The 57,671-nt window shown below is 35.0% G+C and carries 54 protein-coding genes and 2 tRNA genes (2 of these 56 cut by a window edge); 29 read left to right on the forward strand and 27 right to left on the reverse strand.

Features of this window, described 5'->3' with window-relative positions:
* Positions 1 to 845 carry the 3' portion of a BatD family protein gene (locus tag ACZ47B_RS10475; protein ID WP_464894477.1) on the forward strand. 655 nt of this gene lie to the left of the window's left edge, so 845 of the gene's 1,500 nt are visible here — the last part of the coding sequence; its start codon lies beyond the left edge, outside the window; the stop codon is at positions 843 to 845.
* A 3-nt stretch (positions 846 to 848) separates the two neighbouring features.
* On the opposite strand, the gene ACZ47B_RS10480 is transcribed toward ACZ47B_RS10475, so the two are convergent.
* Entirely contained in the window at positions 849 to 2,060 is a 1,212-nt protein-coding gene (locus ACZ47B_RS10480; RefSeq protein WP_464894478.1) for a cation:proton antiporter, read from the reverse strand.
* Positions 2,061 to 2,592: 532 nt separating this feature from the next.
* On the opposite strand from ACZ47B_RS10480, the gene ACZ47B_RS10485 reads away from it, so the two are divergent.
* From ACZ47B_RS10485 to ACZ47B_RS10545, 13 genes are all read left to right on the forward strand, one after another.
* Entirely contained in the window at positions 2,593 to 6,630 is a 4,038-nt protein-coding gene (locus tag ACZ47B_RS10485; protein ID WP_464894479.1) for a transferrin-binding protein-like solute binding protein, read from the forward strand.
* A 14-nt stretch (positions 6,631 to 6,644) separates the two neighbouring features.
* Positions 6,645 to 7,931, forward strand: coding sequence for a surface lipoprotein assembly modifier (locus ACZ47B_RS10490; RefSeq protein ID WP_464894480.1), 1,287 nt, complete (start codon positions 6,645 to 6,647; stop codon positions 7,929 to 7,931).
* Between the two features lie 41 nt (positions 7,932 to 7,972).
* Complete coding sequence (locus ACZ47B_RS10495; protein WP_464894481.1) at positions 7,973 to 8,623, forward strand: response regulator transcription factor; 651 nt, start codon at positions 7,973 to 7,975, stop codon at positions 8,621 to 8,623.
* Positions 8,613 to 9,671 carry a sensor histidine kinase gene (locus tag ACZ47B_RS10500; protein WP_464894482.1) on the forward strand — a complete coding sequence of 353 codons (1,059 nt, stop codon included), beginning with the start codon at positions 8,613 to 8,615 and terminating at the stop codon, positions 9,669 to 9,671. The genes ACZ47B_RS10495 and ACZ47B_RS10500 overlap by 11 nt, the downstream gene beginning before the upstream one ends.
* A 49-nt stretch (positions 9,672 to 9,720) precedes the next feature.
* Positions 9,721 to 10,863: an efflux RND transporter periplasmic adaptor subunit gene (locus ACZ47B_RS10505; RefSeq protein WP_464894483.1), complete on the forward strand. Its 1,143-nt coding sequence runs from the start codon at positions 9,721 to 9,723 to the stop codon at positions 10,861 to 10,863.
* Positions 10,856 to 12,001: an ABC transporter permease gene (locus ACZ47B_RS10510; RefSeq protein WP_464894484.1), complete on the forward strand. Its 1,146-nt coding sequence runs from the start codon at positions 10,856 to 10,858 to the stop codon at positions 11,999 to 12,001. The genes ACZ47B_RS10505 and ACZ47B_RS10510 overlap by 8 nt, the downstream gene beginning before the upstream one ends.
* A 6-nt stretch (positions 12,002 to 12,007) precedes the next feature.
* Positions 12,008 to 12,739 carry an ABC transporter ATP-binding protein gene (locus ACZ47B_RS10515; protein ID WP_464894485.1) on the forward strand — a complete coding sequence of 244 codons (732 nt, stop codon included), beginning with the start codon at positions 12,008 to 12,010 and terminating at the stop codon, positions 12,737 to 12,739.
* Positions 12,723 to 13,964 carry a TolC family protein gene (locus ACZ47B_RS10520; protein WP_464894486.1) on the forward strand — a complete coding sequence of 414 codons (1,242 nt, stop codon included), beginning with the start codon at positions 12,723 to 12,725 and terminating at the stop codon, positions 13,962 to 13,964. The genes ACZ47B_RS10515 and ACZ47B_RS10520 overlap by 17 nt, the downstream gene beginning before the upstream one ends.
* Before the next feature lie 75 nt (positions 13,965 to 14,039).
* The gene (locus ACZ47B_RS10525) at positions 14,040 to 15,179 is read left to right on the forward strand and encodes an MlaE family ABC transporter permease (protein WP_464894487.1); all 1,140 of its coding nucleotides are present in this window, start codon (positions 14,040 to 14,042) and stop codon (positions 15,177 to 15,179) included.
* Positions 15,176 to 15,919, forward strand: a complete 744-nt coding sequence (locus tag ACZ47B_RS10530; RefSeq protein WP_464894488.1) for an ABC transporter ATP-binding protein — start codon at positions 15,176 to 15,178, stop codon at positions 15,917 to 15,919. The genes ACZ47B_RS10525 and ACZ47B_RS10530 overlap by 4 nt, the downstream gene beginning before the upstream one ends.
* Positions 15,920 to 15,932: 13 nt before the next feature.
* The gene (locus ACZ47B_RS10535) at positions 15,933 to 16,937 is read left to right on the forward strand and encodes an MlaD family protein (protein WP_464894489.1); all 1,005 of its coding nucleotides are present in this window, start codon (positions 15,933 to 15,935) and stop codon (positions 16,935 to 16,937) included.
* Complete coding sequence (locus ACZ47B_RS10540) at positions 16,934 to 17,536, forward strand: ABC-type transport auxiliary lipoprotein family protein (protein WP_464894490.1); 603 nt, start codon at positions 16,934 to 16,936, stop codon at positions 17,534 to 17,536. The genes ACZ47B_RS10535 and ACZ47B_RS10540 overlap by 4 nt, the downstream gene beginning before the upstream one ends.
* Positions 17,506 to 18,012, forward strand: a complete 507-nt coding sequence (locus ACZ47B_RS10545) for a GAF domain-containing protein (protein ID WP_464894491.1) — start codon at positions 17,506 to 17,508, stop codon at positions 18,010 to 18,012. The genes ACZ47B_RS10540 and ACZ47B_RS10545 overlap by 31 nt, the downstream gene beginning before the upstream one ends.
* On the opposite strand, the gene murG is transcribed toward ACZ47B_RS10545, so the two are convergent.
* Genes murG through ACZ47B_RS10560 form a run of 3 tightly spaced genes read right to left on the reverse strand, consistent with a single transcriptional unit; the run spans position 17,993 to position 20,750 of the window.
* Positions 17,993 to 19,018 (reverse strand): undecaprenyldiphospho-muramoylpentapeptide beta-N-acetylglucosaminyltransferase, encoded by a 1,026-nt coding sequence (gene murG, locus ACZ47B_RS10550; RefSeq protein WP_464894492.1) that lies wholly within the window; start codon positions 19,016 to 19,018, stop codon positions 17,993 to 17,995. The genes ACZ47B_RS10545 and murG overlap by 20 nt on opposite strands.
* Positions 19,015 to 20,181: a peptidoglycan glycosyltransferase FtsW gene (locus tag ACZ47B_RS10555; RefSeq protein WP_464894493.1), complete on the reverse strand. Its 1,167-nt coding sequence runs from the start codon at positions 20,179 to 20,181 to the stop codon at positions 19,015 to 19,017. Before ACZ47B_RS10555 ends, murG begins: the two co-directional genes overlap by 4 nt.
* A gap of 8 nt (positions 20,182 to 20,189) precedes the next feature.
* Positions 20,190 to 20,750, reverse strand: coding sequence for a chalcone isomerase family protein (locus ACZ47B_RS10560; RefSeq protein WP_464894494.1), 561 nt, complete (start codon positions 20,748 to 20,750; stop codon positions 20,190 to 20,192).
* A gap of 93 nt (positions 20,751 to 20,843) precedes the next feature.
* Between ACZ47B_RS10560 and flgB the strand changes: the two genes are divergently transcribed.
* Genes flgB through ACZ47B_RS10580 form a run of 4 tightly spaced genes read left to right on the forward strand, consistent with a single transcriptional unit; the run spans position 20,844 to position 23,885 of the window.
* Positions 20,844 to 21,272 carry a flagellar basal body rod protein FlgB gene (gene flgB, locus ACZ47B_RS10565; protein ID WP_464894495.1) on the forward strand — a complete coding sequence of 143 codons (429 nt, stop codon included), beginning with the start codon at positions 20,844 to 20,846 and terminating at the stop codon, positions 21,270 to 21,272.
* Position 21,273: 1 nt separating this feature from the next.
* Positions 21,274 to 21,768 (forward strand): flagellar basal body rod protein FlgC, encoded by a 495-nt coding sequence (gene flgC / locus ACZ47B_RS10570; protein WP_464894496.1) that lies wholly within the window; start codon positions 21,274 to 21,276, stop codon positions 21,766 to 21,768.
* A 10-nt stretch (positions 21,769 to 21,778) separates the two neighbouring features.
* The gene (gene fliE / locus ACZ47B_RS10575) at positions 21,779 to 22,072 is read left to right on the forward strand and encodes a flagellar hook-basal body complex protein FliE (RefSeq protein WP_464894497.1); all 294 of its coding nucleotides are present in this window, start codon (positions 21,779 to 21,781) and stop codon (positions 22,070 to 22,072) included.
* A 46-nt stretch (positions 22,073 to 22,118) separates the two neighbouring features.
* Entirely contained in the window at positions 22,119 to 23,885 is a 1,767-nt protein-coding gene (locus ACZ47B_RS10580; protein ID WP_464894498.1) for a peptidoglycan D,D-transpeptidase FtsI family protein, read from the forward strand.
* Between the two features lie 18 nt (positions 23,886 to 23,903).
* On the opposite strand, the gene ACZ47B_RS10585 is transcribed toward ACZ47B_RS10580, so the two are convergent.
* The 6 genes from ACZ47B_RS10585 to ACZ47B_RS10610 all read right to left on the reverse strand — a co-directional run bounded on the left by ACZ47B_RS10585 (position 23,904) and on the right by ACZ47B_RS10610 (position 28,102).
* Positions 23,904 to 24,497, reverse strand: a complete 594-nt coding sequence (locus ACZ47B_RS10585) for a PAS domain-containing protein (protein ID WP_464894499.1) — start codon at positions 24,495 to 24,497, stop codon at positions 23,904 to 23,906.
* A 64-nt stretch (positions 24,498 to 24,561) separates the two neighbouring features.
* Positions 24,562 to 25,509, reverse strand: coding sequence for a ferrochelatase (gene hemH, locus ACZ47B_RS10590; protein WP_464894500.1), 948 nt, complete (start codon positions 25,507 to 25,509; stop codon positions 24,562 to 24,564).
* 3 nt (positions 25,510 to 25,512) lie between these two features.
* Positions 25,513 to 26,412, reverse strand: a complete 900-nt coding sequence (locus tag ACZ47B_RS10595) for a Gfo/Idh/MocA family protein (protein ID WP_464894501.1) — start codon at positions 26,410 to 26,412, stop codon at positions 25,513 to 25,515.
* Positions 26,409 to 27,497 carry a DegT/DnrJ/EryC1/StrS family aminotransferase gene (locus ACZ47B_RS10600; protein WP_464894502.1) on the reverse strand — a complete coding sequence of 363 codons (1,089 nt, stop codon included), beginning with the start codon at positions 27,495 to 27,497 and terminating at the stop codon, positions 26,409 to 26,411. The genes ACZ47B_RS10595 and ACZ47B_RS10600 overlap by 4 nt, the downstream gene beginning before the upstream one ends.
* 15 nt (positions 27,498 to 27,512) lie before the next feature.
* Positions 27,513 to 27,589: transfer RNA gene (locus ACZ47B_RS10605), tRNA-Arg, on the reverse strand.
* Between the two features lie 342 nt (positions 27,590 to 27,931).
* The gene (locus ACZ47B_RS10610; RefSeq protein WP_464894503.1) at positions 27,932 to 28,102 is read right to left on the reverse strand and encodes a hypothetical protein; all 171 of its coding nucleotides are present in this window, start codon (positions 28,100 to 28,102) and stop codon (positions 27,932 to 27,934) included.
* A 46-nt stretch (positions 28,103 to 28,148) separates the two neighbouring features.
* Here ACZ47B_RS10610 and ACZ47B_RS10615 point away from each other — a divergent pair.
* Positions 28,149 to 28,225 (forward strand) — tRNA-Arg (locus ACZ47B_RS10615).
* Here the strand turns inward: ACZ47B_RS10615 and ACZ47B_RS10620 are convergent.
* Genes ACZ47B_RS10620 through lhgO form a run of 3 tightly spaced genes read right to left on the reverse strand, consistent with a single transcriptional unit; the run spans position 28,184 to position 33,608 of the window.
* On the reverse strand, positions 28,184 to 30,994 hold the full coding sequence (locus ACZ47B_RS10620; protein ID WP_464895731.1) for a sensor domain-containing protein: 2,811 nt from the start codon (positions 30,992 to 30,994) through the stop codon (positions 28,184 to 28,186). The genes ACZ47B_RS10615 and ACZ47B_RS10620 overlap by 42 nt on opposite strands.
* Positions 30,994 to 32,394, reverse strand: a complete 1,401-nt coding sequence (locus ACZ47B_RS10625) for a YdgA family protein (protein ID WP_464894504.1) — start codon at positions 32,392 to 32,394, stop codon at positions 30,994 to 30,996. The genes ACZ47B_RS10620 and ACZ47B_RS10625 overlap by 1 nt, the downstream gene beginning before the upstream one ends.
* 26 nt (positions 32,395 to 32,420) lie before the next feature.
* Positions 32,421 to 33,608, reverse strand: coding sequence for an L-2-hydroxyglutarate oxidase (lhgO, locus tag ACZ47B_RS10630; protein WP_464894505.1), 1,188 nt, complete (start codon positions 33,606 to 33,608; stop codon positions 32,421 to 32,423).
* 80 nt (positions 33,609 to 33,688) lie between these two features.
* On the opposite strand from lhgO, the gene ACZ47B_RS10635 reads away from it, so the two are divergent.
* The 4 genes from ACZ47B_RS10635 (at position 33,689) to ACZ47B_RS10650 (ending at position 40,170) form a co-directional block, all read left to right on the forward strand.
* Complete coding sequence (locus tag ACZ47B_RS10635; RefSeq protein ID WP_464894506.1) at positions 33,689 to 36,373, forward strand: sensor histidine kinase; 2,685 nt, start codon at positions 33,689 to 33,691, stop codon at positions 36,371 to 36,373.
* Complete coding sequence (locus ACZ47B_RS10640) at positions 36,363 to 37,058, forward strand: response regulator transcription factor (protein WP_464894507.1); 696 nt, start codon at positions 36,363 to 36,365, stop codon at positions 37,056 to 37,058. Before ACZ47B_RS10635 ends, ACZ47B_RS10640 begins: the two co-directional genes overlap by 11 nt.
* Positions 37,059 to 37,126: 68 nt before the next feature.
* Positions 37,127 to 38,146 carry a TAXI family TRAP transporter solute-binding subunit gene (locus tag ACZ47B_RS10645; protein ID WP_464894508.1) on the forward strand — a complete coding sequence of 340 codons (1,020 nt, stop codon included), beginning with the start codon at positions 37,127 to 37,129 and terminating at the stop codon, positions 38,144 to 38,146.
* A 65-nt stretch (positions 38,147 to 38,211) separates the two neighbouring features.
* Positions 38,212 to 40,170 carry a TRAP transporter permease gene (locus tag ACZ47B_RS10650; protein ID WP_464894509.1) on the forward strand — a complete coding sequence of 653 codons (1,959 nt, stop codon included), beginning with the start codon at positions 38,212 to 38,214 and terminating at the stop codon, positions 40,168 to 40,170.
* Between the two features lie 44 nt (positions 40,171 to 40,214).
* Here the strand turns inward: ACZ47B_RS10650 and ACZ47B_RS10655 are convergent, their stop codons facing one another.
* The 14 genes from ACZ47B_RS10655 to nadA form a co-directional block, all read right to left on the reverse strand.
* Positions 40,215 to 40,790, reverse strand: a complete 576-nt coding sequence (locus tag ACZ47B_RS10655) for a DJ-1/PfpI family protein (protein ID WP_464894510.1) — start codon at positions 40,788 to 40,790, stop codon at positions 40,215 to 40,217.
* Between the two features lie 75 nt (positions 40,791 to 40,865).
* Positions 40,866 to 41,873 (reverse strand): bifunctional diaminohydroxyphosphoribosylaminopyrimidine deaminase/5-amino-6-(5-phosphoribosylamino)uracil reductase RibD, encoded by a 1,008-nt coding sequence (ribD, locus tag ACZ47B_RS10660; RefSeq protein ID WP_464894511.1) that lies wholly within the window; start codon positions 41,871 to 41,873, stop codon positions 40,866 to 40,868.
* Positions 41,867 to 42,292, reverse strand: a complete 426-nt coding sequence (locus ACZ47B_RS10665; protein ID WP_464894512.1) for an LSm family protein — start codon at positions 42,290 to 42,292, stop codon at positions 41,867 to 41,869. Before ACZ47B_RS10665 ends, ribD begins: the two co-directional genes overlap by 7 nt.
* On the reverse strand, positions 42,282 to 42,644 hold the full coding sequence (gene rbfA, locus ACZ47B_RS10670) for a 30S ribosome-binding factor RbfA (protein WP_464894513.1): 363 nt from the start codon (positions 42,642 to 42,644) through the stop codon (positions 42,282 to 42,284). Before rbfA ends, ACZ47B_RS10665 begins: the two co-directional genes overlap by 11 nt.
* The gene (gene infB, locus ACZ47B_RS10675) at positions 42,637 to 45,264 is read right to left on the reverse strand and encodes a translation initiation factor IF-2 (RefSeq protein WP_464894514.1); all 2,628 of its coding nucleotides are present in this window, start codon (positions 45,262 to 45,264) and stop codon (positions 42,637 to 42,639) included. The genes rbfA and infB overlap by 8 nt, the downstream gene beginning before the upstream one ends.
* Entirely contained in the window at positions 45,257 to 45,520 is a 264-nt protein-coding gene (locus ACZ47B_RS10680; protein WP_464894515.1) for a DUF448 domain-containing protein, read from the reverse strand. Before ACZ47B_RS10680 ends, infB begins: the two co-directional genes overlap by 8 nt.
* Positions 45,521 to 45,524: 4 nt before the next feature.
* On the reverse strand, positions 45,525 to 46,406 hold the full coding sequence (gene thrB / locus ACZ47B_RS10685) for a homoserine kinase (protein ID WP_464894516.1): 882 nt from the start codon (positions 46,404 to 46,406) through the stop codon (positions 45,525 to 45,527).
* A 1-nt stretch (position 46,407) separates the two neighbouring features.
* Entirely contained in the window at positions 46,408 to 46,680 is a 273-nt protein-coding gene (locus ACZ47B_RS10690; RefSeq protein ID WP_464894517.1) for a hypothetical protein, read from the reverse strand.
* Between the two features lie 191 nt (positions 46,681 to 46,871).
* Positions 46,872 to 47,756 (reverse strand): UDP-3-O-acyl-N-acetylglucosamine deacetylase, encoded by an 885-nt coding sequence (gene lpxC / locus ACZ47B_RS10695; RefSeq protein WP_464894518.1) that lies wholly within the window; start codon positions 47,754 to 47,756, stop codon positions 46,872 to 46,874.
* A gap of 218 nt (positions 47,757 to 47,974) precedes the next feature.
* On the reverse strand, positions 47,975 to 49,342 hold the full coding sequence (pgp6, locus tag ACZ47B_RS10700; protein WP_464894519.1) for a peptidoglycan metallopeptidase Pgp6: 1,368 nt from the start codon (positions 49,340 to 49,342) through the stop codon (positions 47,975 to 47,977).
* An 11-nt stretch (positions 49,343 to 49,353) separates the two neighbouring features.
* A complete protein-coding gene (locus ACZ47B_RS10705) occupies positions 49,354 to 50,352 on the reverse strand; it encodes a DHH family phosphoesterase (protein ID WP_464894520.1) in 999 nt (332 codons plus the stop codon).
* On the reverse strand, positions 50,353 to 51,408 hold the full coding sequence (gene flhB, locus ACZ47B_RS10710; protein WP_464894521.1) for a flagellar biosynthesis protein FlhB: 1,056 nt from the start codon (positions 51,406 to 51,408) through the stop codon (positions 50,353 to 50,355).
* A 10-nt stretch (positions 51,409 to 51,418) separates the two neighbouring features.
* Positions 51,419 to 52,237: a carboxylating nicotinate-nucleotide diphosphorylase gene (gene nadC, locus ACZ47B_RS10715; protein ID WP_464894522.1), complete on the reverse strand. Its 819-nt coding sequence runs from the start codon at positions 52,235 to 52,237 to the stop codon at positions 51,419 to 51,421.
* Between the two features lie 141 nt (positions 52,238 to 52,378).
* Positions 52,379 to 53,371, reverse strand: a complete 993-nt coding sequence (gene nadA, locus ACZ47B_RS10720; RefSeq protein ID WP_464894523.1) for a quinolinate synthase NadA — start codon at positions 53,369 to 53,371, stop codon at positions 52,379 to 52,381.
* Positions 53,372 to 53,485: 114 nt separating this feature from the next.
* On the opposite strand from nadA, the gene plsY reads away from it, so the two are divergent.
* The 6 genes from plsY to ACZ47B_RS10750 form a co-directional block, all read left to right on the forward strand.
* A complete protein-coding gene (plsY, locus tag ACZ47B_RS10725) occupies positions 53,486 to 54,112 on the forward strand; it encodes a glycerol-3-phosphate 1-O-acyltransferase PlsY (protein ID WP_464894524.1) in 627 nt (208 codons plus the stop codon).
* Positions 54,109 to 54,441 carry a dihydroneopterin aldolase gene (locus tag ACZ47B_RS10730; RefSeq protein WP_464894525.1) on the forward strand — a complete coding sequence of 111 codons (333 nt, stop codon included), beginning with the start codon at positions 54,109 to 54,111 and terminating at the stop codon, positions 54,439 to 54,441. Before plsY ends, ACZ47B_RS10730 begins: the two co-directional genes overlap by 4 nt.
* An 89-nt stretch (positions 54,442 to 54,530) precedes the next feature.
* On the forward strand, positions 54,531 to 55,202 hold the full coding sequence (gene hsrA / locus ACZ47B_RS10735; RefSeq protein WP_464894526.1) for a homeostatic response regulator transcription factor HsrA: 672 nt from the start codon (positions 54,531 to 54,533) through the stop codon (positions 55,200 to 55,202).
* Complete coding sequence (locus tag ACZ47B_RS10740) at positions 55,181 to 56,494, forward strand: sensor histidine kinase (RefSeq protein WP_464894527.1); 1,314 nt, start codon at positions 55,181 to 55,183, stop codon at positions 56,492 to 56,494. The genes hsrA and ACZ47B_RS10740 overlap by 22 nt, the downstream gene beginning before the upstream one ends.
* A gap of 80 nt (positions 56,495 to 56,574) precedes the next feature.
* Complete coding sequence (locus tag ACZ47B_RS10745) at positions 56,575 to 56,826, forward strand: YfhL family 4Fe-4S dicluster ferredoxin (RefSeq protein ID WP_464894528.1); 252 nt, start codon at positions 56,575 to 56,577, stop codon at positions 56,824 to 56,826.
* A 3-nt stretch (positions 56,827 to 56,829) separates the two neighbouring features.
* A protein-coding gene (locus ACZ47B_RS10750; RefSeq protein ID WP_464894529.1) for a Ppx/GppA phosphatase family protein crosses the window boundary here: on the forward strand, positions 56,830 to 57,671 show its 5' portion. Its footprint extends 625 nt past the window's final position; 842 of the gene's 1,467 nt are visible here — the first part of the coding sequence; the start codon lies at positions 56,830 to 56,832; the stop codon falls past the right edge of the window.

Here is a 57,671-nt window from a genome sequence, read left to right on the forward strand (position 1 = left end):
GAGATGCTTTTTCATTTATGCTCCAAAGGATAAGATGGAAAAATATCTTTTCAAATGAGTTGAATATCAAAGTAAAACCGCTTCCAAGCGGAGTAAGTGTATATGGTAGATACACTATAAATGCAACCATTGACAAAACCATAACCAAAGCGAACAAACCGGTAAATTTAACCATAACCGTAAGAGGTGAGGGAAATGTGGATGATATAGATAATTTTGACTTGAAAGTGCCTAATGCTACGGTTTATAAAGATAAGCCAAGTAGAAATACATATCTTGAAAATGGCGAATACAAAGGTGTTTTCAAACAAAAATTTGCCCTTGTTAGCGATAGCGACTTCACCATACCTCCTGTAAAATTCACCTACTTTGACAAAGATGAAAAAAAGATAAAAACCATCCAAACCAAATCCATAAAAGTCAAAGTAACAGGCGGAACAACTTACAATATGCCAAGCGCTCATAAGTTGATAACTAAAGAAGAAAACCAGCCTGAAAAAATCAAAACGAAGATACTCTACAAAGAGGGCAATCCTTATGAAAAGTGGATATATCTGATCATCGGACTGTTTATAGGCTTTGTATTATCCAATCTTAAGTATCTAAAAAATTTCAAAAAAGAAAAAAGTGAACATCCGTTATCATATGAGATAAAAAAAGCAAAAAGCGATAAAGAGCTTTTGAAGATACTATTGCCATACATTCAAAGAAATCAGCAGATAAAAGAGATAGTTGACAAGCTCGAAGCCAACTTGTATATGGGACAAGATAACAAAATAGATAGAAAAAAGCTAGCCAAAGAGATAGAAGGATTATTAAACCCCGAAGATGAGGAGATTTTGTAGGGGTCAATTTTTTGTCATATATTTGCCGTATTTTACGAGGATGGATTTTGTTAAAAACGGACCTATAAGTTCATGTATAAGGGTAGTTGCTATGATGATATTTAAAATGATGGGAGCTACTATCTCAAAGTCCGTTATCTCCTGTAAAGAAAGAGCCAAGCCTATAGCGATACCGGCTTGCGGGAAAAGTGCAAGGCCAAGGTATCTTCCTATCTCGTCATCTGCATTTGAAATCTTTGAGCCGACCCAAACCCCGACTATCTTGCCTATGATCCTAAATACTACATATATGATGATAGCCAAAGGCATTTGAGTGATAAAAGAGACATTTAAATGCATAGCGGAAATTGTAAAAAAGAGTAAAAAAATGATATCTTTCAGATGGTTGTCAAACTCCTTTTTTACTAAAAAAAAGTTTTTTGAAAGATTGGAAGCCGTTACTCCCATAACAAGAGATGCCAGCAAAGGTTCAAGTAGAAAGTACTGACTTATGCTGTAGGTTATAAATATCATTCCTAGAGTGGATGTCGTCTTAACCCCCTGATTTTTTTTAAATACCCTGTCGATGATCTCCGATATGAAAGCACCGGCCATACCTACTAAGATAGAAAATACTATAGTTTTTATGATACTTATAAACATATGTGTATCGATGGTGCTGGAATCTATGAAAGTTTTTGATATGATGACAATGAAACTGAAAAATATCAGTGCAAAAGCGTTGTCCATGGCAACGATGCCCAGCAAAAAAGAGCTGAATTTCCCTTTCGCTTTTATCTCATGGCTTACTGCAAGTATGGTAGCGGGTGCAGTAGCGGTGGCAAGTCCTCCAAAAAGTATGGCTGTGATGATGCGGTATTCGTTGTTGAAACTGAAGTTTAAAAGATCGAACATCACATAAAATGTCACACTTATGAATATAAAAGTAAAAACGGCTTCAAAAAATGAGATAGTGAGTATCTGTTTTAATGTATCTTTCAAAATGTCATATTTTAAGTTGGCCCCGACCAGTACAGATATAAGCGACAAAGAAAGATCGATGATGAAGTTGCTTCCATGTATGAACTCTTGCGGTATGATATCAAGCCCGTTTGGACCTATGATGATGCCAAGTATCAAATACCCCACAACATTTAAGATACCGAGATTTTGCACAAACACTCTCATAAAAGAGCCCAGTACAAATATCAAACCTACTATCAGTAATATCTGCATTTATATCCTTTTGCGTAGTATATTTTACCATAAAAGCCAACAAATTATAATATTTAGACTCACTACACATTTATGTTACAAAACTACACATATACACATAAATTAAAATATTATAAATGAAAAAAGTATAATTTAAAAATTATTTAATAATTTATTAAGTATATTGTTTTTTGAATTTAAAAATAGTTTATATAAAATAAATTTATATATTTTTAAGTTTTAAATTTTTTAAGTAATTTTAGTGAAGAATAATAAATAAAACAGGAGTATTATAATGTATAAAATATCTAAGTTTATCTTATTGTTGTTAGTTTTATTGCAAGGTTTAATAACCATTGCATCTGGTGATATAATTAAAAGTGTTGGGTACTTCAATAAAACATATAAGGCTAATAAAGCAAAAAATAATGCTATACAGAAAGATAGTTATCTTCCATTGGTTGCACCTACTGTTGGTGCAATAAGAGATTCAATATCTATATATGCGAAGAGACTTGAACAGTTATCGCAATATCCGCAGAAACAGAGAAAATTGGCAGATAGAGCATATAAACTTTTGAAAGAAGTGTATCAAGATCCAAAAAAAACAGCTAAGGTGGAGAGGTTACTTGATAAATTTTCAAAAGATAAAGCATTACTTGATAAAGCAGCAAAATTTAAAAAATATGCTAAAAAAATTAATCATATTGCAACAGGAATTACTGCAGGCACGCAACTTTATGAATGGAAAAAAAGTGATAAAGACTTAGTTAGTAATATGAAGTTAGTAAAAGATTTGCTAGTGGATGCTACTTCCTATGTCCCCGTGGCTGGCGAAGTTGTAACTGCCTTGGATATAGCAACAGACGAAGCAGTTGATCGGATTAATAATATGTATGACAATAAAAGAAAAAAACATGAGAGTTTAATAGATCAACTTTTTGGTATAAAAAAGAAATATGATACTAAACTAAGAAGATCAATAATATATGCAACAAATAAGAATAATGGAGTATTGAGACGTGATCAAATATTAAAAATATATAAGGACAATAAGATAGCATTTTACAAAGAAATTGAGCCATATAAAAAACATTGGGAAGATACAAGTAGTAAATTTGACAAAATTGCTAACGGAAGATTAAAACTACCATTTATAACTGTAGCACATAATGATAATCCTGAATTAGATGCTTATCATAGAGTGCAAGCAGATGCTACAAGATGGATGCATCCAAACGAATATGAAAAAGATTTGAAACGCCTAGAAAAAATATCGAAGAAAACTGAAATTGAAAGATTAACAATAAAATTGGCGAAAGTAAATGAAGTTTTTAGAAAAAACTTACTTAAAGCACAGCAAGAACAACAAGTAATACTTCGAGCTAATGCAAGCATAATAAAAAAGGAACAACAAAAACCAGTTATAAATAAACAAAAATTAGTGTTAAAAGATAAAACAAAGCAAAAACATGTTAAAAATAAAGAGCAAAAAGCCCAACAGTCAAAAGTACAGCCTGTTCAAGAGAAACAAACTGTGGCCGCACAAGCTAATACGCAGCTTCAAGATCAAAAAACTCAAGCAGAGAAACTTAGAAAACAGAACACTCAATTAGCACAAGAGTACAAAACTCTTTATATTGAAAGTCACCAACATCCGGATGATAAAAGTCTTCAGCAGAAACTTGCTCGTAAAGATAAAGAGCTTAGAGCGAATGCACAGGCATTTTTGGATTTAAGGGCGGCAATTAGAAAAATAGATAAAACATATTTCGGTACCGTTGATGGCCCACTTACTGTTCAAAGAAAAATACCACAGAGTGAACTGCAACCTAAAGTCGCTACTGTTTTCAAGACAGAACAGCAGACAAAGCAGAAAATTAAGCAAAATATTCAAAAAAAGATAGTTCAAAAAGCAATAGATCATAAGATTCCGAAATTTACAGGAACAAAACAGGAACAAGCACTAAAACAAGCGGAATTCTTACGAAATAGAAATCAAGGTAAAAAGTTTTCACAATGGAACAAAAGAGATAAGGTTGCCATGGGTATCATCGCACGCAATCTTGGTATTGCAAAAAGTGCATCTTCCATTACTCAAAGAGGTGCTATTTTAAATGCATTGTTCAATTATAAAGGTGAAAAAGGTATCAAGCAGCAGTTAAGTGGTACATATTACGCACCGGAAATAGCTCGTCTAAATGAGCCAAAGAAAAAAAGTATTCAAAAAGTAAAAACTATAAAAAAAGATAACAATCATGTAAAATCCGCAAAATCTAAAGCGATTGACAATCATTTGAAACAAAGTGTCAGGGTCATAGCACAGCAAAAACATCAATTATCCAGAAAAGAGATGGAATTACAAAATGCTAAAGATAAACTTTCAAAGATGAAACGTTCAACTTATAGCACTCGTTCATATACACAGGTAAGTTTTGACAACAGGAAAATCAATTATCTGCGAAGAGCAAACAGCATCATAAATAAAAACCGTGGTAAATCTTTTAGCAAATGGAGTAAAAGCGATCAAGTTTCCATGGGTATCATCGCACGAAATCTCGGTATAGCAAGATCTTCATCTATCATCCACAAAGGTGCGATATTAAACGCACTGTATAGAAGCAAGGGTTTTTATGGCATGAAGAACCAGTTTGCAAAAATATCGACTACCAGGTATAAAAGATTTGTACAGACAAACTATGCTTACAATGATTTGTCTGCAAGCATTTTGACTTTGCAAAATGAAATAGGCACTTTAAAATCAAATATTTCAAGACAAGAAGAGACTATAAGAAGATTGAGGATGCAAAAAAATAGTCTTTTTAGCATTGCAAAAAAAGATGATACAAGTGATTATCTAAATGACTATAAACAGGAGATAGCACAAAATACCGTTTTAACACCTGTTAAACAATCAGTAGATGAGTCATGGTGGGATGGAGCATATACTAGAAATTACTATGGTATAAATGATTCCGGAGCGATAGAAATCTATGGGTACGGAGATGCCGAAGCCTCAACAAAAGCATATAAGCCGGGTCCAGGAACGAATCTATATCTAAATGCAAGCGGAGATGGTACAGGCACAAATAGAATCATAACACTAAACAGACCGGCAAATGAGTATTTTGGAGATTATTCGTATGCGGCTTGGGGGACATGGTCGGATCCAAATGCTGATCAAAGCCCTGATAAAAATAAAATCTATACTTCACACTGGGTTGTTGTAGATCAAGTTGACAGAGATCATATGCCGATAGTAGGAACGGCTACTTATAAAGGTGAATTAAAAGGCATATTGAGAAATATAGGTATAGCAAATACGATACATAATGCAAACGGACAAATATCTTTAAATGCAAATTTTGGTACAGAAAGCATAGCAGGAACTTTGATGGTAAACAACGCCGATACCGGAGCAAACTGGGCAAATGCATCGTTTAATACAAGGATGGACACTTCCACTGACGGAGATGGTTTGTTTTTTGATGCCGCACTTACGGGCTCAGATATATCAAACAAGGAAGAATGGCATTCACAGATATCTGGAGAATTTGGTGGAGATTGGGCTGCTGAGGCCGGAGGCATGTGGGCTATAACAAAAGGAACAGGAAGCAGAGGTGACGGTAGAGCTGTTGGAGTATTTAGAGCGAAAAAACAGTCTCAAGTGCTATCGGGTCAGTCTTGGGCAGGAGCTACAACATTTCATGCAGAAGATAAAAGTACCGGTTATCTGACATATTGGGGCGGAAATGGTTTTGACAATACCATTGCAAGTGCCTCTCAGGGATATGGACCGATTTTTAATGAAGATGAAACAGGTAGAGAAGGTTTGGTAGATGGTGGGGTTATAAAAAGTGTACATATCAACCATGGGGAAAATACTTCAACAGACAATACAAAAGATTTTCACATAAAACATGATGAAATCGATACATTATCATCTTTTTATAACACAAATATAAACTCTTTGAAATTGAAAAGAAATCTTCCTGACGGTAATGCCCTCTCTATACAAACCGATGGACACTATGACTACAGCGCATGGGGCTCATGGAAGCAAACAGGAGGATTGTATACCAATATAAACGGTGATAGTGGTAAAGAGCAAATGTCAATGCACAATAATTGGATCTCAGGTCAAAGAACTGTTGATTTGCCAAAAACCGGAAGTGCCAAATACAGTGGATTTTTAGATGGACATTTGTATAAAGGAAGTGTGGGTGGCGGATACGGTGGAAAAGTGAACGGCAGCATAAACTTAAGTGTAGATTTTGCCAATACATCCATAGTGAGCGGGACTCTAAAGATAAACAAAGCAGGAGGCGGGTCGCTGGCTACTGCTACTATGAGTAATGCAGTTTTAGATAGAAGCGGCAGTTCGTTTGCAGCTAGACTAAGTGGAACAAACATAGCTCCAAGACCGGATCATGGTTCTCAAAATATGATATCCGGTCAGTTTTTCGGTCCTCATGCGGAAGAAGTCGGCGGTGCCTGGAATGTAGAGATAAAAAACAGCAACGGAGCAGATGATCATGCAGACGGTATCTTTGCGGCTAAAAAACAAGCTGCAGAAAAACCGGCAATATAAGAGGAGATATAAAAATGAAAAAAATATTGATAATCTTATCTACGACACTTCTCATGCTTTATGCTGACAAAATAAAAGATATAAACCAAAAAGCCATATCCTTTTTAAATGGAGGTAAAGTTGCAAATGCATACAATGTACTGATACAATCATACAAAAACGGTACATATAACAACCAAACACTTTTTTTGTTGGGTACTGCGGCAAGATTAAGAAAAGACTATAAAAACGCGGTAAAATTTTTTGAATTGTTATTGCAAAAAGATAAAGGAGCCAATAGAGTACGACTTGATTTGGCCGTAGTATACTATAAATTAGGAGAGTTTAAAAAAGCTAAAGAGTTGTTGTTGATAGTAAAAAGCTCTCATCCCCCTAAAAAAGTAGGGGACAATATAGATCTTTTTTTAGCGACTATCGAAAGAGGTATCCCAAAACTTTGGAGTGTGACCCTTGGCATAGGAAGAATGTATGACAGCAATGCAAATGCCGGACCTGATGTGGATACCATCTTGATGTACAACTTGCCTTTTGCTCTTTCTCCTGATGCAAAGGCAAACTCAGATTATGCCATGAAGTACAATTTTGATATGAATTATATAAAAAAGATAGATGGTTTTGCATGGCAAAATACGCTAAATGCTTCCATAGTTGATTATGATGATTTAAATACCCTTGATAGTAAAAATATCTCTTTGTCAACCGCAATTATAAAAAATAAGGATAGATTTACTTTCTCATTCCCGTTTATAGGTAATATTTTGATCATAGGACACGATAAACAGTACTACTCTACAAGTGCAGGTTTTGCTCCTCAGATAAGTTATCGATACAGCGATAGGGTATCTTTGAACTTTGCATTAAGTTATCAAGGGAAGAAGTATTATAAAGCCGGGGACAGAAAGAGTCACAGTTTGTCTTTTTCACCTTCAAGCAGGATATTTTTAGACCGGTCAAGTTATGTGGGTATCGGTTTGTTTGTTTCCAAGGAGAGATCAAAAACAGAGACTTACTCCAATGACTCATACGGATATAATGCAAATTATTTTAAAGCATTTAGCAGAAATACTACGCTCAATATAGGCTATAGTGAAAGCAGGATTGATTATAAGGGTAGAGAAATAGCATACAACAAAAGCAGAAATGACATATCTAGAACTGTTAGTTCGAGTTTGTCATATTTCATAAAAAGCATAAAGTCAAAATTGTCTTTAAATCTTTCATATACAGACAATTACTCAGATATCCAAATGTACAAGTATGATAGAAAACAGATAGGCATCAATATATCGAGGAGTTTTTAACCGTTAACGATGGGTTAACAAATATTTTTATATACTTTTATATGTCAAAAATATTACTGCTTGAAGATGATGAAATTCTTTATGAAACATTGATGGAGCTTCTTGAAGATGAAGGTTTTGAAGTAACACTAGCAAAAGATGGTGAGAGTGCGCTTGATAAAACTTTTTCTTCAAACTTCGATCTTTTGCTTTTGGATGTCAATGTTCCCTTTTTAAACGGGTTTGAACTCTTAAAAAGCTTGAGAGAGAGTGGGGATATGACTCCTTGTATATTTATAACAGCTCTTGTTGATGTATCTTCCATAGCAAAAGGCTTTGATGTCGGGGCTGATGATTATATAAAAAAGCCTTTTGATTTTGATGAGCTTCTTATAAGGATAAAAGCACTCTTAAAAAAGCAGTATCATACTTACACAAATGAGATAAAATCCAAAGATTTTAGATGGGTTGTCGAAAAAGATGAACTCTATAAAAAGGCTGATTTCGTACCTCTTCCTCCGGTGGAGCTTCATATAGCAAAGATATTTTTTCAAAATATTGATAAAACAGTCAAAAAAGAGTATTTGCTTGAGAGTTTAAACGAAGGTAAGGAAAGTAGCGAGGGTGCACTTAGAGTGCATATAGCCAAATTAAGAAAAGCCGGACTTCTCATAGAGACTGTAAAAGGGATAGGATACCGTCTTGAATCATGAAAAAAAAGCTTTTTTAGAATTCTTTTTTATATACTTTATTAGTGTGGCTCTTTTGATTATTGCAGCCGGATTTTTTTACTACTCCCAGATGAAAAACCAATACTTGAAAAATGAAGAGTTTTCCATCATCAACTATGCAAGAACTTTAAAGATGAGTGGCGATGTCAGTGAATTTGGAAAAGAGTATAGATATAAGAAGATAGATAAAAGATTTAAGCACTTTGATATAAAAAATTTCCAAATGAAAGATGGAAAATTTGTCAAATATATACCAAGAAATAAATTTGAAGGGTATTTTGAGATACTAAAATCAACAAAAAATTTTGAGAAGAAACTTTCTGATCTGAGGGTAAAATTGTCCATAGTGGAAATATTGCTGCTTTTGGTATTTGCATACATCAGTTATCGTTTGGCTAAAAATGCTTTGTTGCCTCTTAAAAAAAGTATACAAACCCTCGATAAGTTTGCAAAAGATTTGATACATGACTTAAATACACCCGTAACCTCCATCAGACTTAACATGAAAATTTTACAAAAAGATCCTAACTTTGCAAAAAACAGGGCACTTAGCAGGATAAACAGAAGTGCCCACACCATCTCGGAATTATATGAAAATCTAACCATACTGCTTGAAGAGAAGACTTTTCAACTATCCAAAACAGATATTTTCGATATAGTTGATGAAGTGGTGCAGGTTCAAAAGCAGATATATCCACATATAAAGTTTCAAGTTTTAAAAAGTAGATTCATTGCCAAAACCAATAAAAAAGCTATGAAGCAAATCCTGCAAAATATCATTTCAAATGCCTGTAAATACAATACAAAAAGTGGATATGTGAAGATATATGCCAAAGATAACAGCCTGTATATCGAAGATAATGGTCAAGGCATACAAAACCCTGATAAGATATTTGAGCGCTCTTTTAGTGAAAATAGTGGAAGCGGTATAGGGCTTGATATAGTAAAAAGAGTAGCCATAGCACTAAATATAGATATAAAAGTAACAACTTCTTCAAGTGGCACAACTTTCATCTTAACGATGAGCTAACACGCAAATAGTATAATTACATCATAACAAGTCCATCAAAAGGTAAAACATGAATAAAATCATAAAATATATCATATATCTATCTCTTGCGGTAATAGTTGGAGTCCTATTTTACAAAAAAGTTTATATCCCAAAGCATACTTATAAAACAGCTCATGCAAAAAAAGGTGATATAGAGATAAAAGTCGAGGGTATAGGCAATGTAGGTGCAAGAAACATATATAAAGTCGGCTCTTTGTATGGTGGAAAAGTTCTTGATTTTTCTATCAAAAAAGGTCAATATATTAAAAAAGGGGAATTGATAACTCATATAGATAGTGTTGATCTTGAAGATAAGATAGCGAGCGAAGAAGCACTTGTAAAAAAACTTCTTGAAGATATAAAAGGGTTGGAAATCGATAAAAAAACAGCAGAAGTTGACTACAAGTATCAAATGGATCTATTTATAAAAAACCAAAAACTTTATAAGTTGAAGTCTATCTCATATCTAACTTTTAGAAAATACCAAAGTTCCAAAGATATGGCTGCACTTAAGATAAAAAGTATCAATTCACATGTAACATCTCTGAAAAAGCAGATTGTTCAGATAGAAGAGGATATAAAAGGTTTACAAAAAAGACTGACTTTTTATACCGTATCATCCCCGATAAGCGGATATGTAACAAAAAAATACATTTCAAATCATCAGATACTTTCACCCACACAGCCTATCGTAGATATAGTCAATCCAAAAGATGTATGGGTAGCAACTTACATAGATACAAGGCTAAGCGGAAAGGTCAAAGTAGGTGACAGGGCAGATATAAAACTAAGATCTTCCGATAAAGTTTATAAAGGCAAAGTTGTAGATATAGACCCTATAAACAATCCTATAACCTATGAAAGAGAGATAGATATAGCTTTTGATAATTTGCCTGTACCTTTTTATCTTGAAGAGCAGGCAAAAGTAAGCATAAAAGTCAACAAAATGAAAAATATCCTAAAGATACCGGTAGCCGCTCTATCTTTTTATAATGGAAAAAACGGTGTTTGGCTACTAAAAAATCAAAAAGTGGCATTTAAAAGTGTTAAGGTTTTAGCTTATGAGGGTAAGATAGTCGCCATAAAAGGTATATCTTCAAATGATACTATCGTTATACCCGATCCAAAAAAGAAAGCCTTAAAAAACGGGATGAAAATCCGTCATGATTAATCTTGCATATAAAGATATAACCCACTCTCTTGGTAAGTTTCTCATAACCGCCATCAGTGTAGGGGTGCTTCTTGGTATAGTTATCATTATGATAGGAGTTTACAGGGGTATGATATTTGATGCAAAATCTCTTCTAAATGACATAGATGCCGACATATGGGTAGTTCAACAAGATACCATAGGACCATTTGCTCAAACTTCAAGGATACACGAAGATGTGGAAAATCAAGTCTCTTATCAAAAAAGTGTGCAGTATGCCCAGGCTATAACTTTTCAAAACTTTCAACTTGAAAATAGATACGGCAACTATAAAGTTATGCTTGTAGGTTATGATCCTTTCGGAAAGATAAAAGTGATAAATCCCAAAAAAATCATACAAGGCAGGACTTTAAGAAAACAGCATTATGAGATAGTGGTATCCAAAAAAACAAACTATAAGCTCGGAGAGTATATAAAACTTGGAAGAGACAGATACAAAGTAGTAGGTATTACTAAAGATACGGTATCAAACGGAGGGGATTATCTGATATTTACTTCACTAAAAGATGCTGAAATTTTGCAGTTTACCTACTCCAATGAGAGGATAAGAAGTGATGAACAAAGAGGTATAAAAGGAGGCAATCCTCATCTTGTAAATGCAGTCATAGCAAAACTAAAAGATGGATACGATCCTAAAAAAGCAGCTTTGCAAATCCAAGAATCTACCCATAAAAGTGTATTTACAAAAGGCGAAGAGTTAAGACTTTTGCTTGAGAGAGTCATAAAAAAAGCTTCAAAACAGATAGGAACCTTTACTTTTATACTTGTTATAGTCTCTATCGTTATCATAGCTCTTATCATATACACTATGACACTTGAAAAGATAAAAGAGATAAGCATACTAAAACTCATAGGTATATCAAACTTTACCATATCCAAGATGATCATCCAAGAAACTGTTACTCTTGGTGTGTTGGCTTTCATATCGGGCAATATCTTCGCAAGGTTAACTAGCGGTGTTTTTCCAAAGAGGATAGTACTTGAGATGAGTGATGCTTTTTCGCTCTTTGGAGTGATTCTCATCTCTTCGGTATTTGCTTCACTGTTTGGTATCTATAAAGTTATCAAAACAGATCCTTCTGATGCGATAGGAGGATGACAAAAAATGAAAAATGAAAAATTAGAAATGAAAGATGGGGCTATAAGAGTAGAAAATCTTATGAAAAGTTTTGGAAAAGGTGATGCCAAGATAACTGTACTCAATGGGGCAAGTTTTGAGCTTAAAAGAGGGGAGTTTGTTGCTCTCGTGGCTCCAAGTGGGGCAGGGAAAACTACACTTCTTATGATGCTAGGATGTGTTTTGGAGCCTACAAGCGGGAAGATAGAGATAGATGAAGAAGTGGTATATGATGATAAATGGAAAGTAAAAGATGATAGAAAACTAAGAAGAACAAAGATAGGTTTTATCTTCCAGGCACACTATCTCATACCTTTTTTAAATGTTGAAGAAAATGTCTCTTTGCTTCCTTATCAAAATGGCGAATCCCCAAAAGTAGTCAAACCTAGAGTAGAGGAGCTTTTAGACTATCTTGATGTGGGAGATAAGCTCCATTCGATGCCAAGTGAGTTAAGTGGCGGTCAAAACCAAAGAGTAGCCATAGCAAGAGCATTGGCAAACAAACCATCTATCGTGCTTGCCGACGAGCCGACAGCCGCACTTGATACAAGCAGATCAGTAAGTGTGGTAAAGCTTTTGAAAAAAATCGCAAAAGAGCAAAATGTAACTATCATCATGGTAACACATGACGAGAGACTTTTGCCATATTGTGATAAAGTTTTAAGTATCAAGGATAAGAAAATAGTGATAAAGGAAAGCAGTGATGAACATATCATATAAAACAGTTATATTTTTGCTTTTATCTGTAAGTCTAAGCGCAACTACACTAAAAGAGATAACACAAATGCTTATAGAAAATAATTCAAACATAAAAGCTTTAAACCATAGTGTCAAATCCAAAGAGGAGAGTTTTAAAAGTGTATCCAATACATTGAACCCTACCGTAAATGCCGGTACATCTTACAACAGACTTGATATAGATGTACCATCCAATAAAGTCGGTGCTACTACTGAAGGGTATATCAATCTTGGAGCGGATTTGTATGACGGAGGGAAAAATATCGCGATAAAAAGGCAAAAAAGATATGAAATGATTTCAGCAAAATACAGCAAGGATAACAGTATCAAAGAGATGATGTTGCAAGCCATGACTATTTTTTATCAAATCAAGGAAACAGAAGCGAGCATAAAAGCTTACAAAGATAAGGCAAAAGCGCTCTATGCCCAGTATAAGAGACAAAAACAAAAATATGACATAAAAATGGTAACAATAGATGAAGTTTTGAAGTTCAAATCTGAGTACGATACCAGTGTATACACCATAAGTGAGCTAGAGTATCAAAAAGAGAATTTGCTAGAGAATTTGTCCGTATTAGTCGGTAAAAAGATAAAGGAGTTAAGCGATTCAAAACTAAAGGATATAGCCCATATAAATTATGAGCCAAGTTCATATATCAAATCTTTAAAGAGCGAGCTTGAAGGAGTAAAGGAGAACATAAATATAGCCGATAGCATAAAAAAACCAAAGATAAGGGTTGAAGATACGCTTAGTTTGTATGGTTATGATGATTATGATAAAAACATTATAAAAGATTTGCCTGATACTCAAAACCATTTTATGTTGACATTTTCAATCAATCTGTTCGATACCGCCAGTAAGCATAAAAAACAGTCTGCCGTCTATGAAAAATTGTCAAAAAAAGAGCAGTTAAATTATCAGACCCAAAAAGAAAAGAGTCTCTTCAAATTGGCAAAAGATAAACTCTTAACTCAAAAAGAGAAGATCAAATCAGCCAAAAGCGCTTATGAATCAGCAAAAAGCGTATATAGGGTAATTTATACTAAATATCAAAATTTAGTCGTAGATAACATAACTTATCTTGATGCATTGAGTAAAAAAACACTCTCATACTCACAATACCAAAATGCACTATATGAGTATGAAATAGCAAAAGCTAACTACTACTTTTTAAGCGGACATGATATGAAAAAGATAATTCAGTGACTTCATAAGGTTTAATATAAGCTATATTTTAAAATTATTTTGTATAATTAATAACGTCTTTAATAATGGAAAAATATGGCTACTCAAAATATCGGATTTGAAGTTGTAGAAAATGATGGTGAAAGTTGCAGTATCAATATATCCGGCTATTTTGACAAAAGATACATAAAAAAAATATACTCCAAAATAAAAAAATTAAAACAAAAAGAGTTTTTGCTTGTAGGATTTGACTGCTCTTCCTTGAAAAATCTTGATTATACCGGTGCATTGATGATGGCTGACATCATAGCTCATTTTTCTTCCCAAAAAGCTTCCATAGCCATTTCACATATGGATAACTCTTTTAGAGATATCTTGATGTTTGCCAGAAAAAACCTAAAACAAGCCAAAGCAAAAAATACTGAGAAAGAATTTTTCATAATCAACCTGGCAAACAAGATAGGTAAAGCGATATATGAAAAAATAGACTCTTTTTTTCTTTTTTTATCTTTTATGGGAGAAATCGTCAAAGAGATATGTATGGTTGCAAAAACACCATGGAGATACAGGTTTAAAGCGACAGCTGTTCAGATAGAAAAATCAGGCGCAAAAGCACTGCCTATAGTTGCTTTGACATCTTTTTTGGTGGGGCTTGTGATAGCTTATCAGGGTGCTGAACAGTTGGCAAGGTTTGGAGCAAATATCTTTATAGTTGATATGGTGGGTATATCTATCTTTAGGGAATTGGCACCCCTTATAGCTGCCATTGTGATAGCAGGAAGAAGCTCTTCTTCATATACTGCCGAGATAGGCACTATGAAGATAACCGAAGAGATCGATGCGATGCAGACCATGGGTTTTAGTCCTGTACTTTTTTTGGTTCTTCCCAGGATTTTTGCACTTATGCTTGCTATGCCCTTGATAGTCTTTTTTGCAGATTGCGTGGGAGTATTTGGAGGTATGATAGTAGCCGATACGAGACTTGGCATATCATACAGCGAATTTTTGGCAAGAATGAGAGATGTTTTGGAGATGAAACATGTTCTTATAGGTTTGTTCAAAGCCCCGTTCTTTGGCCTTTTGATAGCTCTCATCGGCAGTTTTAGAGGATTTCAGGTAACAGGAAGTACCGAAAGTATAGGAAGGTATACGACTATAAGCGTTGTAAATGCCATATTTTGGGTCATAGCCTGCAATGCTCTGATATCTGTAATGCTAACGGAGATAGGCATATGAAACCTATCATAAAGGTAAAAGATGTAGTTACAAAATTTGGCTCGAAAGTGATACATGACAAAGTCAATATAACCATAAACGAGGGTGAAGTATATGGTATATTAGGAGGAAGCGGAAGCGGAAAAACAACACTTCTAAGAGAAATCATCATGCTTCAACGCTTTAAAAGCGGAGAGATCGAGATACTTGGTAAAAAAGTCGGTAAAATGTCATACAAAGATGAGATGGAATTGAAAAAAAAGTGGGCGGTTTTGTTTCAATTCGGTGCATTGTACTCATCGCTGAATGTAGTGGAGAATGTCTCATTGCCACTTTTGGAGTACACTAATCTTCCAAAAGAAATCATAGAAAATGTCGCTTTGAGTAAACTAAAAATGGCAGGCTTGAAAGATGAAGCGGCATATCTTTTTCCAAGTGAGCTTAGTGGAGGGATGAAAAAAAGAGTCGCGCTTGCAAGAGCATTGGTAATGGATCCAAAAATCCTGTTTTTGGATGAGCCTACAAGCGGACTTGACCCGGTCAGTGCGGAAAATTTTGACAGACTTATAAGAGAGTTGGCGACACTTCTCGGGCTTAGTGTTGTTATGGTCACCCATGATTTGCATACTATAGAGCATGTGCTTGACAGGTTTTGTATCATATATGATAAAAATATACTGTTTGAAGGCTCTTTGGAAGAAGCGAAAAAGTTTGAGCATTATGCCATAAGAGAGTTTTTGGGACCGATCATCAGTCGGTAGTGAAGGAGAATAGATGGAAAAAAGACTTAGTTATATATTGTTGGGCTCATTTGTACTTTTTTTGGCAACCGCTTTGGCAGCATTTTTGTTTTGGCTGGCAAAATATGGTGATAAAAATGTAGAATATGATTACTATAAGGCTTACTTTACCGAGTCTGTTTCAGGGCTCAGTGCCGAATCCCTTGTCAAATACAGAGGAGTGGAAGTAGGAAGGGTAAAAAAGATATCCATCAGTAAAAATAACAGTGAAGAAGTAGAAGTGCTTCTAGAGATAGAAAAAGATACCCCCATAAAAAAAGATACAGTCGCGGTTTTGGATTCGCAGGGAATTACCGGCTTGAAATATATCGAACTAAAGGGTGGCTCAAACAAATCCCCAAGACTGAGAACCGACAAAAACAATCCTTCAACCATAATGACTAGAAAATCTGTTATCTCCACCATATTTGACAACAGTGAATCCATAACGAGAAAATTGGAAAAAGTTCTTGATAGAACATATATGCTGCTAAATGATAAAAATATGCAAAATATAGCTATCATAACTGACAAACTATCCAGTACCGTTTCGTATATAGACTCCAATAAAAAGAAATTTGTAGAGACTTTGAAAAACATCTCATCCTTAAGAAGTGATATCAAAAAAACTTTGGATAAGATAACTATACAAGTTGATAAGTTCAATACAAAAACAGCCGGTTTTTACGATCACACCGTATCATTTGAAGACAAACTGCTCCCCTCGTTTAAAAAGTTGGGTGACATGAGCGACAAAGCCGCAGCCGCATCGGATAAAACAAAAGAGTTTTTTGCATCTTTGCAGGATAAATTAGATACAGGTAAATTCGATATATCCGATATAGTGGAAAACAATATGGATATATTGAATGAAACATCCTTGTCCATAAAAGATTTATCGATAAAGATAGAGAGTTTGGTAGAATCATTAAAAGAGAGTCCAAGTGATATAGTCTATAAAAGCAGAGATAAAACTTTGGGACCGGGAGAAGAAAAATGAAATATATAAAGATATTGTTTGGAGTTGTAATTCTTTTTGTAGCAAGCGGATGTTCATTGAAAGTGGTACAAAAACCGATTGTCAAATATACCATCACAAACACTACCGATATAAAAAAGAGTGATTTTACAAGCGAAAAGGTTTTGAAGATAGATCATTTCAAATCACTCAAACTGCTACAAAGTAACGAGATATGGTATCAAAAACCCTCCTATGAGATGAACTCTTATGTTTATTCCAGGTGGAGCGGCAACTTTGATGCGCTTGTAGAAAAAAATATTGCCGATACAGTATATAATAGCCATATTTTTAAAAGTGTTTTTGAAGGACACTCCAAGATAAAGGCCGATTTGGTGCTTGAAGGTGACATTTTGCAAGCTTTACAATCTGTAAATGGCAAAGGTAAAGTCATCTTTAAGATCAGATTGTATCTTGTGGATAAAAAGAACAACAAACTGATAGATACGAAAGAGTTCGAGTATATGGAAAAATGTAAAAGTGTAAATGCCAAAGGTGCAGTAAATGCCTACAATCAAATCATACAAAAATTAGATAAAGATGTGGTATCATGGATAAAACAATCAATGAAGAAAAACTGAACAGAATACTCGAGTTGAACAAAAAACTGGCACTTGAAAATGATTTTAATAAAAAGATAAAACTCATTTCAAAATCCATCAAAGAGATACTCAAAGTCGATAGATGTACGATATATCTGCATGACAACGATACCAAAAGTCTGTGGTCGGTATATATAGACGGTATAAGCTATATAGAGATCCCCGATGACATAGGAATCGCCGGAGAAGTTTACAAAACGAAAAAAACCATCATAGTGAACGATGTAGCAAACAGCCCATACTTTAACGAATCAATCGATAAAGAAAGCGGATATCAAACCAAAGCGGTACTGACAGTTCCCATACTTGGATTTGGCGGAAGGGTTTTGGGAGTAATGCAACTTATAAACAAGCTTGACGGAACAGGCAAATTCAGCGAGGAGGATGAGCAAATACTCTCTTATATCATGGCTCACATATGCGCATTTTTAGAAGTTATGATACAGGGGAAGTAGATAGGATATATTCTGCTATCTTTTTGGCTGCATCTTTGTGTATGATATCGGTTAAGTTTGTACTGATACGGCTGAGGTTTATACTCTCTATCAAATTCAGTATTTCATTTGGTTTGATCTCATTTTCTCTAAAAAGATAAGCCAGATTTTTATCTTTTAGGAATTTGGCATTATAGTACTGATGATCACCGGCGGCATATGGATATGGGAAAAAGAGAGTAGGAAGTGCATTTGCACAAAGTTCCCAAAGGGTGCTTGCTCCGCTTCTGCTGATGGCAAGATCGGCTCTACTTAACATCGATGGCATATCCTTGATAAAATCATACAGCTCGACTTCCAACCCCTTTTTTTTATAAAACTCTTTTAACTCCTGATACTCTTTTTTGCCACACTGATGTATGATATTAACACCCTTTTTTAGCAGTGGTTTTGATAACTCTTTTGCCAAATTGTTGATAAAATGAGCCCCTTGCGATCCGCCTAGAAAGATAATGCATCCAAGCTCCTTTCTAAGCCTTTTGGTTTTAAAGAAATTCTCTCTTACGGGATAGTCTTTTATGGGCGATCTTTTGTCATATGAGCTAAAAAAAGCTTTTGCATATGGTAAGAGTTTATTGTTCAGTGCTCCTGTTTTTGCATTTTGTTCATGGATAAACAACTCTTTTTTAAAGATAACGGCTCCAAAAGATGCGGCAGCTGCAGAGTATCCACCAACTGATACTACCTTTTTTATATCATATTTTTTAAAAATTCCATAGCATTTCAAAGAGTGCAAGAGTATATTCGAGAGTGAAATGATCTTACCTATTTTGTTTTGGTTTACAACGCCTTTTGTGTTGAAAAAATACTTTTCTTCAAAACCCTCCTCGTTTTCAAACCAAGCTCTGTCCTGACCGTTGCTTGAGCCTATGAAGACAGGCTTTATACCTTTTTTATTGAACTCCTCTTTTAAAGTTTTAGCGATACTTAGATGACCTCCCGTACCGCCTCCAGTTATTGCTATCATTTAAGATCAGCCTTTTTGCTTATCATCAAAACCATGCCTATACCGATACTAAGAGCCAACATGGAACTTCCTCCGTAGCTTAGAAACGGAACGGCTATACCTTTTATGGGTATCAGTGAAGTTATACCGTAAGCATTCATCAAGAATGAGAAAGTTATCAAAAGACCAATGCCAAGTGCAAAAAGGTAATTTACCTTGTCTTTACTTCTATTGGCGATCTTGAAAGTCCTGTATATGATGGCTATGATACAAAGAGTAACTATGGTGACACCGACAGCCCCTATCTCTTCACTCATTCCGGAGAGTACAAAGTCAGTATGAACTTCGCTTAAAAAACCAAGTTTAAATGTACCGCTTCCTATGCCTGTGCCAAAAAGACCTCCGTGTTTGATAGCGTTTAAGGAGTGTGATATCTGATAAGGCTCGGGTGCGTTTTGGACTCTCAAAGCATTTGCTATCCAGTCAGGGAAAATGGATAAAACCATATCCTGTATGGTCGCCCACCAAGTTTTTATCCTCAGTATCCGGTGAGTAGAAGTGGTGATCGCAAGTGTAGCTACACCTATGGCTCCTAAGATACTCAGCATAAAGAGTTTTGCACTCGTTCCCGCGAAAAAAGCCATGACTGCAAGCGTCAAGGCAAGAACTACAACTTGTCCAAGGTCATTTTGAAGTATTGCTATGAGATAAACCGCCACTAAAAATACACCTATATACGGAAGTATGAGTTTGAATTCCTCTTTCAGTGTTTTTTTGTTTTCATTCAGTTTTCTTGCAAAACTCCAAGCCAAAAAAAATACGAAACCTATCTTGAAAAATTCAACAGGAGCCAAAGAGAAACCCGGAAGCCTTATCCATCTTTTTGCTCCGCCTGCTGCGGTAACATAGCTATCGGGCAAAAAGTGCATGACGCTCATCAAAGTAAGAGATATGAAAAAGATGACAAATCCTATAGGTTGGAAGTATTTGTCAGGATTTAGTCTTGACAAAGACCATATAACGATGATAGAGAGTATGCCTACGGCAAATTGTCTTATAAAAAAATGAAACTCACTATAGCCTTTGTGTAAAAAAATAGTATAAGCCGATAGCGAAAGTGAAAATACAATGCCTACGCTTATAGCAAAAACAGTAAACAAAAAAAGAGGTTTATCGGTATGCACTTATGAACCTACAATCCTAACATTTTCTTTTTTAGGCTCTCTTGAGCCGGTTTGTCACTAAACCATATGGCATAAAGTGACTTTTTAAAATCAAAACTCTTTACAGTGCCTGTTTTTTTGGAGTTTTTATATATGATGACTCCGTTGTCCGGTATATAAACAAAGTCAAACACATCACCTTTGTGTACCTTTGTAGTAAAAGTTGAAAGAAATGTATCAAGAAGTTTTTTATCCACATTGTAACCCAGGCTTTGCATAGCTTTAAAGTCATCACCAAAACCCTCTTTCATTTTTGCACCTGTTACCAAAGATGAAGTTATGATCATCCTTATATCCATCGGGGATTTTCCCTCTATGATCTGTTTTGGATTGTCGCTTTTGTTTTTAAGATACAAAGCTCCGACATATATGTCAAATATAAACTTCGATCTTACTCCCGCACCTTGTAAAGACATAACAGTATCTGCAAACCTGACACTCTCATCGACCTTGATGCCATCTACATCCTTGGCATACAATGATACCGCCAAAGTGATGATCAACAAACAATTTATATATATTTTTCTCACGGTTGTTTTCCTAACTATTTTTGATATTATAACATTTTTTTTAGGAATGATTTTTGCTTAGTTTATATCATATTTTACTTTGAAAGGGAAAAAATGTCTTTTGAGATCAGCAAATCTTATGATCTTATGGCCAAAGCTCTTGACTACCGGGCTTTAAGAGCTGATATGATTTCAAGCAACATTGCCAACATAGATACACCCGGTTACAAATCAAGAGATATATCTTTCGAAGAGGCTTTAAAAGCAAAAGAGGATAAACTTTACTCTGCACAAAGTAACAAACTTGAAATGGCAAAGACAAACAGTATGCATATGAACCATTTGAGTGATGAAGAAAGCCAAAGTGCGGTTTTGTTTTTAAGAGACGGACAAGATGCAAGAAATGACGGTAACACAGTTGATCTAGATGTGGAAACCACGGAACTTGCAAAAAATAAAGTGATGTATGATGCTCTAACGGCAGCATTGAAAAAAGACAGCGCAATTTTCAAAAGCGTTATAGAATACTCTTCAAAGGTATAAGATGGCATTTTTAAGTAGTTTTGATATAAGCGGATATGGACTTTCAGCTCAGAGATTCAGGATAAACCTCATAAGCTCAAATATCGCAAATGCCAATACAACAAGAACTGACGAGGGTGGACCCTACAGAAGAAGAGAGGTCGTATTTAAGGCGGTAAATTTCGATAAGATTTTAAATAAAAAGATAAAAGAGGATTTGGATGCCATGGAGTATGAAAATCCTTTGGATGAACCCGGCTTGAAAGAAAGTGCAAATCCTGCTATAATGAGTGTTAAAGTGGATAAAGTCATAAGGGATGATTCGCCTTTTAAAATGAAGTATGATCCTTCAAATCCGGATGCGGATAAAAACGGATATGTAGCTTATCCAAATGTAAACCCTGTAGTGGAAATGGCCGATCTTATAGAAGCGACAAGGGCTTATCAGGCAAATGTTGCCGCTTTTCAAAGCTCAAAAGCTATGGCCGCAAGTGCTATAGATATCTTAAGAGCATAAAGGAGTTGAAATGAGCAATTCAATCAACAAGATAAACAATATAACCGATAGTATAAAAAACGTCAATGACACTCAAAAAAAAGATGGTGATTTTTCAAAGGTTTTAAAAGAAAGCATAGACGAAGTAAACAAACTTCAAAAAGATGGTGACAAAGCGATGAGCGACATAGCTACCGGCAGTGTCAAAGACCTTCATCAAGCCGCTATCGCCATAGACAAAGCTGAGATCAGTATGAAGCTGATGCTTGAAGTAAGAAACAAAGCACTAAACGCTTACAAGGAACTTTCAAGAACCCAAATGTAATCCCCTTTTTACTCGTATATAATAATCAATTCTGTATAATCTTCCTATGCAAAAAAATTATCAAAAAAATGCCAAGATACCATTTTTATTCATTATCCTTTTGGTTGGATTTATCGTATTTATCGCCGCTATATTTTACTGGGCACAGATAGACAGAAGGCTTCCTAGACTTTACAAGAAAGAGATAGACAGTGCTCTTAGAGGCGGCATTATATCAAAAGAGGGTTACAGTGTAGCCAGAAGTAAAAAACTTTATAAAGCCGTTGTCGATACGAGAAATATAGACCCGAATAAAAAAGAGTTGTTTTTGAGACTTTACTCACTGTATAGTGGAGAGAGCGTAAAAAAGATAAGACGAAGTGTGAAGTCATATTTTGGTACGGTCGTGCTATCTTACAAGATCGATGCCATCTCTGCCCAGCATTTAAGAGAATTGGCAAAAAAGCTTTACAGGCTTGGGGTTTTCATACCTTACGAGGATAAAAAAAGCGGCATTACATTTACGCACGGTTTGGATATAGTAGAAAGTGGTGAATACAGAGTTTATAACTACAAAGATACACTTACTCCAGTTATTGGGTATGTAAGAAAATATGAAAAAAACAGAATTACAAAAGTATACGGTATCAAAGGGCTTGAAAAAAAGTATAACGATATCTTAAATCCGGTTCAAGACGGAAGTATCAAAGGAAGCAAAGATGCTTTGGGCAATATCATCCTAAATGGATACAGCAATGTTACAACAAGGATCGACGGTTCGGATATCCATCTGAATATTTCTTTAAAACTGCAAAAAATCGTTGAAAGTATTTTGGATAATGCCAAGGATGATTTGAAGGCAAAAGAAGTTATAGCCTGCGTGATGGATAGTAAAACCGGTAAGGTATTGATGTTGGCTTCATCAAACAGATACAACCCCTCTTCCATCAAAAAAAGTGAATATCCGAATCTTAGTGTTAAAGCCGTAGAGTTTTCCTATGAGCCTGGATCGGTCATGAAACCTGTCATTTTTTCACTTCTTTTGGAAGAGAATAAAGTAAACCCTTACGATCTTGTAAGGATCTACGGAGGCAAATACAAAATAGGAAGAAAAACCATACGCGATTCTCACAAGTTTGAATGGCTCAGTGCTGAAGATGTAATAGTGCATTCAAGCAATGTCGGTATATCCCAACTTGCCCAAAAACTAAATTATGTCGATTATTATAACGGACTTTTGAAGTTTGGATTTTCCAGACACAGCGGCATAGATCTCCCGTATGAACATACGGGTATAATCCCAAGGATTTATAAATTAAAAAGTGAGATTTACAAAGCCGTAACGGCATACGGATACGGTATAAGAGCAAACTTCATACAGCTTTTAAAAGCTTATAATATTTTCAACAATAACGGAAGAGCGATCTCCCCGAGGATCGTTGAATACTATCAAAATGCCTATGGAAAAAAACAGTCTCTTTTGGTAAAAACTTACAAGCAGGTTATCCCCATAGATATAGCAAAAAGAATGCAAAAGATACTGATAAAAACTGTTGAAAAAGGAACAGGAACAGCTGCGAAGATACCGGGACTCATTATAGGCGGTAAGACCGGGACTGCACATATAGCGCAAAAAGGAAAATATACAGACCTTTACAACAGCTCATTTTTCGGTTTTGCAAATGATTCCAGGCACTCTTATACTATCGGCGTACTTGTTAGAAAACCTACAAAAAAATACTACTATTATGCATCTTTGACCGCGGTACCGGTTTTTAAGAAGATAGTTGAAGAGATGATAGAAGAGGGATATCTTACCCCCTCACAACCCTAAACCATTCTGAGATGCCCTTTATTTGAAGACATTTCCGAAACTTCTTAAAAATCCTCCAAAACCAAATCCCTTTTTAAAGAGCTTTTGAACATACTCGTCATATGTAAGTCTTTTTTTTGCCAAAAACGCATCCAACAGTTCCTTAGAAGCTTTCATCCCGCCTTTTTCTTCAGCTTCCAAAAGTTGTTTATAAACTTGGGATATCTCTTTTAGGGCATGTCTTGGCGCTCTTACTCTAAAAGAGTAATAGCCGATGATTTGACCATTTTTCTTGGCAGGTTCGACTTCAGCCAGTACCCAGTAGAACTTTCCGTCTTTTCTCAAGTTCTTAACGAAAGCAAAAACTTTATCTCCGGCTTTTATACGGTCCCAAAGTACTTTAAAGATGAGTTTTGGCATATCGGGATGTCTTATGATATTGTGATTGACACCTATGAGTTCATCTTTAGTATAAGCACATATCTCGATAAAATAATCATTGGCATATGTAATATATCCCTTAAGATCAGTCCTTGATACTATAAAATCTTTTTTGTTTAGCACTATCTCTTCGTCAATAGGAGCTGGTCTAGGAGGTGCTTGTCTCCTTTTTAAACCGGCATAATAATCCATTTTTTAACCTTTTTATTTTTTATAACATAAGTTAATAACATATTTATAACAGATTATAACGCTTTTAAGCCTTATTGTCAATGTAATAATTATGTATAAACTCTACAAAATCATCATTATTATTTAAACACTCAAAAACTTTATAGTTTTTATACCCCAAACTCTTTGCGATTTTATCATACTCTATATGTAGTTCCTGTGTAGTTTCTGAATTATCCAGTATGAAAGATATAGGATATATGAAAACATTTTTGTTTGTTATGGTTTTTAACTTTTCTTCCAAGGAGGGTCCTATCCACTTGACGGGTCCTAGTTTTGACTGATAGGCTAAATGTATATCGGCAAACTCGATACCCTCATCTTTTAGCATTTGAGATAAAATTTTCACATGCTCTTTCACCTCTTTTTGGTAAGTATCGCCCTTTTCTATGATCTTTTGAGGCAGTGAATGGGCTGAAAATATCAAGTCATATCGTTTGGTATCTATATCTGATGTATCATTTTTTATTTGATTTATGACGGCTTCGTTAAATTTTCTTTCTTTATAAAATCTTTCTGTGAAAATTATCCTGGCTTTTAAATCATGCTCTTTCAATTTTTTCATAAAATCTTCCAAAGAAGACTTGGTAGTAGTAGTCGAGTAATGCGGGTAAAGAGGCAGCAAAAAGATCTCTTTTATATCTTTGGTTTTAAGCTCTTTTATGACATCTTCACTAAAAGGAGGGGTGTATCTCATAGCATAAGATATATATGTCTGCTCATTTTTATCTTGGAGTTTTTGTACCAGTTTTTTTGTATTGTCAACAAGGGGGGATTTGCCTCCTATCTCTTTATAGTTTTCTATAGCCTTATGTTTTCTAAAATTCACTATCATGAACGCTATGAATCTTCTTAAGAGTTTGCTTTTTGCTGTTATGATATTTTCATCATTGAACATATTTTTTAAAAATATTTCTACTTCATTTAGGTTGTTTGGTCCTCCCATATTTAAAAGTATCAAAGCTTTTTGCATATACTACTCTTGATATGAGGAAATTTCCAAAGTTATGATACTGTCTTGGATGCTGCTTAGTCCTGATCTATCACCGGTTTTGAGATATCTTAGAAATGCTTTTAGCTCTCTTACCAAAGGTTCCTCTTTTTTGACAAAGCAGTTTCTTATGACATAAGAGTTGTTTGTTTTGTATTCGGAATATTCTACTAGATCCTGCCCCATCAAATCGGCCTCAAAATATCCTTTTTTCGTAGCGACTTCTATCTTTCTTTTTCTAAAAGGGGTTAGCCAGTTGGTGGTGATGGAAGCGACTATCTCATCTTCGAGTTTGAAAGAAAGGATTGCATTGTCTTCGTGATGAGAGTTTATCTTTTGAGATTTGAAAATGGACTTTTTGACTATCTCACAACCTGTTATAAATCTGATAAGATCTATATCATGTACAGCTAAATCCGTAAGTATGCCCACATCGGCTATCCTAGGCGGGAAAGGTCCTACTCTTGTGATCCCGATACTATATATATCCCTGTCTATCAACTCATGCTTTAGCGCTTCCACGACGGGATTGAATCTCTCTATATATCCTACGCAGGCTTTAAGCCCTTTTTCATTTGCTTTTTCTTCGATAAGAAGGGCGTCTTGGATGTTTGAAGCAACAGGCTTTTCTATAAATATATCTAGACCGTGATCCAAGCATTTTAAAGCAACTTCTTTGTGCAAAAAGGTCGGTACTACTATAAGAGCCGCATCCAAGTCCTCATTTTCAAGCATTTCATCGATATCGGTATAAAAAGGCTCTTCATAGTCTCTTTCCTGAACTATGTCACAAAGTGCTTGTATATGTACTCCGGACAATCCTTTTAGTACTCTGTAGTGGTTCTTTCCCATGGATCCCAAGCCTATAAGAGCTATCTTCTTCATGACAATGCCTTTATGATGATATCCTGGTCGCTTTTCTCAAGATAAGGACTCATAGGCAGACTCATTATCTCGTGTGAAACTTTTTCCGCTATTTTAAAATCCCTCTCTTGGTACCCAAGATATCCAAAACACTCCTGCAAATGTAAAGGCATAGGATAATGTACGGCAGTAGGGATGCCTTGTTTGTTTAAATCTTCTATTGTTTTATCTCTGTTTTTGACTCTTATGGAGTATTGTGCATAAACCGAAGTTCTGTCATTTTTTATATAAGGGGTTATGACATCACTGTTTTGTAAAAGTTTTGTATATCTTGAACCTATCTCCTCTCTTTTTTGTATTTCATCTTGAAAATGTTTTAACTTTACCAAGAGAACGGCAGCTTGAATGGCATCGAGCCTTCCGTTTATACCGATGTATTTATGTTTGTATCTTTCATTTTGACCGTGATTTAAGAGCATCTTTATCTTATGGGCAAGTTTTTCATCATTTGTAAAAACAGCTCCACCATCCCCATAACATCCAAGCGGCTTGGACGGAAAAAAACTGGTACATCCGATATCACTTAAATTGCATGATTTTTTATCTTTATAGTTCGCTCCAAAACTCTGACATCCGTCTTCTATGACTTTTAAGTTATGTTTTTTGGCTATTTGGTTTATCTCATCCATGTCTGCCGGTTGTCCGTACAGGGATACGGGGAGTATAGCTTTTGTTTTGTCGGTTATTTTTTCCTCTATCTTTGTCGGGTCTATATTGTAAGTTTTTTCGTCTATATCCACAAAGACCGGCTTGGCTCCAAGAAATGCAATGACTTCAGCAGTAGCTATGAATGTAAAAGGGGTGGTTATGACTTCATCACCTATTTTTATATCAAGAGCCATCAGTGAAAGAAGTAGAGCATCCGTACCGCTCGAACAGGCAATCGCATGTTTCGCACCGGTAAATTCAGATAGCCCTTTTTCTAGATTTTGTATCTTTTCTCCGCCTATAAACATACAGCTTTCAAGTACATCGCTTATCTCTTTGTTTATCTCCTGCTTGTAGAGACTATACTGCTTTTTTAAGTCGATAAATGGGATTTTCATATATATTCCTTGTAATGGCGCGCCCAAGAGGATTCGAACCTCTGACCTTTTGAACCGCAATCAAATGCTCTATCCAGCTGAGCTATGGGCGCAAATAAAAAAAGATTTTATCCAAATTTTACTAATAAATAGATTATGGCATTTGAATCGAACATGGACAAAAGCCATCCTCTTCAAGCTTATATACCATCCCCAACTAAGGAGTATACATTTTAAACAAACATATTGTGTTATAGTGCGAGGCACATTTTCGAAGTACTAGCCATAGCTAATTCAAGGAAATGTAACGAAGCAATATGATACAATATGTTTGCCTTTGGTAAAAGATAAGCTATCATCTGACTGCGTTAAAAGTTTTTGAATTACCTACAGGTAGTACTGCAAACTTTTGCCTTGCATATGACAGCTTCTCTTTTATTTAAAATATATACTCCTTAGTTGGGGATGGTATTAGCTTCAGCCTCTTTTTTCTTTTTTTCCTGTTCGTATATTTTCATTTTTTTGGTTATTTTGTATTTGGCTAAATTTTTTGTTTTATTTGCATCTTTGATATTTGATGCAAATAAAAAGAGTGAAAAAAGAAACAATAAGATAATTTTGCCCATATATTATCCTTTTATAAACTTATCTTTTGTATAATACCGTCCAAAAGTCCCAATAGCTCAGCAGGATAGAGCACTTGATTCCTAATCAAGAGGCCGCAGGTTCGAATCCTGCTTGGGACACCACTCTTTTAAAAAATTCTCCATATCTTTTGCACTTAGTGGTTTTGAGTAGTAATACCCCTGTATGATATCACAGTTGTTTTGAAACAGATACTTTTGTTGCTCTTTGGTTTCCACTCCTTCAGCTACTGTTTTATAGCCAAGGCTTTTTGCCAAAGATATGATGCTTTTTACGATAACGCATGCATCCTTGTCATGTGGGATGTCATCTATAAAAGATTTGTCGATTTTTAATTCATCTACCGGCAATTGTCTAAGATATGACAAAGACGAGTAACCGGTACCAAAATCATCTATGGATATATCTATGCCAAGTTCTCTTATCTGATCAAGTGCGTCGCTCCAGTGTTTCAAGTCATTCATCAAAACCGATTCGGTTATTTCAAGATCCAGATACGAAGCGTTTAGTTTGCTTTTGTCGATTATTTGCTTGATGGAATTTGTAAAATTTTTATTGTCCAGTTGAACACCGGAAATATTGACTGAGATATTACCTTTGTACAGTCCCAAATCATGCCAGTCTTTCACCTTTTTGCAGGCATTTAACAAAACCCAGTTACCCATAGGGATGATAAGACCTATTTTTTCTGCTATAGGTATGAAATCAGCCGGACTGACACTGCCTTTTTCTGGATTGTTCCATCTAAGCAGTGCTTCAAGACCGACGATTTGTAATGTTTTGGTATCTATCTTTGGTTGATAATATATCTCAAATTCTTCATTTTGTATACTTTTTCTAAGAAGATTTTCTATATGCAACTCTTTTTGTATCTTTTTCCCAAGTTCATGAGAGTAAAAAGAGTATCTGTTTTTTCCACTGTTTTTAGCCAGATACATCGCTGCATCGGCATTTTTTATAAGTTCATCAGGTGTTTGTGCATCATTTGGATATATAGCTATGCCAATGCTGCAACTTATATAAAATGTATAATCATTTGATTGGTAGGGTATTTCTAAAGATTGATTCAATTTATCGGCTATCTTTGCTAAATCCTCACTGTTTTTTATATGCTCCAATGACACTAAAAACTCATCTCCTCCGAATCTGTAAACTATATCTTCTTCACGGAGGGCATCTTGTATCCTTTTTGCGGTTTCTACGAGGACATTGTCTCCTTCTTTGTGACCGTAATTGTCATTGATGGTTTTAAAATTGTCAAGATCTATGAACATGACCGCCATAAGTTCATTTTGCCTTTTTGCACTTTTTATGGAGTGAGAGAGCATACTTGAGAGCACGGTTCTGTTTGGTAGTCCGGTCAATGCATCATGCATAGCCATACTTCTCATCTTGGCTTCATTTTTTTTGATCTCACTTATGTCGGTAAATATGGCTATATATCTCTCGATTTCACCATCTTTGTTTTTTATGGTATTTATACTAAGAAGTTCCGGATATATACCGTCGTCTTTATGCTTGTTCCAAATCTCACCTTTCCAAGAGCCTTTGTGTAGTATCTCATCCCACATATGTTTATAAAATTTTCTTGTATGAACACCTGATTTTAAAATACTTGGATTTTTTCCTATAACATCCTCTTTTTGAAATTTTGTTATGTTGCAAAATGCTTCATTGACAAATTTGATAAGGTTATCTTTATCAGATATCAAAATACCCTCAGAACTGTTTTCTATGACTTTTTTAAAAATTTCCAATGTTTTTTGATACTCTACTTGTTTTGTGATATCTCTTGCTATGTTGTCACTTCCTTGATAATTGCCATTTTCGTCAAACCTGGGAGTAGTGTAAAACTCAAGTATGATATCTTGTCCCCTTTTATTTTTAAATCTTGCAGATACCGCTTTTACGGGTTGATTGTTTTCGATATAAAGTTTTTTTGTATTATTATATATCTCTTTATCTATCCAAAATTCACCGATATTGTGTTCTAATACTTCATTGACTTTATAGCCGAGTATTTTCTCGATAGAAGGTGAAGCTTTTATGATTTTTCCGTCTTTATCCGTTTGGATAAATATATTTATCATATTGTCTATGATGGATTTCCACTCATTCTTGGCTTTTACAAGGTTTTTGTTGATATTGTATTCTGCGGTTTGGTCATCTATAAATATAATTACGAACTCTATCTCATTTTTACTGTTTGTTATGGGTTTTAAAAATATATCAAGATATAACTTTTTTCCTGAAAGAACGGAAGTGTAGTGCCCTCTGAACATAGCTTCCCGATTGGCTAGAGAGAGTTTGATACTTTTTAAAAGTTCTTTGTTCGTCACTCTTTTAAAGATATTGAAATCTACAAGACTCTTTTTGGTGGTACCTAATATATCGGCTGCAGTGCTGTTGACATCTATGATAATCCCATTGGTATTTAAGTATACGATACCGCTGGGAGATTTTTCAAAGATGGTTTTGTAAATTTTTTGGTTTATATCGAATGTATGTTTTAAATTGTAAAATTTACTCATATCCCTCACTATGCCTTCGATACCTATGATGTTTCCTTCGGTATCTTTGACATAGTGTGATTTTGTATAAATTGGGACATGTTTGGAATTTTTGTGTTTTAGCAAAGTCGCTATACCGAAGTAACTTTCATTTTCCTCAATATTACTTAAAAATATATCTCTGTGATCCGGCTCTACATACAGATCCTGCACTTTAGTGCCGATCAATTCTTCTGGCGAATAGCCAAGTATATTTTTTACCGACGGCGATATCTTCTTGAAAATTCCGTCATTATCTACAAAATAGTAAATATCATTTATCTCATTGATAACGTTTAGGTACTCTTTTGTAAAATCTTGCATCAAAATATTCTTTTTTTGTTTATACTTAGCATTTTATTTTTAAAAGTTATCTCAAAAATTATCTTATCACCTTTGATATTTGCTAGTTTTGAAAGTTTGGAGAGTTTTTTCCTTTTATCGAAACTCTGTAACAGATCAAAATCTTTTTTTTGCATTACTATCTTTGAATCGATCATGATATATTGCAGCAAATCTATCATTTTAGGTCTGATTTTGGAAGATAAGTTGTTTTTAGACATGGTAAGTTTTAAATTTATATCCATATTGCCGATTTTGATATCTTTTTTGCCTGATGTTATCATAAGGCCATCAGTGGATAACTTACTGATATCAAACGTAAAACCTGAGCTTAAAAGTTTTAAAACTATCTTTTTGAACTCTTTGTCTCTTTTTAAATTTGTGCTTTTTGACAAGACTTGCTGGAACTGTGTTGATAATTTTTTATCAACTCCGCTCAAAGAGCCGTAATATCTAAAATCTTTCAATTCAAATATGTTGTTTTTATAGAAAGATTTTGTTTGAAATTTTATATCTTTTATCTTATATTTAAAAGAGTAGTTTATCGCATCGTTTTGAGATTTGGATATGGTAGAGAGTGTAAAGTTATCAAGCAATAGAGCATTTTGTCTGTATGCTTTACTGGAAAAATTCAGTTTTTCAAGGTTGCAAAGCATTGTATAGTCATATATATCATTTCTATCTATGTTGCATTTTAAATTTTTAGTTGCAAGCTTGAAGCCTCTATCATTCTTTGTTTGCATACTAAAGCCAAAAGCTTTGTTGTAAGTCGTAAAATCATAACTGTTGTGCTGTAAATCAAACCTTTTTATATCTGATATGTAATCCTTGACATTTAGTGTAACAGTACCTTTTTTAGCATCAAATTGCTGGTCTATATCTTTAAATTTTATCTTTGTCACCTTGCCTAAGGCATTTATATCTATACTTTCGCCAAATCCGAAGTTTGTCAAAAATGTAGATATCTCTTGCAGAAGCAACTCTTTTTTTTGCGCATTTTGTGCTTTTGCAGGAAGTGAAGTAAGATATACCTCTACGGCATTTTCATGGGTTACAGGAAAGTTGAGTATATTTACTTTTATAGTCAGTTCACTTCCGTTTAATGAGGAGAAGATTTTATCTTTTATGGGGGATTTTACATACCCGAAAAGTTGTGAAAAGAATTCCTGATATATTTTTTGAGGATTTGATACTATCGCTTTATAAGTCTGCTCGGTGGTTAAAAAACTGCTTTTATCACTTTGCATGGTTATCAAAAAACCCTTTTGGTTGAGTGAGTTTATCTCTTTTAGAACATTGCTGCTTATATACTGCTTGTATCCAAATGGTATAAATACTACGATAAGGATAAAAAAAGCCAGTATCTTCAATCTTTTATTCATGATTTTTTCCTTTTTTTATTTGTTTGTTATGAGAGATATGTGTCTCTTACCCATCTTGTAAATGGAAATGACGATGTAAAAGCCGGTGAAACCGCATTTAGGATATGTACGGAGTTCTCCTCGCTTTGAACGACAAAATCCTGCACCAATTCCAAAGTATTGACATCAAGAAGTTGAGCTCTAATCCCCGGAGTCGTCCACTCTTTGTATCCGCTTAAATCCATATGGTTTGTCAGTCCTGACGTCAACTTTAAAAGATGAGGCTTGTAGTATTTGCGTATCTCATCATAAGCTAAACTTCTAAACCCGAAAGCGTTGGTAAAAAAAAGTTTCGCTTCATAGTATAGTATATTTATCATCTCTTTAAAGTTAAAGTTATCAAACCCCTTATAATTTTCCCGCCAAAAAGCCGGAATCGCAGTAGGTCCTATCTTTGCGCTGCCGTCAACCGCGTATGTGAAGTGAACCCCAAGAAAAGGGTTTTTTAGATTTGGTACCGGGTAAGCATTGGTTTTTAGATTTGAGACATTTTTTTTATCTTTAAGATATATACCTTTGAAAGGTATGATCGTATACTCTTTGGATAGTCCAAAATCTTTTGCTATCTTATCGGCATAAAGTCCGGCACAATTGATAAGTTTTTTGTATCTTATCTCTCCCCCTGTTGTAAGAATGGAGTTTTGGGATTCTCTTTTTAAATACTTGGTATCGGTATATATGCTGATACCATTTTCTTTCAAATCTTCAGCAATGCTTGAACAAACTTCTTTGGGGTCCACCGTGGCGGTGGTAGGAGACCATAATGCTTTTTGGGTGGTTTTTAGATAAGGATATTTTTTATCTAGTTCTTTTGCTTCCATCCAATGCAGCTCGACACCGTTTATATCTCCCCTTTTTTTTAACTCTTCAAGTCCGCTTACTTCATCTTCATTTTGAGCCAATACGACTTTGCCACACTCATTTATCTTTAAGTTTTTCTTTTTGCAGTATTCATGCATCTCAAAGTTTCCTACTCTTGCAAACTTGGCTTTCAAAGAGTTTGCACTGTAGTAAAATCCTGCATGCAAAACCCCGCTGTTTCTACCTGACGCATGCATAGCTATATCACTCTCTTTTTCTATAATGGCTATGCGTGCATTATCATGAGTTTCCAAAAGAGCTTTTGCCATGCTAAGACCGATGATACCGCCCCCGATAATTACAAAATCATACATTTTACTTCTTTTGATTTTTTTTGTTGCAAAATAATTTAATATTATACAATTATTGTTTAAAAATATGATAAAATCATATTATGCTAAAAAGAAAACTATATAACCTGGAAAATATTGAAAAAGTTATAACCTATATACCTACTATATTTCTTCTGACACTTGGTACTTTGATACTTATAGTATCTTATATGCTTATCAACACCAAGCAGAAAAAAGAGATAGAGTCCATCAAAGAGAGAGCTATCATAAGATATGAATTTTTAGAAAAAGAGAAATTATATAATTTTGTAGGAGATATAAGAAAAGGTTTTGCAACAGACATAACAAAAGCCAAGACCAACCTTCAAAAAGTTGTTTATAAATCCAGCGGATATATACAAAGGCTTGGACTTGAGGGGAAAGAGTTCAATCAAATCATAAAATATCTCGAAAATATCGAAAAAAGAAAAAATATAACATTTGCACTTTTTAGGGGCGATAGTTTGGATATATATAAAGGAAGGAGCCTTATAGAATATCTAAGGGAGTTGATATTTGGTGAAAAAGATGCCAAAAAATATGACAGACTTGTTTTGAAATATATATACTCACAAGGAAGTGATAACTTTCAGTACTGGATAGATGATGTCAAAAAAACAGTAAGAGTCAGTTTTTTTGACAAGATTTACATCCAAAACCAATTCTTTTTTATCGGTGCTTTTTCTACCATAAACAACTTGCGTGATATTACAAAAAATATCATTATATCCGGTATAAAAAACAGTGGTAAAGATTATATATGGTTTTATGACATTATAGATAAAGAGGTTTACAATTTCTTTGGACATAGAAAATTCTATAAAGTCCCAAAGATACATACAACTGCTTTGGATGATATGAAATTTAAAATTCTTGATTACTATAAAAAACATGAAAATGAAAATGAAAAGTTTAAAAACAGAGTCTTTTTAATGGATAAATTTAAATTCGTTATCGCCATAGAATATAATAAAAAAGATGCATTCATACAGAAAAAAGATGAGATAAAACATATAAAAGATTATTACCGATCGATGTTTTATAAAATTGCTGCTACGGTTTTATTTATCTTGATGATACTGATCATTTCATCCGTTTTGTTTGCGAGATTCGTAAAAGATGTATTTGCAAGATACAATAGAAGACTAACTTTAAGAAAAGAGTCCTTGCAACATTGGAAAAAACGCTTCGAGCTTGCTATCATAGCCTCAAATGACGGTATGTGGGATATAGACTTTATAAAAAACAGTATCTACTTTTCAAAAAAATGGCTTGAGATATCTGGATATGAGAGAAATGATATCAAGTCGTTTGGTGACTGGTTCGCACTTATCCACAAAGATGACAAAGACATTGTTCAAATGCAGTTTGATGAGATACTTGAAGGAAGAAGAGAGCACCTCATATGCGAATACAGACTTAAAACCAAGAACAGCGGATACAAGTGGATATTGGCTCGCGGTAAGATTTTTGTAAGTGAGGAAAAAGAGTATAAAAGAATGCTTATGATGAGTATGGATATAGATAAAACAAAAAGGCTTTCAAAAGAGTTACTCAATGTAGAATTGCTGGTTGAAGATGGAAGGATAATCATATTTAAATGGAGAAACGATGAAAACTTAAGTGTAGAATTTGTCTCCAACAGTATAAAAAGTTACGGATATTTCAAAGGAAGTTTTGAGATAGGAAAATTGACCTACATGGATATAGTTTATAAAAAGGATAGAGAATCTTTGAAAAATGAGATAAATTATGCCATAAAAACATCTCAAAAAAGTTTCAGTAAGATTTACAGGATAGTGGATAATGCCGGGAAAATCAAATGGATATATTCCAGAGTTTTGCTTTTGAAAGATGATTTTGGAGAAGTGGAAGGTTTTTACGGATATATATATGATATAACACGATTAAAAAGCGTGCAGGAAGAGTTGAAAACGAGAGTCAAAGAAGAGATAGAAAAAAACAGACAAAAAGATGCATTTATCATTCAGCAAAACAAACTTGCTTCTATGGGAGGGATGCTTGGAAGCATATCTCACCAGTGGAGGCAACCGCTTAACAATGTTCAACTCATTCTTCATTTTATAAGGGACAATTGCGGTAAAAAAGGTTTTACAAAAGATATACTGCAAGATTATATCAATAGAGCCAAAACTCAGATAGAGTATATGTCTCAAACCATTGACGATTTTAGAAATTTCTACAAACCTTCAAAAAGCAAAAATCGTTTTGTTTTGGAGGATTCCATAAGAACCACTCTAAAGATAGTAGAAGATCAGTTTTATAACAATGATATAAAGATAGACTTTTTTTCAAAAGAAAAAATCATACTAAACACTTATGAAAACGAGTTGAAGCAGAGTATTTTAAATATCTTGAACAATGCAAAAGATGCAATCCTCCAAAGAAGAGAAAAAGAGAACTTTGATGCCATTATAAAAATAGTCGCAAAAAAAGTTGCAGGCAAAGACATAAAAGATGATATGAAAGATTTTGATAGTAAGAAAAATTTTGCTATCATATCTATACAAAACAATGGCGGCAATATAGACAGTGATATAATAGAGAGGATATTTGAGCCTTATTTTACAACAAAGTTTGAAACACAAGGGACCGGAATCGGTCTTTATATGTCAAAAGTTATCATAGAAAAAAATTTAAAAGGCAAGATCAGTGTTAAAAATATTCCAAATGGAGTACTTTTTGAATTGATCATACCTATCGAGGAGATAAAAAATGAGTTATAAAACAAGAGTTCTCTTAGCCGAAGATGAAAAAGATGCCAGAGATATTTTGACATTTTATCTCAATAACCTTTTTGATATCGTGGATGTTGTAAAAAATGGGGAAGAGGGATATAAACTGTATAAAAGAACCTTATCCAAGGGGGATTCGTATGACTTGGTCATAACCGATATCAAGATGCCAAAAGTTGACGGGCTTTCCATGGTAGAGGAGATGACAAAACTCAATAAAAACCAAAAGTATATCATAGTTTCAGCTTATAAAGATGAAGAGTATCTTTTTAGAGCCATAGGGCTTAATATAGCAGGTTACTTTGTAAAGCCGTTGGATATAGATAAAATGATGGAGCTTCTTAAAAAGATAAAAGAAGATATGCTAAAAGATAGAGGCAGCAATAGTTTTATAAAATTAAACGATACTTACAGATATGATAAAGACAGCCGCTCACTCTACAGAAATGATGAAAACATAAGGTTTTCCAAAAAAGAGTCGTTACTTATCGAAACACTTATAAAAAATATCGATAAAATTGTTGATAATGAAGTTTTAAAAAAATCGGTCTGGGGAGATAAGGAAGTTTCGGATTCAACCTTGAGAACTACGATGAAAAGGGTGAAAGATAAGATAAAGGACAATGATTTTATCATTTCAAGAAAGGGACTAGGTTATCTAATAGAGAAAAAATAGAATTTTTTTAAAACAATTTTGAGATTTTTATGCTATAATTTTTCTACAAAATACAAAAAGGAGAAAATATGCATAAAGTTTCATTTTTTAAAAAGCTTTTGCTTACATCGGTGGTAGCTTCATCACTTGTAATAGGAGCAAATGCCGGAAAAAAAGAGCAAAAGTTCATCATCGCAACTGCTAGTACCGGTGGTACTTATTATCCGGTTGGAGTTGGTATCGCTACGATTGCAAGTTTAAAGCTTGCCAAAAAATATAAGACTACTTTTTCAGCCATAACAAGTGCCGGAAGCGGTGAAAATGTCGATATGCTTGACAAAGGTGAAGTAAACTTTGGAATACTTCAAGGACTTTTCGGCTCTATGGCATGGCAGGGAAAAGGTAAGTATGAAGGACATCCTAGAAAAAACCTAAGAAGCATAACAATGCTTTGGCAAAATGTTGAACACTTTGTCGTTTATAACAAATATGCTCCTACAGGCAATATTATGGATCTTAAAAATCTTTATGGAAGACCTTTTTCCATAGGCAAAAGAAACTCAGGAACCAGGGTTTCAGGCCAAACTATCATGAAAACTTTGGGAATCGACTATAACAAGATGGATTTGCAATATCTTGGTTATACTCCAAGTGCCAAAGCTTTGCAAAACAGAAAGATCGACGGTATGAATATCCCTGCAGGTCCTCCTGCGAGTGCCGTTACAAATGCCTTTGCTACAATCGGTGCGGATAAGATAAAAATTCTTGAATTCAGTGATGCCAATATCAAAAAAATACAAGCTGCATATCCTGTCTGGACAAGATATATCATCAAATCCGGAACTTATCCAGGTCTTAAAAAAGATGTATATACCATAGCTCAGCCAAATTTACTTGTATGTTCAAAAGATACCCCTGAAGAAGTTGTATATCTTTTGACAAAAACCATATATGAAAATTTGCCGTTTTTGCACAGTGTACATAAAGCCACACTCGCTATGAGCCTTCAAAAAGCCATAGATGGTCTTCCTATGCCGTTGCATCCTGGAGCCGCAAAATTTTACAGGGAAAAAGGCATCAAGATACCTGACAGATTGATCGCAAAATAATCCGCATTTCTTGTATATAGGAGCTGCCTTAGGCAGCTCCTCATCTTCTTCTTAAGGATAGTTTTATGGGAATTTCAAAAGAAAAAATCAAACCTTTTTTAACCTTTTATGCTATGGGTATAGCTGTTTTTCATTTTTATATCAATATCATAGGGGGTATAAGTGATCTGTGGTTCAATGCTGCACACTTTTCATTTCTAGCTTCACTCGGATTTTTAACTTACAGGGCTTCAAAATACTCGAATAAGGAAACCATATCATATTTTGATATCTTTTTATCCATCATAGCGCTGATACCGTTTTTTTACTTGGTCGGTTTTGAAGAGTCATTATATGCCGTAGCAAATGGCAATATGAGACCGTTAGATTTGGTTGTTTCAGCTCTGTCCATACTTTTAGCCATTGAAATAGTAAGAAGAACGACCGGATGGATAGTGCCCGGGATGATGATATTTGCTATAGCTTATGTACTCTTTCTTGGAAAGTACATAGAAGGAGTATTCGGTTTTGCGGGTATGACGGTGACCAGGTTTCTTTATAGGATGTATTTCACAAGTGAAGGGCTTTTTGGTTTTATAGCAAATATATCAGCTACTTATGTATTTATGTTCATGCTGTTTGCCGCTTTTTTGATGAAAAGCGGGGCAGGGGATTTTATAGTAGATCTTTCAAAGTCCGTAACTTCCAGATTTAGAGGTGGTGCGGGGCATGTTGCGGTCTTTAGTTCCGCTCTTATGGGAACCATATCAGGTTCAGCCGTGGCAAATACAGTCTCAACCGGAACCATAACCATACCGATGATGATAAAAAACGGCTTCAAACCCATCTTTGCCGCTGCAGTTGAAACTGCTGCAAGTACCGGAGGACAAATCATGCCTCCTATCATGGGTGCCGGAGTTTTTATAATGGCACAAATGACTCATATATCCTTTGCTACCATTATAGCCGTTTCTGTACTTCCGGCGATTTTATACTTTGCTTCTATATCGTTTTATATACATATTCATGCCAAAAAACACGGTATCGAAGCAACCGGAGAAAAAGTTGAAGTTTTGCCTACTTTGAGAGAGGGGTTTCATTTTTTTATACCGCTTGCAACTTTGATAGGGCTTTTGGTTTACGGTTTTACACCCACTTATGCAGCCGGTATATCCATAGTCGTTATAGTCTTATCTTCATATCTTACCAAAAATAAAAAAATGAGTCTAAAAGATATCGTAGAAGCTTTAGCTCTTGGTACCCAAAATATGATAGTAACCGGCGTTTTGCTTGTTTCTATAGGTGTTGTGGTAGGGATTATAAATATATCTGGAATCGGGGTGACATTTTCCCAGCTTATCATGGAGTGGTCAAACGGTCAGCTTCTTTTGGCTCTGGTGCTTGTTGCCATAGCTTCTTTATTTCTTGGTATGGGACTTCCCGTAACTGCTTCATATATAGTCTTGGCAGTCCTTTCAGCTCCCGCTCTTCTTGGGCTTATGTTAAGTCCGGAAATGGCAGCACTTGTAAGTGCCGGAGTCACACCTCCTGAAGTTACCATGTATCTTTTGGCAGCACATCTTATCATATTTTGGCTCTCTCAAGACTCAAACCTAACCCCACCTGTTTGCTTGGCGGCATTCGCAGCAGCCGGTATCGCAAAGACTCCACCTATGAGAACGGGACTAGAAGCTTGGAAACTTGGAAAAGGTTTATATATCATGCCTTTACTTTTTGCATTTTCCAACCTGATTGCAGGAGAGTGGATAGATAGATTTGAAGTTTTCTTTTTTGCAATTCCCGGAATCCTCTCTTTTGCTATTTTTGTAGAGGGTTACTGGAACGGTAAATTGAAAATTTATGAAAGATTGATATTTGTCGCAACCACTCTTTTACTTCTTTTTCCGGATAAAGTTTTCGGATATAAAAGTATCATACCTCATATCCAAGATTCGCACATAGTGGGATTATTGATATTCGCAGTAATGCTATTTATACACAATAAAAGAGTTGCAAAAGCTATACCACAAGTACAAAATATTTGAGATTTTACTTTAAGGATACCTTTTTTAGGTATCCTTAAATGTTTTTACAGGCTTATTTTGGTGCCCAATAGTTTTAAAAATTGTGATATCCATGCAGGATGCGCCGGCCATGCGGGAGCAGTGACCAGGTTGCCATCAGTATAAGCATCTGTTATCTCTATATTTTGATACTCTCCACCTGCTTCTCTTACTTCGGGTGCACATGCCGGATACGCAGAGCATCTTTTGCCTTTGAGCAGATCCGCTGCTGCAAGAAGTTGAGCCCCGTGACAAATGGCTGCTATAGGTTTATCGTTATTTGCAAAATGTTTTACCAATTCCAAAACTTTTTCATTGAGTCTTAGATACTCCGGAGCTCTGCCGCCTGGTATGACCAATGCGTCAAAATCGTTTGCATTGATTTCATCAAAAGTGGCATTTAGCGTAAAGTTGTGTCCAGGTTTTTCAGTATATGTTTGATCGCCTTCAAAATCATGTACGGCAGTTCTTACAAAATCTCCGGCTTTTTTATCCGGACATACCGCGTAGACTTCATGCCCGACAGCCGCAACAGCTTGAAAAGGCACCATTATCTCATAATCCTCTACGAAATCACCTACTATAAAAAGTACTTTTGCCATATCTAACTCCTTTGTTAAAAAATTGTTTACAATATGATACTTTTATATAGTTTGGATTTTAATGAAATTTTATGATTAATTATCTTTTGAGTCAAGCCACAACAGTGTATCCGTATCCGATATGTCTTGCCAAAGGAGCTTGAAGTCGATTTTGAGATTTAAATTTTTACCGGGTTTCATGGATGGGGAGATAAAAAAAAGACACCAATCGATCATATCTTTTGTAGCCTTAAGCATTGAATTACCACCTTCTATCATTATAAAGTTATAATTTTTTGTGATTTCAAAGCTATCTGATATATAAACTTTTCTCTCTTTTACATTAAAAAGAGGAATGGTTTTATCAAAATCATCTCTTTTTGAATATATTAAAATATCGGGAGCTTTGCCTTTTACCATTCTGCTATCAAGTGTGGGTCTGTCGACTCTTACCGTATTGCCTCCGATGACCAAAAGATCGATCTTGTCTCTTAATTTATGTACATATTCTCTTGAAGTTTTACTGCTTATGATGCCTGTATCGTAACTACCGTTTAGATTGGTTGCGATCTTAAAAAAAACAAATCTATCCTTTTGCCATTTTTTAAACGGGTACAAAAGAGTATCACACTCTTTTTTTAAAATGCCGGTTTTTACCTTTATGCCACGATCTTTCAATCTTCGTATACCGCCCTTTGCCTCATCATTTTCTTCTGTTGAGCCTATAATGACTTCTTCAAATGACAAAGTTGAAAGCAAAAGGGAGCAGGGTGGGGTTTTCCCAAAGTGGTTGCATGGCTCCAAAGTTACGTATATTTTGCAATTTTTAAACATATTGTTGTGATGTTTTAAGAGATAATCGTGTATTTGAAAAGGATCTTCCAAATTTTTAATGGTTTTATCGTCTGTTAGTAGTTCATAAGCTTCTTTTACGACACTTAGCTCAGCATGAGCCTCGCCTTGCTTTTTGTGAGCAGCTATGGATAAAATCTTTCCGTTTTTATCGACTATGACTGCTCCCACTGCAGGGTTTGGGTATGTAAGCCCTTGATATTTCCATGCTTCTTTGAGGGCTAAGTTTAGATAAAATTCGTCATTTACCATTCAAAATATGTTCTTGCTTTGTTGATATCACTATATTTTAAACTCTCTTTTTTGCCGTTGTATTCTACCGTGATACCGTCATTGTCCGCATGAGTTAGCTTTGCTATCATCTTTTTGGAGTTATTTGTTTTTAATTTTATAGTCTCTCCGACTGAATTTATAAAATGTTTTGGCTTTTTTAAAGCTCTTTCAATCCCAGGAGAGCTGACCTCTAAAAAGTATGACTCACCGGTAGGAGGATTCAAGTCGATTATCGGTGAAATGATATGAGATATTTCAGCACATTTATCAAGCGTAATGGTTTCATCCGAAGTTATATAGACTCTAAAAATCTTTTGATCGTTTTCTTCGGTTAACTCAGTATCATAAAGTTTAACCCCGTTATCTTTCAAGATGGATTCTAGTGTATCATTTATCATTGTTCAACTCTTTTTCTATCTTTGAAAACAGTTCCTCGGTTTTTTGTTTTTTTTGCAGTTTCTCGTCGAATTTGAAGTGAAATTTGGGGCATCTAAACCACCCTTCGTTTTGAAGCGTATAATTTTCAAGATAACCCCTGACTTTTTTTAAGTGTTTTAGAACATACGCTTTTTCCTCGTCGTTAAAAAAGCTTTGATCGAGGTAAACATCTGCATCATACTTGCCTCTTTTGCAATCAACTTCAGTAACCGCCAAGGATCTTAGCATACTGTCATTCAAAGTTGTAAGGGCTTCGGAGATAATTTCTCTTAAGATACTCTCAACTCTTTTTAATTTTACACTTTTATTCAAACGTAGCCTTCTCTTCTACTTTTTTAAAGCTTTCAAGGTAATCACCTACTTTTATATCATTGTATCCTTCTACGCCGATACCGCACTCATAGCCTTTTGCCACTTCTCTGACATCGTCTTTGAATCTCTTGAGTGATGATATCTCACCTTCATATATGACGACACCGTCTCGTATGACTCTTACGCTCACACCTCTGTTGATAGTACCGTCAGTTACTATACATCCTGCAATCGCACCGACTTTTGGTACCATGAACACATCTCTAACTTCAGCCTGCCCAAGAGCTTCCTCTTTTACGATAGGTGATAAAAGACCGCCAAGTAGAGCTTTTACATCATCTATCATATCATATATGACATTGTAAGTTTTTATCTCAACACCTAATTTCTTCGCTTCTTCTTTTACCGCTCCGGTCGGTCTTATATTGAATCCCATAATGATACAGTTTTCACTTGCTTTTGCCAAGGCAATATCGCTTTGAGTGATACCACCGACATCACTGTGTATGATATGAACTTTAACTTCTTCATTTTTAAGTTTTTCAAGACTTCCTTTTATAGCTTCCAAACTTCCAAGAGCATCTGTTTTGATGATAAGCGGAAGTGATTTTAGCTTGCCTGATGCGATTTGTGATGTTAGTTCTTCAAGTGAAACTTTTGTACTTTTTGATAACTCTTTTTGCCTTTCATATTCAGCTCTTTTAAGAGCAAATTCTCGTGCAGTTTTTTCATCCGGAGTTGAAAAAAGTTTTTCTCCTGCGCTTGCTATGTTGTTAAGTCCTACAACCACTCCGGTTTCTCCGGGGAGTATATCTTTTATATTTTTACCGTTATAATCTATCAATGCCCTTACTTTTCCGTAAGCACTACCGGAGATGATATTGTCTCCGACTTTCAATGTTCCGTTTTTGGATATGACAGTGGCAACCGGACCTCTTCCCTTCTCAAGCTTGCTTTCAACAACTATGGTTTTTGCATATGCTTTTGGATTGGCTTTAAGCTCGAGTATCTCAGCTTGCAAAAGTAATACTTCCAAAAGATCGTCTATACCTTCTCCTGATTTTGCAGAAACATTGACAAACTCATAATCCCCACCCCAGTCAACCGGAGTGACATCAAGCTCGGCCAAACCTGATTTGACCATGTCAGGGTTGGCTGTTGGTTTGTCTATCTTGTTAATTGCAACTATAAAAGGGATACCTGCAGCCTTGGCATGAGAAATCGACTCTTTTGTCTGAGGTTTTACACCATCATCGGCCGCAACTACTATGATAGCTATATCTGTTACCTGGGCCCCACGAGACCTCATTTGGGTAAAGGCTTCATGACCCGGAGTATCGATGAATGTTATCTTTTTACCATCTTTTTGTACTGTATAAGCTCCTATATGCTGAGTTATACCCCCATGTTCACTCTGAGTAACATTAGTTTCTCTTATCTTATCCAAAAGAGATGTTTTACCATGGTCGACATGTCCCATTATGGTTATGATAGGAGGTCTTGCTACCATCTCTTCAGGATTGCCTTCATCATATATCTTCTCATAGTCAAATTCATCTACAGGGTTTGTTATGTTCACATCTATATCAAATTCATCACTTAGGATTTCAATGGCATCTTTATCTAAAAAGTCATTTTTTGTGACCATGACTCCAAGAGCAAAAAGAGCTTTGATGATATCACTTGGTTTTTTTGACAGCTTTTCAGCAAACTCGTAAACTCTTATCTCTTCAGGTATATTTATAGTTTTAATATCTTCAGCCTTTGTTTCAACTTTTCTTTTTCTTCTTTTTTTACTTTTTCTTTGGATGCCTTGCTGTATGAAAGATGGTTTTTTAACCGTTTTTACATGATTTGGATCAAATGTTTTAGTTCTTTTTTGTTTAACTTCTTCCTGCTTTACTGTGAAGTCCGGCAATACGACCATATCATCTAAAAGATCAAGTTTTACATCGCTTAATTCTCTGTTTGCCAAGATATCTATTTGTGAAGAATCCTCTTTCTTTGCAGTGGTTTTCTTTATCTTCTTTGCCTTTTTTTTCTTTTTAGCGGCATCTTCAAAAGCTTTTGGCATTTCAAAGTCATTGGCTTTGTGGGAGCTTTTAGGTTTTTCTTCTACTTTTGGTTTCTTCTTTTTGACTATAACAAAACCCCGCCTTTTTTTGATGCTTGCAGTTGCCAAGGTCTCTTTCGGCTTTTCTTCCTCTTTCTTTTCGGTTTTTTCTTCCTCTGTTTCTTCCGGTTGTTTGGTTTTGGCTTCTTTGGCTTCAGGTTCTTGCCTCTTTGTACTCTTTTTAGAAGTTTTTGGCGCAGCTGTCTGTTTTTCAACCTCTGTAGTTTTTGAAGTTTTTTCTTCCTTCTTGGCTTTAGGCTTCTCTTTTTTGACTTCTTCTTTTGGTGGTGTCTTCTCTTCTTTTTTGGGTGTTGCTTCCTCTTTTGATTCGGTAGCCTCTCCTCTGTCACCACTCATTATAAAATTTACCAATCTTTCGGCATTTTCGGGTGTAACCGAGCTGTTTGCAGCTTTGACTTCCATACCAAGGTCTTTGGCACTTTCAACTACTTCTTTGCTCTTCATGCCCAATTCCTTGGCAATTTCGCTTATACGAACTTTATCCATTAAATACTTTCTCCTTGTATGTTTCAACCATTTTTAAAATTTTTTCTTTATCTGTTTTGCAATATCTTTGTAGAGATTTTGCCAATTTGTCATTTTTTTCTTTAAAAAAGCAATCATTGCAGATATAAAAACTTCTCCCTATATTTGTGTAAGCAATGATATTTTTCTCTTTACATTGCAGTCTTATAAGTTTTTTCTGCTCGATTTTTCTACGGCAGACGATACACATTCTATATGGCATATGTTTGCTTATCATTATATCAAAAATTTACTTTTAAACCTATATTGTCAAAATCAACTATCTCAACCCTAAAATATGGAAATCTTAACCTTAAAGCATTTGCAATGTTTTTAGCATCATCCCTATATACAAGATTGAAAAAAGTTGATCCACTACCGGAGAGTGTGCTCATCAAAGCCCCCTTCTCAAGTGACACTTTTTGAACTTCAAAAAGTTTTTTCATATTGGACATTCTTCTGTCTTGATGAAGTCTGTCTTTGGATGCAATCTTTAAAAGATCCCACCTTTCGCTAAAAATCGCACTGCTTAAAAAAGAGCTTCTTGACAAATTGTATACTATATCTTCTATACTGTACTCTTTTGGAAGAGTATTTCTTGATTTGGCTGTGGACATCGCCCTGTTTGGTATCACGACAATAGCCTGCAAAGATGATGGCATATCTTTTTTTTGTGTATAAACTTTACCCTCTTCAACTACCGAAACTGTAAACCCTCCGTAAACTGCGGGAGCTATATTGTCCGGATGACCTTCATATACAAGAGATTCGTTTAAAATATCCTCTTTGTTTATATCCCCCGTGCCATGAGCGTAAGCGGCTGCAACGGCACTTGTAATGACTGCTGAACTGCTGCCTAAGCCTCTTGATACCGGGATTTTATTGTAAAACTCAAATCTAAAATCATCTCTTTTCCCAGTTATTTTTTCATATACTTCATAAAAAATTTTGACAAAAAGATTATTGTTTTTAAATCTTTTTCTATCTGAGCCTTCACCTTTTATGGAGAGACTGAAAAAATCACTCTTTTTTATAATGGCTCTATTGTGTAGATTTAAAGCGATTCCCAGAGTATCAAATCCGGGGCCTAAGTTTGCACTGGTTGCCGGTACGTCTATAGTCATTCTAACTCTTTGCAACAGCCGGAAGTACGTACAATGGCAATGTGTCGTCAGAAAAATCTTTGTGATTTAAACTCTTTGGCAAATAAAATTCTCCATTTTTTTTAGGCGTTATTGTATCTAAAATTATATTATTTCCCTCTTTAACAAAGTATGTTTTTCCCAATGCTTTTATAGGGGCGTTATTGTTGAAGTAAAAACCGTCAACTGCTTTAAATATGATATTTTTGGCAATCGAGTAACTTTTTAAAAATACGTAGCTTACTTTTATGGCCATAAAGCTACCCGGCCCTTTTGCATAGTACAATGCGGTTATATTATATAAAGAATGGATTTTTTTAAAAAAAATAGGTAAGGCAATACTTGTTTTATCATTTGACTTATAAGTTTCAAAAAGTTTTCTATCTTTATATAGTCCTATTATAAGTGGCGTTGTCAGAGATATGACAACTACTTCGATATTATCTTTTATGCAAAAGCCTTTGTCAAACTGTAGGATGATTCTTCATCGTAACTTTTTATTTCATAATTAGATGGATCTTTTAGAATTTCCAAAGTCAATTGGTGGTTTAAGTCATGACTTCCCGCAAATGAAGAGTAACTTCCGATAACAGGCATACCAAGAAGACTCAAATCCCCTATGGCATCAAGGATCTTATGTCTAACAAATTCATTTTCATATCTCAAAGGATCACTGTTTAACATTTTGTTATCATCCAAAACAATAGCGTTATCCAAAGACCCGCCAAGAGCCAAACCCATGCTTCTTAGCATTTGTACATCTTTTAAAAACCCAAAAGTTCTGGCTTTTGAGATATGTTTTATATAATCTTTTTTACTGAAGACAAATTCATACTCCTGCTTACCAATGACTGGATGATCAAAATCAATCGTAAAATTGTACTTGGCTGTTTTTGAAGGTGAAATTTTTGTATATTTGTTGTTTGTTCTGTAGGCAACTTCTTTTTTTATGATCATTATGTTTTTATTTTTATTCAACTCTTTTATGCCCGCTTCATCAAGAAGCATACAAAAACTTGTTGCACTTCCGTCCATAATGGGAACTTCTGCAGCATTAACACAAATTCTTATATTGTCTATACCGTATGAATATATAGCTGAAAGCAAATGCTCTATCGTCGAGATAACGGCACCTTCTTTTCCGATAACCGTCGCCATTTTCGTATCGACTACATTTTCAGGTTTTGCCTCTATGGTAATATTTAAATCCGATCTAAAAAACACAATTCCGCTATCAGCTTCCAAAGGTTCAAGTATGATTTCTACAGGGTCGCCTTTATGTAGACCGATACCCACACCTTGGACTTTTTTAGCTATTGTCCTTTGTTTCACCCAACTGTCTCCGTTTTAAAATCCTACATGATACTATAATTTTACTTAAAAAGCAAAAAAGCAAAAATTGGTACTGACCGAATAAAACTTTTACACTCATTCTCAAAATTGCATCCTGCAATTTCTCCGAGGCTAAAATTTGGATTTGCATCCTTGCAAATCCTTTTAAATTTTAGAACCGTTAGAAAGTTCTATTCGGTCAGTGCCAAAAATTGTGCCTATTTTTTATCTATAATTTTTTTTGCATCTTTTATGATATCAAATATATTGAGTTTCATCCAGTTTTTATCCATCCACTCTTTTGGATATACTTCGACACCCTGGATCAATACTCCAAAATGCAAATGATCCCCCAAGGCCATTCCTGTTTTTCCGGTTTTTGCAATGGTTTGATTTCTTTTCACCATATCATCTTTTTGAACCAAAAAGCTCGAACAGTGTCCATAAAGAGAGTAGAGCCCCAAGCCGTGATATATGATGATATTGTTGCCATATATACCGTTGAAGTGCACAAAGACAACTTCTCCCTTGTTGGATGACTTGATCTTTGCCATTTTAGTGCTTGCAAGATCTATACCAAGGTGATATGAGTTACTTACTTTCCTGCCTTTGTAAAGATAAGTTCTATAATCGCCAAAACTTGCTACGGCAGCACTGTTTTTTAGTGGATAAAAAGGTTTGAGATAAAAGTTTTTTATCAAAGATTCGTCAGTCTTGGAACTTACTTTGTGGATCAGTGCCTCGTTTTTCTTTCTTATTGTCTCATTTATATATACAAATTGTTTTATAGGTGCTTCTTTGGAAAGTTTTGGAGCAACTTCTTCTATGAAATTTGCAACTTTGCCGTTTAAAAAATTGTCACTTAGTTTTATGGTACTTTTTCTATACTTCATGGGTTTTATAAAAAGTGCTACATGAGCTCTTGAAATATTGCCGGCTTTGTCTTTGGCAACTATATCGGCTCTAAATTTTTTCTCTTTCACCGGCCATGCCAAAAGTGATATATAATATCCCTTTTTATAAAAAGGAGTCGGATAAAACTTTTTTTCAAACGGAGTTTTTATATAGAGCTCTTGCATATTTTTATCACTAGCTTTGAAAATGACAAGTGCGCTACCGCCTTTTCTTATGCCGTATGAAGAGTTTATAGTGTAAAGTTCAGGTCGTTTTTTATCCGTTATGATATTTATGGTTTTTTCAGCGCTGTTTCCGGAGAAAAAGTTCCATTTGCTTGTATCGACTGTTTTGACGGTAAGCTTGAACTTATCTTTTTTGTAGATAAAGCTTGTATTAGGCGCTTTGATCATAAGGTGAATAGACGGTGAAGGATTGGTATAGACTTTGTTGGCAACAACTATGGAGTTTTTTCCATCACTCAAAGTGGCATTGACGAATTTTATCCCACTGTCATCTTTTAACAATATATCAAGCGGCTGTTTCAAGTTCCAGTATATCTCATTTTTAGTAATGATGCTTGGTTTGTTTCTTTCAAATATTTTAGAACTGTATATAAAAAATGCTCCAGCTATTAGTGCCAAAAGTATGATCACGGAAATGATACCCGCATAACTTTTTTGTCTTCTCACTTTTAAATCCTTCAATTTTTAATTTTTAAGATAATATCCTGTATTATATCATTTGTATCTTTTATCTTTGCTGTAAAGCCTGCAGCCCTCTTGTGCCCGCCTCCGCCATAGTGTAGAGCTATTTGTGAGCAGTCGATACTGTCATCTTTACTTCTTAAGGAAAATTTTATAAATTCTCTATCTACTTCATACATAAATATACTTAAATGTACAGTTGCAAGTGACAATCCAATGTTTACAAAAGAGTCACTGTCACTTCTTAATGCGCCTGTTTGTTTGAAATCATTCAATGTAATTTTGGATAGACAAACAGTCGCATTGTTTTTTAGAGTGAGAGCTTCGAGATATCTTTGCATCAACCTTATCTTCGCCAGTGAATTTCTGTTTGTAAGCATATTGGATATGTTTGCAGGATTTGCACCTTTTTTTACCAGATAAGCGGCTTTTTCAAATGTCTCTTGCTTGACTCTGTCAAATTTGAAAAAGCCGCTATCCTCCACAAGAGCGGTATATAAAGAAATGGCACACTCTTTGGTGATTTCGTATGTAAAATATTGCAAAAAATCCAAAACAACAAGAGAGGTACTCACTTTTGTGGGATCAACTATATTTATATCGGCAAATTTAGTGTTTGATTTGTGATGGTCAAATGCAATCATAGAAGGTACAGATGCCTTGTCGATGCCTATCCTTTCAAAACTTGCCGCATCAACACATATCAAAAGATCGAAACTTGACGGAAGTGATGATTTTATCTTGGTATATGATGGGAGAAAGTCGAACTTTTTAGGTAAAGCTTCTTCTTTGTTGAAGTAAGTTATCTTTTTACCTGTTTTTTTCAAAGCGATTCCTAGACCAAGCATAGAACCAAGTGTATCCCCGTCCGGATTTATATGGGATGCCACAACTATATGATGAGCATCTTGTATCATTTTATAAGCTTTTTCATACTCTTTTATCATTTTTATATCCTCTCTTTTACCCATCCTCTCATCCTCCCATTCACTCATCTACCCATCCCCTCTTGCTTTATATACAAAAGCCAAAACTTCCGCTACTGCTTTATATAGAGATTCAGGTATGGTTTTATCTATATCACATATCTTATACAACTCTCTTGCTAGTGGTGGGTTTTCGACGATTTGTACTTTATGTTTTCTTCCTATCTCTTTGATCTTCAGTGCAACTTCATTTGTGCCTTTTGCTATCACCACCGGAGCTCTGTCTTTTTGTCTGTCATATCTTATGGCTACTGCATAGTGGGTAGGGTTTGTTATGATAACATCGGCGTTTGGGACTTCCTGCATCATTCTTTTTTGTGCCATTTCCATTTGGATTTTTCTGATACGTGCTTTTATCTGAGGATCGCCCTCCATCTGCTTGAACTCATCTTTGATCTCCTGTTTACTCATTCTCAAATCTTTAAAATATTGATATCTTACTATCAAAAGATCCGCGATAGAGAGTATCAAAAAAAGTATCAACATGACTGAAGCTAGAATAATTATCTTATCTCTTAGCCATATGATTTGATCAAATATGGAGTAGTAGGCAACATGAGGAAGCTGTTTTATAAAAGAGATAAAAAAGTATGACGCCACAATGAAGACAAAAGAGACTTTCAAGATGACTTTTATGCTTTCTATAAGTTTTTTTACAGAGAAAAGATTTTTCATACCTTTTATAGGGTCTATTTTTTTTAAATCGGGTATCAGTGGTTTTGTAGAAAATATAAAACCAAACTGTACTACATTTGCAAGTATTCCGGCTATCGCTACTAGTAAAGCGATGGGAAGTATGGATAAAAGCAACTCTTTTGAAGTAAATATCACCATGGCAAGGATGCTGTTTTTGGTCAGTTCACTGCCGATAAATGAACTATAGTACCTGTAAAGTTCTTCCACATGATCGCCGATATATTTCGTAAGAGTCAAAACGGCTATGACAGCTACAAAAAGAGTGATGAAGCCACTGAAATCCTGGCTTTTTGGAACATTGCCTTCCTCTTTGGCATCTTCTATCTTCTTGGAGGTCGGCTCTTCGGTTTTCTCCTCGTCATCAGCCATGTTTTCCTACCTAATCATATATCTTCATGGAAAAATCAAGCCAGGTAGCCTGGTGTATAAGACTTCCACTGCTTATGGCGTCCACTCCTGTTTTTGCAAATTCTTCGATATTATCTTTTGTGATATTTCCGCTTGCTTCAAGAAGTATATGCGGGTAGTGTTTATCTCTGAAGTTTACAACTTCTGATATTTCATCGATTGGCATATTGTCACACATTACCATATCACTTCCACATTCCATGGCATATTTTGCATCTTCTACACTCTCACATTCAACTTCTATCTTTGTAGTATAAGGAAGCTTGTATCTGGAAGTTTCTATAAAAGTTTTCAAATCATCTATGGTTTTCAAATGTGTATCTTTGAGCATCAAGCAGTCATCCAAACCCATCCTGTGATTGCTTCCGCCTCCGCATCTTACGGCATACTTTTCAAAAATCCTAAGAAGCGGTCTTGTTTTTCTCGTATCGAGAAGTTTTACTCGGGACTCTTTTAGATATCTTTTGTAACTGTTTACATTTGTCGCTATGCCGCTTGCATGTTGAAGAAGGTTAAGAAGAGTTCTTTCGCACATAAGTATTTTATTGGATTTTCCTTCAAGTGCTACGATGATATCCCCGTTTTTTATCTCATCACCATCTTTTTTAAAAAATTCAAACTTTATCTTTTCAACTTTACAAAGAGCTTTTGCATAATCAACCCCTGCTAAGATACCGTTTTCTTTTGCTTTTATCTTGGCTTTAACTTTTTTCTTTTTACTGACGAGCCTGAAAAGATCTCCTCTTCCCACATCTTCTTGAAGAGCTTTTTTTACAAAATTTTTTATCAAATCAATCTCCTTTATTGGGTGAATGGGAGGATGGGTAAATATTTTTAAGCTTTGCTTAAAAATTCTCATACACTCATACACTCATACACTCATACACTCATACACTCATACACTCATACACTCATACACTCATACACTCATCTACTCATTCATCATTCTATCAAGTGCTACTTTAGCCCATTTGATGACATTCTCATCTACTTCTATCTCATTTTTGAATTCTTGGTTTTTTATGGAGATCAAAGTATCGTAAAGATCTTGCAAAGTTGTTTCATTCATAGTCGGACACTCCGGTTTTGTCGAGGAGAGTATGTAAGTATTTTTCTCTCTTAGTCTGTTTACCATGTTAAATTCAGTCCCAACTGCTACTTTTTGATCGAGCGGCAACTCTTTTATGTATTTTATAAGTTGGCTTGTGGAGCCTACGAAGTCGGAATTTTCACAAACTTCAGGTTTACACTCCGGGTGTGAAGCTATGAGGATATCCTGGTATTTGTTTCTGTAAAACTCTATGTCATCCACGCTAAAGAGTTGATGAACCGAACAAAAACCGTTATAGCAAAGTATGTCGGCACTCTTTAGATCTTTATCTTCTCCTATGATGGCTGATCTAAGTCCCATATCTCTTGCCACATTTGCCCCAAGACAACGATCAGGAACAAAAAGTATCTTTTTACCCTCTTTAAGTGCTTTTGATATGATTTTTTTAGCGTTTGAACTTGTACAGACATAACCTCCTAGTTCGCCCACTCTTGCTTTTACCTCAGCACTGGAGTTGATATATGTTATAGGTATAAAGTCATCTTTTGTTATACCTTCATTTTCCAAAATATTGACATTTTTATCAAAATAATCCACATCTATCATCCTTGCCATCGCACAGCATGCCGCTTTTGGCATAAATACCCGTTTTTTAGGAGAGAGTATCTTTACACTTTGTCCCATAAAACCGACTCCGCAAAAAACAAGATAAGGGTTTTTATCTTTTGAGGCTATTTGGGCTAATTGCAAACTGTCCCCACTGAAATCCGCCATATCAAAAACTTCATCTTTTTGATAAAAGTGTGCTACGATAGTTACAGGTAATTCTTCTTTTAATTTTTTTATCTCAATTTTAAGTTTTTCATTATCCAAAATATATCCTTTGGTAATTTTTTTGTATTATATCAAAAAGTGTCAATATTTTATGATAAAATATCACAATAATTTTAAAACCCAAATTTGGACTAAAATAACAGAAAGGTATAGATGGATTTTTTAACGAACATAAATGTACAGTTTTATATAGCGGCTTATTTGATAGGCGGCATTCCTTTTGGACTGTTGCTTGGAAAATATATAGGCGGAGTTGATGTTAAAAGTGAAGGAAGCGGCAGTATCGGTGCTACAAATGTTTTAAGAGTGCTTAAAAAAAGAGACCCCTCTTTGGCAAAAAAGTTAGGAGCGGCCACATTGGTACTTGATGCTTTAAAGGGACTTGCCGTACTGCTTGCCGCCTCATTGGCTGGAGTTAGCGAAGAGACCAAATGGGCCATAGCCGTATTGGCTGTTATCGGTCACTGCTTCAGTCCGTACCTTAAGTTTGAGGGGGGAAAAGGCGTGGCAACGGGAGTGGGAGTGATGATATATATGCTACCGATTGAAACTATCATAGCCATAATAGTTTGGGCGGTTGCCGCAAAAACCATAAGGATTTCATCTCTCTCTTCGCTTTTGGCTTTGACGACTCTGGTCTTAGCTTCTTTTGTGATACACCCGGATATTCCCGTCATTCACACACATGCACCGATAATCATACTCTTTTTTATAATTGTCTATAAACATATACCCAATATCATGGGACTTTTTCAAGGAAAGGAGAAGAGAGTCATATGAATCTGTATGCTGTAAATATAAAAGATTTGACTTTGGAAGTTATCATAGGTGTTTTGGAAAGTGAAAGAAAAAACAGACAAAAGATCATCTTGAATGCTACCATAGAGTATGATTTGGATGAACATTTTTTGGATTATACGCAAGCTGTGGAAGCCATCATAAACCTGCTTGAGTATAAGATGTACGATACTCTTGAAAATGCACTAAGTGGAATTTGTAAAGCTTTGAAGCTTGACTTTCCGGAAATCAGAACTATAAAAATGGGTATATCAAAGCCCCAGGTTTATAAAAACTGCCTTGTAGGAGTGGAAATTTTAAAAAAGTATTAAAATTTTTTTAAAAATTTATTAAAATAACTTTAAATTTTGCTAAAAATATGTTATAATCTCATTTAAATTTTAAATTGATAAGGAATATTATGAGAATATTGATCGTAGAAGATGAGGTTACTCTGAACAAAACAATTGCCGAAGGGTTGCAGGAGTACGGTTATCAAACCGATAGCTCTGAAAATTTCAAGGATGCGGAGTATTTTATAGGTATAAGAAACTATGACTTGGTCTTGACTGACTTGATGTTGCCTGACGGCGACGGTATAGATCTTGTTTCACTAGTGAAACAAAAGTCTCCAAGAACCGCATGTGTCGTCATCTCTGCAAAAGATGACAAAGAGAGCGAGATAAACGCTCTTAAAAACAGTGCCGATGATTATATCAAAAAGCCTTTTGATTTTGATATACTTTTGGCAAGGATCGAAGCTAGACTTAGATTTGGCGGAACAAATGTTATAGAGATAGATGACTTGGTTATAGACCCGGATGAAGAGAAGATAACTTATAAAGGGAAAGAGATAGAGTTAAAAGGTAAACCTTTTGAAGTATTGACTCAACTTGCAAGACACAGTGATCAGATAGTATCGAAAGAGCAACTTCTTGATGCTATATGGGAAGAGCCTGAGCTTGTAACCCCGAATGTTATAGAAGTAGCTATCAACCAAATAAGACAAAAAATGGACAAACCTCTTAACATTTCTACTATAGAAACTGTTAGAAGAAGAGGTTATAGATTTTGTTATCCAAAAAAATCATAAATAAAAACAGCATAAGAAATAAATTCATATTGCAATTAGTTGTCGCTTCGGCGGCACTGATTGTGATATTTTCTACTATATTATTTAATTATATAAAAATTTCCATCTATGAAGATATAGCAAATGATCTTCAAAAAACAGCAAGATTTTTTTCTACCTCTTTAAGATATAAAGACGGGGATATAGATATATTTAAACCTGATGAGAGCATTCCAAATGCCAAGATATCAGTTGTCATAAGACCTGACCTACCTCTTAGGGTATCTTATGAACAATTCAACCGGAACAATAAACACTACATACAGCTTTACTATCCGCTCGATATAAAAAAGTTTACATTTGTATCCGTTACCAAAGATGTATCCTCGACCGATACACTTCTTGAAAAAATTTTGAAAAATATTTTTATCATAAACGGTGTTACGATGGTATTTATCATTTTTTATGCACTGTTTCTATCACAAATCCTTTTAAACCCGATAAGATCACTCTCTTTTAGACTTTCAAGATTGAACGAGAATTTTCTGACACATATAGATATAGATGATTTGCCTTCGGAGTTTATGCCGCTTGGCATCAGTATAAACAAACTCATAGATAGGATAAAGACTTTTGTCAAATACCAAAAAGAGTTGTTCATAGGTATAGCCCACGAGCTTAAAACCCCTCTTGCGATAATGAAGACAAAAAATGAAGTAACTCTCATAAAAAAAAGAGAGCCTGAAAAATACATAGAGACTCTAAAACTTGACAATAAAACTATCGATGAAATGAATAAAATGATAAGCAATATCCTAGAAATTGGCAGACAAGAGGGTGCGCAGTTTGAAAAACCGGTAGATTTGGATCTTATTGCTTTTATAAAGGAGCATGCCAACAATTTTAAAATGCTAGCACGCCATGAAAATAAAGATGTCATTATAAATTTGACACCGGAGAGTTATGTAGTTAAAACTCAATCAACCCTGCTTTTGCACATATTGCAAAATTTTGTACAAAATGCTATCAAGTTTACTCCTGAAGGTAAGAATATAGAGATAAAAACATACAATGACAATCAGGGCTTTTACATAGAAGTTATCGATGAGGGTCCAGGCATCGATGAAAAAAAGGATCTTTTTGCTCCTTTTAAAAGATTTGGCGATAAAAGCGGAACGGGACTTGGATTGTTTTTGGCAAAAGGTGCCGCAGATGCCATAGGAGCTACCATAAGTCTAAAAAACAGAAAGGATAAACAAGGTACTGTCGCTACCATTTTTCTACCTTTTGTAAATTTTTGTGAAATTACTTAAAAAAAATCACTTCGTTTAAATCTTCTCAAAGCTTTTTTAATGTATAAACTATTTTAATTTTTACAAAAAAGGTTATGAAAATGTCTCTAAAAATTACTGATGAGTGTATTGCATGCGATGCTTGCAGGGATGAGTGTCCCAATACCGCTATAGAAGAAGCTGATCCCATATATATCATTGATCCGGATATTTGTACCGAATGTGTCGGCTCATACGATGAACCGGCTTGCATAGATGCTTGCCCGGTTGATTGTATCATACCCGATCCGGATAACTTAGAAACTTTTGAGGAGTTAAAGCTTAAGTTTAAGCAGTTACAGGCTGAAGAATAAATTATGGCAAAGATAACAGCCGTTATCGATATAGGCTCAAATTCGGCAAGGATGATAGTTTGCCAAAAAAGCAGTCGATATGCTTTTCATATCATACACGAAGCAAAAAGCAGAGTAAGGATTTCACAAAACTGCTATGAGCATGGTGGTACTTTGCAGGAATTTGCCATGCAAAGAGCCATAAAAGCTTTACAGGATTTTAAAGAGATAGCTAAAAGTTTAAAATGTACAAAAATATTGTGTGTTGCTACTTCGGCTCTTCGTGATGCTCCAAACAGACAAGAATTTTTATATAAAGTAAAAAAAGAAGTAGGTATCAATATAAAAGTAATAGACGGTAAAAAAGAAGCTTATCTAGGAGGGTTGGCCGCATTAAATCTACTGCCTATGCAAAAAGAAGCCGTCACCATAGATATAGGAGGCGGCTCGACTGAACTTGCGCTGATAAAAAATGGAAAAATAACCCAAACTTTATCTGTTGATTTGGGAACTATAAGATTAAAAGAGCTATTTTATGACAAAAAAACGGATTATAGAGAACTTGTAACTTATATAAAGGAAAAGTTGACTTTAATACCTTCTTCGTTTAAAGTCAAAAAGGCCATAGCCATCGGAGGTACCGCAAGAGCTATATCAAAACTTTTAATGCCTAAAGACTATCCTTTAAAAACACTTCATGCATATGAGTACGATCTGCTTTCAAATATCGATTTACTGAAAAAGATAGCTTCATCACCCATACTTAAGCTAAAAAAATACAATATTAAAAAACACAGGATCGATACATTTAGAGAAGGTGTGGGTATATTTGTCAATGTATTGGAAACTTTAGGTATTCAAAGAGT

It is taken from the genome of Thiofractor thiocamini, assembly GCF_055384375.1.

Coding starts and splice junctions, on each gene's coding strand:
- hsrA (WP_464894526.1), top strand. CDS start 54,531: ATGAGAATATTGATCGTAGAAGATGAGGTTACTCTGAACAAAACAATT.
- ACZ47B_RS10635 (WP_464894506.1), top strand. CDS start 33,689: ATGCTAAAAAGAAAACTATATAACCTGGAAAATATTGAAAAAGTTATA.
- ACZ47B_RS10585 (WP_464894499.1), bottom strand. CDS start 24,497: ATGGATTATTATGCCGGTTTAAAAAGGAGACAAGCACCTCCTAGACCA.
- lhgO (WP_464894505.1), bottom strand. CDS start 33,608: ATGTATGATTTTGTAATTATCGGGGGCGGTATCATCGGTCTTAGCATG.
- ACZ47B_RS10525 (WP_464894487.1), top strand. CDS start 14,040: ATGGCTACTCAAAATATCGGATTTGAAGTTGTAGAAAATGATGGTGAA.
- ACZ47B_RS10490 (WP_464894480.1), top strand. CDS start 6,645: ATGAAAAAAATATTGATAATCTTATCTACGACACTTCTCATGCTTTAT.
- ACZ47B_RS10530 (WP_464894488.1), top strand. CDS start 15,176: ATGAAACCTATCATAAAGGTAAAAGATGTAGTTACAAAATTTGGCTCG.
- ACZ47B_RS10680 (WP_464894515.1), bottom strand. CDS start 45,520: ATGATAAGCAAACATATGCCATATAGAATGTGTATCGTCTGCCGTAGA.
- ribD (WP_464894511.1), bottom strand. CDS start 41,873: ATGGTAAATGACGAATTTTATCTAAACTTAGCCCTCAAAGAAGCATGG.
- murG (WP_464894492.1), bottom strand. CDS start 19,018: ATGATAGCAATAACTGGAGGCGGTACGGGAGGTCATCTAAGTATCGCT.
- ACZ47B_RS10545 (WP_464894491.1), top strand. CDS start 17,506: ATGGATAAAACAATCAATGAAGAAAAACTGAACAGAATACTCGAGTTG.
- ACZ47B_RS10665 (WP_464894512.1), bottom strand. CDS start 42,292: ATGATAAATGATACACTAGAATCCATCTTGAAAGATAACGGGGTTAAA.
- ACZ47B_RS10505 (WP_464894483.1), top strand. CDS start 9,721: ATGAATAAAATCATAAAATATATCATATATCTATCTCTTGCGGTAATA.
- ACZ47B_RS10520 (WP_464894486.1), top strand. CDS start 12,723: ATGAACATATCATATAAAACAGTTATATTTTTGCTTTTATCTGTAAGT.
- ACZ47B_RS10745 (WP_464894528.1), top strand. CDS start 56,575: ATGTCTCTAAAAATTACTGATGAGTGTATTGCATGCGATGCTTGCAGG.
- ACZ47B_RS10610 (WP_464894503.1), bottom strand. CDS start 28,102: ATGGGCAAAATTATCTTATTGTTTCTTTTTTCACTCTTTTTATTTGCA.
- ACZ47B_RS10650 (WP_464894509.1), top strand. CDS start 38,212: ATGGGAATTTCAAAAGAAAAAATCAAACCTTTTTTAACCTTTTATGCT.
- flgC (WP_464894496.1), top strand. CDS start 21,274: ATGGCATTTTTAAGTAGTTTTGATATAAGCGGATATGGACTTTCAGCT.
- ACZ47B_RS10705 (WP_464894520.1), bottom strand. CDS start 50,352: ATGAGTGAATGGGAGGATGAGAGGATGGGTAAAAGAGAGGATATAAAA.
- infB (WP_464894514.1), bottom strand. CDS start 45,264: ATGGATAAAGTTCGTATAAGCGAAATTGCCAAGGAATTGGGCATGAAG.
- ACZ47B_RS10480 (WP_464894478.1), bottom strand. CDS start 2,060: ATGCAGATATTACTGATAGTAGGTTTGATATTTGTACTGGGCTCTTTT.
- hemH (WP_464894500.1), bottom strand. CDS start 25,509: ATGCAAAAAGCTTTGATACTTTTAAATATGGGAGGACCAAACAACCTA.
- ACZ47B_RS10580 (WP_464894498.1), top strand. CDS start 22,119: ATGCAAAAAAATTATCAAAAAAATGCCAAGATACCATTTTTATTCATT.
- fliE (WP_464894497.1), top strand. CDS start 21,779: ATGAGCAATTCAATCAACAAGATAAACAATATAACCGATAGTATAAAA.
- flgB (WP_464894495.1), top strand. CDS start 20,844: ATGTCTTTTGAGATCAGCAAATCTTATGATCTTATGGCCAAAGCTCTT.
- ACZ47B_RS10625 (WP_464894504.1), bottom strand. CDS start 32,394: ATGAATAAAAGATTGAAGATACTGGCTTTTTTTATCCTTATCGTAGTA.
- ACZ47B_RS10515 (WP_464894485.1), top strand. CDS start 12,008: ATGAAAAATGAAAAATTAGAAATGAAAGATGGGGCTATAAGAGTAGAA.
- ACZ47B_RS10540 (WP_464894490.1), top strand. CDS start 16,934: ATGAAATATATAAAGATATTGTTTGGAGTTGTAATTCTTTTTGTAGCA.
- ACZ47B_RS10655 (WP_464894510.1), bottom strand. CDS start 40,790: ATGGCAAAAGTACTTTTTATAGTAGGTGATTTCGTAGAGGATTATGAG.
- ACZ47B_RS10495 (WP_464894481.1), top strand. CDS start 7,973: ATGTCAAAAATATTACTGCTTGAAGATGATGAAATTCTTTATGAAACA.
- ACZ47B_RS10645 (WP_464894508.1), top strand. CDS start 37,127: ATGCATAAAGTTTCATTTTTTAAAAAGCTTTTGCTTACATCGGTGGTA.
- ACZ47B_RS10640 (WP_464894507.1), top strand. CDS start 36,363: ATGAGTTATAAAACAAGAGTTCTCTTAGCCGAAGATGAAAAAGATGCC.
- ACZ47B_RS10510 (WP_464894484.1), top strand. CDS start 10,856: ATGATTAATCTTGCATATAAAGATATAACCCACTCTCTTGGTAAGTTT.
- ACZ47B_RS10690 (WP_464894517.1), bottom strand. CDS start 46,680: ATGGCCATAAAAGTAAGCTACGTATTTTTAAAAAGTTACTCGATTGCC.
- ACZ47B_RS10595 (WP_464894501.1), bottom strand. CDS start 26,412: ATGAAGAAGATAGCTCTTATAGGCTTGGGATCCATGGGAAAGAACCAC.
- thrB (WP_464894516.1), bottom strand. CDS start 46,406: ATGACTATAGACGTACCGGCAACCAGTGCAAACTTAGGCCCCGGATTT.
- flhB (WP_464894521.1), bottom strand. CDS start 51,408: ATGGCTGATGACGAGGAGAAAACCGAAGAGCCGACCTCCAAGAAGATA.
- ACZ47B_RS10535 (WP_464894489.1), top strand. CDS start 15,933: ATGGAAAAAAGACTTAGTTATATATTGTTGGGCTCATTTGTACTTTTT.
- ACZ47B_RS10730 (WP_464894525.1), top strand. CDS start 54,109: ATGAATCTGTATGCTGTAAATATAAAAGATTTGACTTTGGAAGTTATC.
- ACZ47B_RS10620 (WP_464895731.1), bottom strand. CDS start 30,994: ATGCAAGATTTTACAAAAGAGTACCTAAACGTTATCAATGAGATAAAT.
- plsY (WP_464894524.1), top strand. CDS start 53,486: ATGGATTTTTTAACGAACATAAATGTACAGTTTTATATAGCGGCTTAT.
- ACZ47B_RS10600 (WP_464894502.1), bottom strand. CDS start 27,497: ATGAAAATCCCATTTATCGACTTAAAAAAGCAGTATAGTCTCTACAAG.